This is a genomic window from Bacillus sp. GMa5/1 (assembly GCF_050172015.1).
GTDB classification, from domain to species: domain Bacteria; phylum Bacillota; class Bacilli; order Bacillales; family Bacillaceae_G; genus Bacillus_A; species Bacillus_A cereus.
The window spans coordinates 1-45,858 of the sequence record NZ_JBNLYC010000026.1; the positions used below are offsets into that span (position 1 = coordinate 1).

Here is a 45,858-nt window from a genome sequence, read left to right on the forward strand (position 1 = left end):
AATCAAAAAGGGAAACGCTCTCCTAAATTAAATTCAGCTATATTCATTGTACTCTGTTGCCTTGCTACCGTACTCTGTATTACATTTGCAGCAAAAACAAATAATGGTTTTCAATTTGATATGCGCCATATTGTATTAATTGTCGGTACATTAACGGGAGGGCCTATTGCTGGTGGTTCTATCTTAGTTGTATTAAACATATATCGCTTATTATTAGGTGGGGTAGGTGTTTTCCCATCTCTTATCGGTTCTGTTCTTCTATTTATTGTTCTACTATTAACATATAAATTTTTTAATCAAACTTCTAATCGTATAAAAATAACACTTGCTATTATCTACAGTCTCACATACGGATTTAGTTGGATACCCTTCTTCCTTTCAAAGGTTACAAATAAGACTGATTATATACTGCATATTATTGTGTATGAGTTATGTTCAATGCTTGGTACGATTCTAATTTTATATTTACTGCACATATTACAAACTCAAGTTCGTCTCCAAAACGAACTTATAAATGCTGAAAAGTTTCATTTAATTGGTGAAATGGCAGCGTCTATCTCTCATGAAATTCGCAATCCATTAACTTCAACGAAAGGTTTTTTACAACTGTTACAATCAGATACCTGTACTGAGCAGGAACGAAAATTGTATATCGACATTGCCATTAACGGCATCGAACAAGCAAATCATGTTCTTACAGATTATTTAACCTTTGCTAAACCAAGCATTGAAAAAGAACAAACATTACAGTTAGAAGAAGAATTACTACATGCATTGTCGTTAATTACACCGCTTACTAATTTAACAAATGTACGTACTCATTATATAAAGCAAAGCACTTCTTTTTTTATCGCTGGTGAAAAGCAAAAACTAAATCAATGTTTATTAAATATTTTAAAAAATTGCATTGAGGCTATGCCAAAAGGCGGTGATCTTTATTTCACATTAGTTCCTGATCATAAGCATATTCAGTTATATATAAAAGATACAGGAATCGGTATGGATTCAGAACAAGTAAAACGTCTTGGCTCTCCTTTTTATTCAACGAAAGAAAAAGGTACTGGACTTGGAATGATGGTCGTATTCAGTGTTGTTCAAGCTATGAATGGAAAAATTGATATTATAAGTGAAAAAGGAATCGGTACAACCTTTTTATTAACTTTTCCACTCATACAAAAAACGTGATGAAATACTCATCACGTTTTTTCTGTTCCTTCAACTAATTCAGCAAAAGCTTTCACTTTTCCGTGCGGTTGTTGATTTTCTTTACGTGCTTTCCAGGCGCGCTCTTCTTCTCGCTTCTTCTTAGACATGTTTTTTCAACTCCTTCTTTTCTTTCTCCATGTAGTATTCCAAAATAAGAAAGAAAACTATGCACGTATCAAAAAAGAAGTGGTTTCCCACTTCTTCCACTTTAGCGTTGCAAAATTGCATGTTTCGCCTCTTTTAACTGCGTAAGATGTCTTTGTTCATGCAAATCAAGAAATTGAACCCATTGATACAAATTCAGATCATTAAAAACAGGATGCTTTAATCCATTTTCAAATAAATCTTTTTCATCTATAACACTATGAAGCGCGTGTAATAGTTCTTGGCGTGAATGTTCTAGCAATTGAATTCCTTGCTGTTTTTTCATTAAAGTTTCTGTTGGTTGCATTTGCTGAGGAGCTTCTCGTTTATGTGTGCGATCAAGCGTAAGTTGGAGGTCTTTAAATGGAGTCATGTTTCTTTCCTTTTTTTGTAAAGCATATACAAGGGCAGACGTGACAGATTGTTCAACTAAATGCAAGTGGTGTAAAATTTGAATAATGCTCCATTTATCACGGCGTGGCTTTACATTCACTTCTGTGTCATTTAACATTTCAATTTCTGATAATAGCGTGCTTCGAGTAGACTGTAATGAGTTTACTAAACTTTCTAAACTTACATCCATATTAGATTGAAGCATACTTGTTCCCCCCTTTTGTTTGTGAAAAGAGGTGCTCCTTATTAGAAACACCTCTTTAGTATTCTGAATTTTCTTTTATTATCTCATCATTTTCCCATTATGTCGATGTTAAACATGTGAAAAAAAGCGCATGTTTTTTACAATTTTGTGTCGTCAATCGCATGTAACCATGCTTCAATTTCTGTAATAACACTTTTCACACAGCCTTCAGCAAATGGTGATGTTAAATTTGCAACTTCTACTAATTCTAAGAACGATTTACTTCCACCTTGTTGGCACAGATTCACATAATCTTCCCAAGCCTCTTGTCTATTATCTCTTGCACGTTTCCAAAATTGTAGCGCACAAATTTGAGCAAGCGTGTAATCAATATAATAGAACGGTGAGCTATAAATATGCCCTTGACGTTGCCAAAAACCACCGCGCTCTAAATAATCATTATCCTCATAATCACGATGTGGTAAATATTTCTTCTCTATGTTACGCCATGCTGTCTTACGCTCTTCAGGTGATGCTTCAGGATTTTCATATACATAATGTTGATATTCATCAACAGATACACCATAAGGTAAAAACAGAAGTGCTGAACTTAAGTGAGAGAAGTAATATTTATCTGCATCTTCTTCAAAGAATAGCTTCATCCATGGCCATGTAAAGAATTCCATACTCATAGAGTGGATTTCACATGCCTCATATGTTGGCCAATTATATTCTGGAATTTCAAATTTACGACTTTCATATACTTGGAAAGCATGACCTGCTTCATGTGTTAATACATCAATGTCACCAGATGTTCCATTGAAGTTTGAGAAAATAAATGGCGCTTTATAATTCTCAATATATGTACAATATCCGCCACCAGCTTTTCCTTTTTTCGCAACTAAATCTAATAAATCATTATCTAGCATGAAATTGAAAAATTCATCTGTTTCAATCGATAACTCTTTATACATTGTCTTTCCATGATCAACAATCCAATCCGCATCTCCTTTTGGAGTTGGGTTACCTGTAGCAAACTCAAAGTTTTCGTCGTAATAAGCTAACTTCTCTACACCGATACGTGCTTGTTGTCGCTTTCTTAATTCCGTTGTAACGGGAACGATATAATCTAGCACTTGCTGACGGTAATTAGCCACCATCTCCGCATTATAATCTGTACGGTACATTCTTGCATATCCAAGTTCAACAAAGTTTTTGAAACCTAAAGATTTTGCGATTTTCGTTCTCACTTTAACAAGCTCATCATAAATACGATCTAGTTCTTCCTCATTTCCAGCTAAAAATCCGTAGTATGCTTCACTTGCTGCTTTACGTTCGCTTCTTTCTTTTCCTTGCATAAACGGAATCAGTTGCGATAACGTTCTTTCTTCTCCAGCAAAGTCAATTTTTGCAGATGCTAATAACTGTGTATATTGCGATGATAATTTATTTTCTAATTGTAAATCTTTCACGACTTCATCTGAATATGTTTTTAAATCACATTCTGCTAGAGCAAATAATTGTTTTCCATAATACGCCTCTAATTCTTCACGAAATGGAGAATTAATGAGTGCCTTATAATATTTTGTACCATATCCTTGTACAACTGGAGAGAATTCATCAAAGAAATCCTGCTCCTCCTTATAAAAAGTATCCGTCGTATCAACAGAATGGCGAATGTAACAAAGGTTTCCCATTGTACCAAAATCGTTGCGAATCTCATTAATTGAATGAATGACTTGTTTTTGTTCTTCTACAGTTTTTGCGTTATCAAACTTCTCTAAAGCAACAGTAAATTTCTCTTTTAACTCTTCAATATTTGGGCGTTTATATTCATAGTCTTTAAATGACATGAACGAGCCTCCTCTCCATTACATACCTTTATTATAATTCAATACGTATTCTCGAATCCCCTCTTAATTTTCAACAAATTTCGGCAGTGACTGCCATGAGTTCATTACAAATAAAAAAGCCTTGGATTTATTTATCCAAAGCTCCTTTGGAACATATTATTTTTCATACTTCCCAATTTTTTTTAATAAATCAAGTAATTCATCTTTTTCATCTTTCGTTAACATTTCAAAAGACTGATGTATAACTTTCTCATGCCCCGGAAAAATAGAAGCAATAAAGTTCTCGCCAGACTCAGTTAATTGCGCGTAAATAACACGTCTGTCATTCGGACATGGGATTCTCTTTACTAATCCCTTTTTCTCCAACTTATCTACAACATATGTAATGCTGCCACTAGCTATTAAAATGCGCTCACCAATTTGCTGGAGTGGTTGACCGCCTTTATGATATAGCAGTTCTAATACAGCAAATTCAGTTGGATTTAACCCGTTACTTTGTATAGATTTATTTGTAGTATCCATAACAGAACGATGTACACGAGATAATGCAATAAATACTTTTAAAGATTGAGAAATATCTTCTCGTTCATTATTTGATGTCATACAACTTTCAACCCTTCACTTAAATTCTCAGCAATAAAAAGAAAATACCACTTCATACTTCATGTGAATTCCGAATGAGCATTCACTCATCCATTTCCTCTCCCCTAATATATTAAAAATCATTCTTGAATAAAAACATGACAATTTTAACATAGTTTATATATAATGATAATAAAAAAAGAAGGAGTACCACATTTGAAAGTCAAATTCCAAAGCATAATTATATATATATTGCTTGTTATCCTACCGACAATAGGGATTGGTGCTACATTTTATTCGTATCATACATATAAAATGAAACAGGAAAACAAATTATCTGCTCATACAGTTCTCTTTTTATATAGAGATTATTTGGATCATCATCTTGGTGAAGCAATTTCTGCTTTAAACATGCTTGCAAAAGTTGTAGGCACCGAGACTGGTAATATAAATGGCATTAAACAAATTGTACATGATACAGATGGAAACGATGCACGCTTTTCTGGTCTATATTACGCTACACCAGAAGGAGTCATTACAATCGCATCTGAAGATGAATCAAAGCCTATAGATGTTTCAGACCGTAAATATATTCAAGACGCGCTCCAAACTAAAAAAACCACTGTATCATCAGTCATTACTGATCGCGTTCTTGGACATAAAGCTATTATGATTGCTGCCCCCATATTTAATAAACAGAAGGAGCTCTCAGGATTATTATTAGCTAGTTTACGCTTTGATTACATTTCCTCTTCTTTAAATGCCATTAAACCACAATACCATTTTGAGGTAACTGATAAACATGATGTAGTTTTTCTAACCGATGATAATAACGACACAAGTGATACGCATTCTAATATGCTTACTACCCCACTCCAAAGATTAAATTGGAAGGTCTCTGTTTCTCCATTACCCATTCATCAAAAAACCTTATACCAGTGGGTTGCAATAGAGTGTATAGCTACTTTATTTTTAATGTCTATTTTATTTTTGCTTGCTCAATATATGTTGTTAAAACGTCAAACAAAACTTGAAAGACAACAAAATGAACTACAGAAAATTGAATTAGTTGGAACTTTTGCAGCGAGTACAGCACACGAAATCCGTAATCCTCTTACTGGAATTAAAGGACTCGTCGCTCTATTAAAAGAGAAATATAAAGATGAACAAGATCAGTTCTACTTTTCCGTAATTGAACAAGAAATAGAGCGAATCAATGAAATTGTAAGTGAATTTCTTATTCTAGGAAAGCCAACCGCCATCATCGAACAAACATATGATGTAAGAACAATTCTAAATGAGGTAGCATTAATTATTCAATCTGAGGCGAATTTACATAACATTGTATTCCATTTACATTTGCCAGACCATCCTGTTCATATCCGTTGTTCGAAAGACCATATGAAACAAGTGGTTTTAAACATTACCAAAAATGCAATTGAGGCCATGACTTCTAATGATACACTAACCATTGTAGTAAAAAACAATGAAACACACGCACAACTGCATATTACAGATACTGGAAAAGGGATTCCGCAACATATTCAAAAACACCTCTTTCATCCGTTCTTTACTAATAAAGATACTGGAACAGGTCTTGGACTTGTCATATGTAAACGAATTGTAGAGATGTATAATGGGCATATTTTTATCGACAGTACAGAAAATGAAGGAACGACAGTTCATATCGAAATTCCGTTACACATAGTATAATTATCCTTATCCTATAAGGGTAATTATACTTATTTCATAAAACCAGCCACAAGCATTCGCCAAAAATTATTTGATTTTCCTTCATACCCGATTTGGAAAATAGGTATTTTTATAATTGAAAACCATTTCGGTGTTTGTTTTTCTTTATAACATTGATATTGTAAAATAAGCTTGTCCAATTCTTGACTAACTTGAATTGTCTCCCTACTATTTAGCCCACTTGTTAATCCTAGTTGAATCATTTCTTCACGTTTCATATGAATATCACGTGAAAGCTTTTCTAATGTGTACTTCCTTTTTACAGTAAACATCCATATCCCCCTTATTATACTTCCATGCTCTTAACTTCACTTCTCCATTGACTTTTTTTAACTACTTAATCATATGCAAATTTGAAGAATCAGAAAATTTAACATTTTCTCCCTGTAATTTACAAATCTTTACCCTCACTTTGAGAATTATTACAAATTATTCTATCTTTGTAAATACATTCGCAATAATAGACATTTTTTTCATCTTCTTTTTTTATAAATTCTACGTAAACCGGGGATTCTTAATTTTCCACCTACTTTTCTTCGACATTTTTTGTTTAATTTATATAAAAAAGCAAAACATAATGATGATTGATAAAGTGAAACTTTAATCAGTGTTTTTTTGTTCAGCCCCCACTGATAATTAGCATTCACCAATCGGGTAGGCAGTGAATCTCCCACCTATCCAGCCCAATGTTGAGGTGGGAGTCTTACTACCCACAAATAGCAGGATAACAATAGAAAGGAAATATTTATATGCGAAAATATACGATTGCATTATTCATCATTGTTTTGTTTTTACCGTCTTTCTTATTTCCTATTCAAGCAAATGCTCATACGAATAAAGTTGCTATTGTCATTGATGATTTCGGTAATAATATGAAGGGGACTAATCAAATGTTATCACTTCCCATTCCACTCACTGTTGCTGTTATGCCTTTTCTTCCTTCCACAAAAGAAGACGCAATAGCTGCCCATAAGAAAGGCCATGAAGTTATTATACATATGCCAATGGAACCTATAAAAGGTAAAAAAGAATGGCTTGGGCCGAAAGCAATTACAACTGATTTAAGCGATGAAGAAATAAACAACCGACTTGAACAAGCCATTCAAGAAGTACCGCATGCAATTGGAATGAACAATCATATGGGGTCAAAAGTAACAGCGGATGAAAGAATTGTTCGCCTTATACTTGCTGCTTGTAAAAAACACGGTTTATTTTACTTAGATAGTAAAACGAATCCTAATAGTGTCGTCCCAAAAATCGGAAAAGAATTAGGAGTTCCTATTATTGAAAACCAACTATTTTTTGATGATGTGTATACAGCAGGACATATTTCAAAACAAGCCCAATTACTCATCAAAAAAATTCAAGAAAAACCTATTATGGTAGCTATCGGGCATGTGGGCCCCCCAGGTGAAATTACATCACGCGTTATTGAAACTTCTATCCCTAAAATTCGTGAGCATGCAGACTTTATTTTCTTATCTGATCTAGCATTATCCCCGCCTCCTGTTTCAAAATAAAGTTCATTACTCACATATAATCAGCCCTCACCAATTGGGCTTTTACAGGTAACACCCGCCCACCTAACTTCTTTGCTTTCACCAAATTTTGAGGCGTGGATTTTACTACCCACAAATAGTGGGACAAAAAAGTACCTATCTATATATAACAGATAGGTACTTTTCTTTTTAACTTAAATATAATCTACGTGACTCACTCTGAATCCTTTTTTCTCTATTTTTCCGATTAATTGCTTTAATTTTGTTTCATCTAACTCATCTGATATATTTACAATAACGCGGCGGATATATTGATCACCGTTATCTAGCGTAAATAGGCCACCGATATTATATGCTTTTAACAATGTCCCAAGCTCTTTAATCGTTCCCTTACAATCTTGTGTTGCAATTGTTAATATATAACCACCTGTTCGCATACCAAATGAATCTTCAATAACATCAAATATATTCGAATGCGTTAACATACCGACAAATTCATTATAATCATTTAGCACGGCTAAAAACGGAAGCCGACGAATTACATAAAAGGCTCTGAAGAAGGAATCCTTTTCAAAAATAAATGCATTGGAATCGTCGAGCATATCCCCTGCACTTACATGCTCTAATCCGCTATTGCATTTTTTTTCTAATAAATCTACTTTATAAATAATCCCCGTGAATTTCTTCTCATCTTCTGCTAATACCGGGATGGCTCGAAATCCCGTTTCGTTCATCATTTGCAGTGCCTCTTCACCAGAATCATTTATTTTGCAAAATGTTACTTGCTGCTTTGGCAGAAAATGATATTTAACTCGCAAAATATGTTCCTCCTTACATGTCAACATGTAATCTATATATAATAAGGAGACCTATATTTTATGAGTGAAATTATTTTTAAAACGCTTTCATTTATTTATTAACTTGTAGCTATATCACATCCATTTTTATATAACAGAGCTCCTTGCCCCCTTAATCATTAATAACTTTACATGATAGTTCATTAAATATTCTATACCCTCTAGCCATTTTTTCGCCTCTTCTGGCGTTTTTCCCCACACAATCATGCCGTAATTATGAACAAGAACTACTCCTCCACCTTCAATGAAATTCGGAACATTCCTTTCTAATAAATCAGCGAATTTTTTTTCATCTTCTACAATTGGAATTGTCATTTCTGTTATACCTTCTTTTCCGAAAACACGCTCCACACTGCGTTTATCGAACGTTACTTCTCCTTCTTCCCCATATAACTCTGATATTAAATGACTATCTACAGTCTGCACTTGTAAAATACATCCTGCACTACTTTTTTTATAAATATCCGCATGCATAAATGACTCTGCAGCTGGTTTTTCTTCATTTTCAAATACTGACTCGCACATGCAATTTACGACAATAAAATCTTCTTCCGAAAATAGCCCTTTATCTCTTCCTTCAACATTTACTAAGAATGTTAACGGCTCTTTTGACGTACATAGCGATAAGCTAATTTTGGTACCATAAAACCAATCACGAAGTGCCAATTCAGATTTCACATCTTTTAATTCATTCCATTTCTTCAGAAAAAATAACATTTCGTCACCCCCGGCATAATATTCATATAAGGTTCGAATCCTTTCTATGTAAAAGGAATATTTTTTGATTATTCTAAAAATTAATTGAATTATCACATGAGAACGCTTTTTTGTCAATATAGTTTCGTGGTTCTTCTTTAAAATAGGCTATTCATATGTCTATACTCCTATCTATTTCCTATTTCATTTTGTACATAAAAATACGCTACTCTTTAATTAAAGAATAGCGTATTTTCCTCATTTTTTATTCCGCATTAACGGGCAGCCCGATTAGTGAGGGCTAATAATCAGTGGGGAATGAACAAAACCCCCACTGATTAAAGTTTCACTTCATTTCTTTATTGCATTATATAAAAACTGTGCATATTGTTCACGTGTTACGAAATTATCTCCTAAAAAATTCCCTTCCCCATCGCCTTTTGATATTTTATTATCCACTAAAGCTTTCACATATCCTTTCGCCCAATGGTCATTTGGTATATCTTTAAAATTCTCTGCACTATTTTCATTTTCTTTTAACTGAAATACTCTTTGTAATACTACTGACATTTCATATCGAGTTAATACTCCATCTGGACGGAACATACCATTTCCATAGCCTGTCATAATTCCAGCTTGAACCACTGCATCAATAGCCGTTTCATACATATTTCCTTTCGTATCTGTAAATGCCGTTTTTGGTACTAGATTATTTTCTAATTTTAAATACCTTTGTATTAGAAGAGCTACTTGTCCACGAGTAATGTTATCACCAAATCCAAATTCACCATTTCCATAGCCTATAAATAATTTTTCTTTCGCTAAGTAATTAATTGCTTCTTCTGACCAATGTCCCTTTGGTACATCTTTAAATTCTACCACTTCTGTTTTCTCATCTTCTTTAGACGTATTACCGTCTTTACTTTCTACTACATTTTGAATAACAGACCCTGTAAAGAAAATTCCTGTATCCGCGAATGGATCTTTCACACCAAATTCATATATTTTCTCACCTGGTGTACTCCATTTCACTACACCATTACTATACGTACCGTTATCGCTCTTCAGACGGATTTTCGTAGAAACCTCACCATCTTTTTCATATATAGGTACTTTTACTTCTTTATTTACTTCTGTTTCCTCTAAAAATACTTTTTGATTTTGGACATTAATATAAGCCGTCTTACTTAGTTCTATAACTGGTCGGACATCACGGATTTCATTTGCAACAAAACTTAGAAATACTAATTTTTTCAAATTACTAACTGGTGATAAGTCTGAAATATAATTCGCTTCTAAATCAAGCTTTTGTAAGTTTACTAAACTTGATAATGGCGTAATATCCTTTAACTCATTGTTAGGTAAGTGTAATTGTTTTAACTGTGTCATCTTACTTAGAGGAGTAACATCTTTTATTTCATTTTTCCCGATCCACAATTCTTCTAATTGCTTCATTTGCTCAATGCCGGATAAATCTTTAACTTTATTACGTGTTAATACTAAGTCTGTTAAAGGTAATGAATATAACGCTTTAATATCTTCAATTTGATTACCTGCTAAAGTTAAGTATGTTACATTTTTCAAAGCGCTTAATGGAGCAACGTTCGTAATTTTATTATTTGCTAAATTCAAGTAATCTAGTTGTTCCATTTTCGCTAATGCTGTTACATCTTCTATTTGGTTGCCTGATAGAAATAAACTTTTTACATTTTTCATTTCAGTTAGTGGTGCAACGTTTGTAATTTTATTATTACTTAAATCAAGAGATTCTAAATTATCCATCTTAACAAGTGGCGTTACATCTGAAAATTCATTACCACGCAAAGCTAAATGACTTAATTGCTTTAAGTTCGCAAAGAACGACGGATCTTTTATCTTCGCATTCGCAACTGTTAAAGATTTTAAATTTGGCATATATTTTAATGCACTATAATCAAGTATCTCATTCGTATTTAAAAACAAATCCTTTACTTGTAATAACTCTTCTTTCGTAATTGGTGTATTTAAATCTTTTCTATTAAATACTTTTTTATTCACAAGTTCTCTTAATTTGTTATCTGTTATCATATTTTGATTATCAACTGGATTATCCGTTTCCGTATTGCCTGAATTAGAGTTATCATCTGGTTTCTCTGTTTCTTTGTTACCTACAGTTGGATCTTTAATTTCAAATTGAACTTGATATTTGTGATCATATCCAATAGCTGGAATAAGTATATGCATTTGCATATTGTGCTTCTTCTCAAACTCACCAATTTCAAATTGAACTACTTTCGTTCCATTCTTCCTCTTATCTTCTGACAAAACCTTCACATCATGAAATACACCAGGCTGGTTTCTATCTTCTATTCTAAGATATTGAAAATAATCACTATCTTGCATTGTTACAGTGACAATTTTTTTGCCAGCTGCAATCGTTACTTTAGGATCTTTTATATATTGAGAAACCATAGATGGCTCATCTTTTTGGTCCTTATATATTTTAATCTCAGTATCATACGTGCGATCACTCGCTGCTGCTACCGATTGATTTGCTTCAACTTTTAATGCCGCTAATGCTGGAGTAGAGTACGTAGCAAATGGAATTGCTAATGTTGTCGCTACTACTAGCGCCTTCATGTAATTTTTTTTCAAAATAATATCCCCTATCATATATAATCTTTACAATTGATAAGTATTATCAATTATCCACAAATAAATGATAATGAATATCATTATCATTGTCAATGAGAATATTACATTAAATTTATATTTTTAAAGATAAAAAATAAAAAAGCCCTTTATTCAAAGGGCTTTTTTACCTATCGTATGAAGAATTTCACTTTTTTCCTTCTCATTGATGACACCGATTTTTTGCAAAATATTCGCGTACAATACAAGTTTATTATATATTCGTTCTGACATGTTCTCCCTTCTTTCCTTCGACCAACTTTTTTTGTATTGGTAAATTATATGAAAGAGGTGAGAAAATGTGTCCACTTTTTGCATAACTGCAAATCTTTTATTTTACGATTTACAGATAATAAAACTCCCTCCTAAAAATTAGGCGGGAGTTTATGTGCTTTCACTGTATTTAACAAACTGTCCACTGTATATTATGCTTCTTAAGTTCTTCTTCAAAGCTATATGGCATTTTTTTATCACAAATTACGTGTTGAATACGCGAAATTGCTGCTATACGATAATTCCCTTTCACGCCTACCTTCGTATGATCACATAAAATATATGTTTTCTCAGCTAATTTCATCATCGCCTCTGACAATTTCGCTTTCTCTAATTCAAAGCTGGAAACTCCAAAACTAGGTAATAACCCATCAATCGAAACGAACGCTTTATGAAAATGAAATTGCTGTATGACTTGCTGAGAAATAGACCCTGATACACGCGAATGCTTTGGAGATACTTTTCCACCTATAAACAAAACTTCACCGTGAAACATCTTTTTATTAATAGAAGAAATTAATTGTGTTGCGACTGGAAATGAACTTGTTACAATCGTTAAGTTTTTACGATGAACAAGGTATGGAACCATTTGAAGCGGTGTACTTCCATCATCAATTGCAATGACATCACCGTCTTCTACAAATGTCGCTGCTTTATAACCAATTCTTTTCTTCTCTTCTATATGTAGCATTTCTCTTTCTAACATTGGTGCCTCTACTCCAGCGCCTGGAAGTTGAACAGCTCCACCATACACTTTTTTCAGCTTCTTTTCACGATCTAATTCTTCTAAATATCGACGAATCGTTTCTGTTGATACAGCAAATTCTCTCGCTAATTCTGAAACCTTTACTTTCCCTTTAAATTCTACCTTTTCAAGAATGGTTCGCTTTCTTTCTTCTCCTACTACAGACATAGCTTCACCTCATTTATATCTCCCTTATAAACGTCCTTACTTATACAAAGCTATAATTTTCTTTATAAGTAGAAACTTCTTCATGAATATGAATACCGCGCTTTGCTAGCTCATCAAAAATCAATTGTGGATTTTCAAAGGCTTCTTCAGGCGTAACAACACCCACCCTATTTACATTTCCATTTGCAATTAACTCTGCAGCAATCCCAAATGGAATACCGACGTTTCTCGTATACGCTCTTAATTTTTCCCATCCTACAACAGAACCATCAGATAACGGATGTGTATGATATAACACATGTCTTTGCTTCTCATTATTTTTCATACCTATTACTTCTACATGAAGTGCATAACCATAAAGCTCTGTTTCTTGCCCTTCTTTCGATTGCAATAAATACTGTGAAATACAATCCATAATGCCTATTTCTTTCCCGTTTATTTCAATCTGATCATTACGCAATATGCCGTAATCATATAAAGCACGTACAAGTTGCATATTTTGCTGTGGCCAAGTTCCTCTCGTCTCTATCAGTTTGACACCTTTATTTTCTAATGCCTTTGCTAGCGTAATCGTTTCAGAATGCGGAATGATATACTGCGTTGCCTTACCATAAGGCTCTGGCAATTCTATTTCTCTCGGACGCGCAAACGGAGGTACTTGCTTAAATTCACCATCTTCATACACTGTACGCGATGGTAAATATGGATCATATTCATATGTCGTTGTCTCTGTAATTGATGCAGAAAAAGCAATCGGACGATACGAACCGTGACTTACACGGACAGACTCTACAGTATCCAATTGATTTGCTGCATGCATTGCCATCATTTGCGTTACACCCGGCGTCATGCCAAATCCAGGTAAACATATCTTTTCATTTTCAACAAATATAGCATGCGATTCATTTTCTTCACCAAATCCATTTAAGTTCACACCGTGACATCCTGCTTCTGCAATACAGCGGGTCGACAATCTGTTTAACTTTATCGTCGTACCGTCCATTACAATGTCATAACCAATCATTTTTGCAACCGTATCCTCGTGATCCGTTACATCTACTTTTACAAAATCAACACGAGGGTCGTTGAGCCATTCTACTACTTTACGGCCCTCTACCTCGTTAAAATCAGCTACTGTAATTGTCTCAAAAGATGAAAATTGAACTAAATCCAAAATAGCTTCGCGACAAATTTTACCTGCTCCACCTAAGCAAAACACTTTCACCCAATAACAGCTCCTTTAGCAATACTATCAACTAAGCGATTAATATCTTGTTCATGTACATCACCGATATTTCCAATGCGGAACGTATCTACTTTCGAAATTTTCCCAGGGTAAATAACAAATCCATAACGCTTTAATTCGTTATATAACTGTTGAAACTCGAATCCCTCTTTTGGATAAATGAAAGATGTAATAATAGGAGATTGGTATTCCTCATCTACTAGTGGCTTAAATCCGATTTCTCCCATTCTATTTACTAGTAGTTTTTGATTGTTGTAATATCGATTGTAACGCGCTCTTACTCCTCCCTCTTTTTCTAGTTCAAGTAGTGCTTGATAAAAAGCATGTACAACATGTGTAGGTGAAGTAAAACGCCATTTCCCATTTTGTTTTTCCATCGTTTCCCATTGATCATATAAATCAAGAGATAAAGAGCGTCCTTGCCCTTTACACTTCAATAATTCATCACGTTTTGCGATTACAAATCCGAATCCAGGAACCCCTTGAATACACTTATTCGCACTACTAATTAAAAAATCAATTTGTAAATCAGCAATGTCTATTTCAATCCCGCCGAAACTACTCATCGCATCAACAATTGTAACCTTTCCATACTGTTTTCCTAATTTACATACATCTACAATTGGATTTATAATGCCTGTCGTCGTTTCGCAATGAACAACTGCAATATGCGTAATCTCTTTATCTTCTTGCAATAACTTCTCTACTTCTACAATATTAGTAGGTTCCCACTCTTCTGTTTGACTGACCACTACATCAATCTGTAACATCTCTGCCATTTGCACAATGCGCTTACCGTACGCACCATTTGTACAAACGAGAATTTTCCCATTTGCCGGAATAACAGAACCAATTACTGCTTCAACTGAAAACGTACCGCTTCCTTGCATTAACACTGTTGTATATTTCTCTTCTTCCTTCGTCGCTAACGATACAAGTTTAGCTCTTACTTCTTGCACCATCGTATTATATTCATCATCCCACGTACACCAATCGTATAGCATAACTTCTTTTACTGATTTTGTTGTCGTTAATGGTCCTGGTGTTAATAATAAGTAGTGATTTTCAGTCATGATCCTATTCCCCTTTTATGAAATAATAAGTTCTTGTTTCTCGATATGTTCCATTACGCTTTCGAGTTCCTGCATCGTTTCTATCGTAAAGTGCGCCCCATTTTCAACGAAACGATTGCGAACTACTTCTATTTTTTCACGAAGTTCTACCGAATCCATCTTCTCCACTTCTTCTTCCGTTAAACCGAGCTCGCTACTGCCAAGAATTACACCAACTGTCCACATTCCAGCATTTCTACCTTCTTTCATATCTGATACTGTGTCCCCAACTTTTATCATATGGTTCATCGGATACACACCAAGTTCCATTGCATTTTTATAGCACATCCATGGATATGGACGGCCTGCTGGAACATCATCTGGCGTAACAAGAAAATCAGGTTTATATCCTTGTAACGCTGCTTCCTTTGCTACAATATCCATCATTTCTCTCGTATAACCAGTCGTTGAACCAATTTTAATTCCTCTTTCACGTAAAGAAGCAATCACTTCTTTTACTCCATTAATCGGCGAAGCATAGCGCGGTAAAATAGCGAAGAGAATCTCTTCAAATTCTTCATACATCTCCTGAATGTCTGCTTCTGTTGGTAATTGTCGGAAAACACGATTCCACTCACTCGCAATACGAGGCACCTCAGTAAGTGCCCTTACATGATCTATTTTTAATAACCCCATTGGCTTACGAGCTTCTTCTGCTGTAATTGCTACACCCCGTTTATGAAAAATCTCCATGAATACTTCTAGTGGTGCAAAACATCCGTAATCAACTGTTGTCCCTGCCCAATCAAAAATAACTGCTTCAATTTTCATTCTGTCCATCACCTTTCTTACTTATCTTTTTTGCCATTGTGAAGTTCGGTTACGAAGTGCTTTCGTTCCCCATTCATATACAACTCTTACTACAATATTTGTAACAACAATAAGCACACTCATTGCAGCTGCTGGCGCCACATTTCCTGCATCATCCATATTTACGATTGATACGGCAGCTAGTTTAAAATCAGCTGCATATAGGAATACAACTGCCGATACAGTTACCATTGAATTTACGAAGTAGTACATTACCATTTCTAAAATTGCTGGTAAACACATTGGTACCGTTACTCTAAAGAATGTTTTATAAAACGGAATACCCATCGACTGCGAAACAAGCTCAAACTCTCGATCTAATTTCTTTAAAGCAGTCGTTGCCGTGACAAATGTTACAGAATAAAAATGAATGATATTTACTAGTACTAACACAGCGATTGTTCCGTATAAAGAATGAAACGGGTTCGTTACTGATAGTCCCAAAATTTGAATCGTTGGTTGACTAAAGAAAAAGACATATCCTAATCCAAGTACTAAACCTGGTATGGCTAAAGGAACGATAGAGAAAAAGTAACCTGTTTTTCGGAAGAATTGTAGCTGGTCTATTTTCTCAATTGCATATGCAAATACAAATGTTAAAATCGCCCCAATAACTGCTGTAACTGCTGAAACAATTACGCTATTTTTAAATGCTTCAAGTCCATCTCCTGTTAAACTCGAAAAATTAAAATGCTCAAATGTAAAACTCATATTATATGGCCATACTTTCACACTTGCAGCAATACCAACTGCCACAAATAACAGAATGATCATAAATGTAATCACACTACAGTATATGAATGAGATGACATCTCTTTTCTTATTAGCTATTATTCTGTATGGTACTGCTTTTGAAGATAAGAAATTCGCCTGCTTTCTTTGCGTAATACGATCAACTGCAAATGCGAATATAGCTGGGATTAATAAAATCATTCCAACTGTTGCACCCATCGACATATTTTGCTGTCCAATTACTTGTTTGTATACGTCAGTAGCAAGCACATTATATTGTCCACCAACAATTTTTGGTGCCCCAAAATCAGTGAAACTAAGTGTAAACACAACAAACATTGCACTAATTAATCCGTACTTTACACTAGGTAAAGTAACCGTGAAAAATTGTTTTGTTTTACTCGCCCCTAGCATATTAGAAGCTTCATATAAACGATAATCGGATCCTTGAAAGGCAATTAGTAATATGAGAAAGGCTTGCGGAAATGTATACATAACTTCAGCTATTACAATTCCTACTGGTCCATATAAAGGGATTTGTATACCTTCAAATAACCCAAACATTCCTTTCGTTACTAGCCCTTGATTACCAAATAAATATGTAAGTGCTATACCATGCATCATCGTTGGTGCAAACAATGGTAATAACGCTACATACTGAAATACACGCTTTCCAAAAACATTCGTACGGGCAATTGCATATGCGTAAACGAATGCAATTGAAACTGAAATAATTGTTGTTGCGCCCGAAATCCATACCGTATTTTGTAAAGACTGAACTAAAGTCGGTGTTGTGAAATATTTACTGAAATTCGCTAAACCAATGAAAACTCCATCTTTATTATAAAAAGCTTGTGTAAATAGTTGTAATAGTGGTAATACAAGTATGATAAGGAAGGAAAGAATCATACCGATAATTACAAGCCTTTGGATCCATTCCTCTTTCCCTATACTTCTCTTAATCTTTTTTTTCGCACTTTCTACCTTGTAGTTTTCTAACATCTCCATCTATACAATGACCTTCTTTCCATATGACAACATATGATTTTCTGAGAAAGAGATTTGAATCGGCTTTCCTTTTCTAATATCAGCTACTTCTACTTCTGATGCTAATATATCCACTACAATTTTCTCATTATAAAGGTGTGTGTTTTCTTCTACGACTCGCACTTCCGTCCGATATACAGATCCACGAAACTCCATACTTTCCACAACTGTTTTAATACCGTCCTTTTGTACAATTGTTACATGTTCAGGACGAATTGCATGCTCTTCGTTATTTTTCGAAAAGAAATTAATAGAACCAATAAAATCTGCCACAAACGGATTGGCTGGTCTTTGATAAATCTCCTCTGATGTTCCAATCTGCATAATTTCCGCATGATTCATTACAACAATTTTATCAGCCATCGTTAATGCCTCTTCTTGATCATGCGTGACCATAATAGTTGTTACTCCTACTTTCTCTTGCAAATCACGCATTTCTCTACGTAACTTTTCACGTACTTTCGCATCTAAAGCAGATAACGGCTCATCAAGTAACAAAATATCTGGAGACAGAGCGAGCGCACGTGCAAGTGCCACTCGCTGCTGTTGTCCACCAGACATTTGAGCAGGATATTTATCTTTTACATTCAGTAAATCTACAAGTTTTAACGCCTCTAGCGCTTTCTCTTTTACTTCTGCTTTTCCATATTTTTTTGTCTTTAAGCCGTATTCAATATTTTCAAGTGCTGTTAAATTCGGAAATAATGCATACGATTGAAACACCATTCCGAAGTTTCTCTTTCCAGGAGGTAATGCTGTAATATCTTTTCCATTCACAGCTATACTACCTGTTGTTGCCTCTTCTAGACCTGCTAAAATTCGAAGCAATGTCGTTTTCCCACAACCACTTGGGCCTAATAAACATACAAACTCATTTTTGTTCACAGTAAAAGAAATATCTTTTAACGCTGTAAATGCATCAAACTGTTTTTGAATGTGTTGAATTGATAAATATTCGCTCATTTTTTCTCTCTCCCACTCACTTACTTTTTCGGTTCTGCTTTTTGTCCAAACTCTTTTTCCCATTTTTCTAAAATTTTGTCACGATTTTCTGCTGCCCACTTAAAGTCATTCTTTTTGTATAACTTTTGTGTTACATCTTTAGGGAATCCATCTGGAAGTTTATAATCATTTTTAATTGTCGCAAATCCATTTTTCTCGAAGTATAACTTCATTACATCATCAGTAATCGCCCAATCTAAAAATGCTTGCGCTAATTTTTCATTTTTTGCATTATCTTTTTTAATAAGTGCGTTCGCTTCTACTTCCCAACCTAATCCTTCTTTCGGCAATACAACTTCAACTGGTGCACCTTTTTGTTTCTCTTTCAAAGCACTATAAACCATTGATACGCCAACTGGATATTCACCCGCTCCTGCTAATTTCGCTGGTTTTGATCCTGAATGCGTATAACTTGCCATATTATCATGAAGTTTCTTCATGTAATCCCAGCCTTTATCTTCACCCATGATTTGTAGCCATGCAGAAACTGTTAAAAATCCTGTTCCAGATGATGCTGGATGTGGCATAACAAGTGTTCCTTTATACTCTGGTTTCGTTAAATCTTCATATGATTCTGGCATCGGTAAATTTTTCTTCTTTAACTCTTCTTTATTTACAGCAATCCCCGTCATAAATGCAGTATTTCCTACCCATTTTTCAGGTTGCTTATCATCTTTAAATTGTGGAAGAACACGATCTGCTCCTTTTGGAGAGTATCCTTTTAACATATCTTTTTTATCTAAAGCTAATAGACTTGATGCCGCAGTTCCCCATACAACATCTGCTTGTGTATTTTTCCCTTCAGCTAGCAATTTCGCAGTAATAACTCCTGTTGAATCACGTACAATGTTCAATTTCACATCAGGATATTTCTTTTTAAAGGAATCAAGATAAATTGGTACAAGCTCTTCTTCAATTGCTGTGTAAACAGTTAATGATCCAGATAATTTGTCATCTTTCACTTTCGCTCCAGCACTTTCTTCCTTCTTTGCACCACACCCCATTAATAACGAAAATACCATTCCAGTCGCTACAGCTTTAAAGATTGTTTTTTTCACTGTTTCTCTCTCCTTTTACAAATCTTATGTACAACTCAAATATAAACAACTAGTGTAAAAGCAGTATTAAACCAACATTAATCTTTTGTTTGTTGTTTGTTTTTGTGTAATACGTTGCTACTTCTATGTTTTTTCGCATTTTTCTGCTCATAGAAAACACTAAATTTACAAATAATTAAAAAAACCTTTATAATCCCACAAAAAAATGAGGCGTTTGTAAAAAACGCCTCATTTTTGTTTCCCTTTTTTTGAATTACGATTCGCATACTTTGCGCTATTTTCTCCTTCATACTCTAATGCAAATTCTGCATCTGGTAAGCTTTCTTTCGGAGTTTTATTATTATTGATTGCCGCATTTTGTTTCACTTTTCTTTTTACCAATACATTCACCTGCTCTCAAGAAATCACTTTCTACTCTAGTTTGAAACAACTTAAAATAATTATTACTGGCAAGTGTTAACAAGTACATAAGAGGCGTTAGATGGAAATACTACATATGAAGAAATCATTATAAAAAGGAGCGATAATTTTGAAGAAAAAAGAAAAGATTCAATCACCCATTTTAGACGAAACGCTCCCGCATCAAATGAATTTTCCATCTTTTAAAGGAACAGGAAAAACGATGCAACAACCTTTTGTGAATCAATATAATGTTGTAATTGGAGACAGTAAATATAATTCCGAGAACAGTCCGCTTAACAATTGGAGTGATGAAGTAGATCCTGCCATTATGGCTGGCGATGAGTGGATCCATCCTACAAATGATATTGGGTGGATTTCAGAAGAAAATCAAGAGTTGCTAAAAAACGAAGCGGATAATAAAGATGAAGCTTTCATGCATCCACAATTTGGAATTAACGACTAAAAAACCATTCTACCTAACGTAGGTAGAATGGTTTCATACTATCCAATAATAATCCGCTCTTTCGGGTATTTATAGCGAGGTGGTTGTTCCCTTCCACCACTAGCTAAAATAAATGTTAAAATACCAACGCGTCCGATAAACATAAGCACAATAAGTACAAGTTTCCCAACAGTTGTTAAATCAGGCGTGACACCTGTTGATAGTCCCGTCGTTCCGAAAGCAGAACAAACTTCAACAATTAAGCTCATAAGCGGTACATTTTCCGTAATAGATAAAATGAATAGCGCAGTAGCACATAACAAAATCCCCATCGTCATAACGACAGATGCTTTCAGTACATCCTCTTCATGTAGCTGACGTTTGAAGACTCTAACTGTTCTACCGCCCCTTGCAAAGGTGTATAGTGACAATATACTAACAGCAAATGTAGTTGTACGTATTCCGCCCCCAACCGAACTTGGAGATGCCCCTATAAACATTAATATACTCATAAATAAAAGCGTCGGTTGTGATAATTCACGTATATCCATTGTTGCAAGTCCACCACTTCGCGTCGTCACAGATTGGAATAATGTATAAAATACAGTTTCATGCCATGACTTTCCTACTAAAAAATGATTTCTCTCCAGTAAAAAAATCATAATTGTACCAACAACAACGAGTGCAAAAAATGTTGTTGTCGTCAATTTTGTAAATAATGAAAAACGGAATAATTGTTGTCTCCTTTTACTAAGGAATTGTTTCACTTCCATTAGCACAGGGAAACCAATCGCTCCTAAAATAATTAGTAACATATGAATCATTTGAACAATATAATCTTTTTTATACGGAATTAATGATTGTCCTGTTAAATCAAATCCGCCGTTCGTAGTCGCACTAACAGCTGCAAAGAAACCGTGAAAATAAGCTTCTTGCCAAGTCGGAAAGTAAAGTAAAAATCTTGTCCCCAATAAGATTGCTCCAATAAGTTCTATTGAAATAATTACAATTAAAATAGAACGCATCAATTCTACGAGACCCGATAAATTTCCTTGATTATGGTCTGCCATAATTAATCTTCTTCTTTGCAAACCAATCTTTTTCCCCGTAATGATCCAAACAAATGTCCCAAGCGCCATAATTCCTAAGCCGCCTAATTGTAAAATAAGAGCTAAAACAATAATTCCTGCTGTAGTAAACGTATCTGAAATCGTAATAACAGACAGTCCCGTAACACTTACCGCACTAACCGATGTAAAAAGCGCATCTATAAATGTCCATTTCACACCAGGCTTCGTAACAAACGGTAAACTAAGCAATATCACCGATACAACTACCGCTAATAAATAAAACAAAACGATGAGTTGTACAGGACGTAATTTTTGTAAAAACTTTTTTATATCTCTCATTCCATCACTTCGCTACCTTTTTTCTATCGATTAAATAAAGAAAAATCTTTACTTTCTTTATTTGTAAATAACTGCTCAAATAATTTGGCAAAGACCATTCCATATACAGTTCCATTACCTCCATACGGCAATGCATAAAACAAATTATGTATCTTTTCGTCTTCTTTTAAAATGGGGAGACCATCATGAGTACCACCAAATGCGGCTGCCCAATAGTAGTCTGCCTGTATATTTTTATACTGCGGGAACATCTCTTTTACAATATTAATAAGGATATCACGCTTATGCAATAATTTCGTATCACCAATTGTTTGAATTTGTAGCGCTTCATCTAATCCGCCTACAATAATGCGGTTTCGATACGTTCGAAAATATAAGTAGGGCCGTGCCGTTTCCCAAATTAACGATCGCTCATGCCAGCCTTCAAATTGATCTATTTCATTTGTTACAATTGCATAAGAGGTGTCTACTGTTGTATTTTTTTCTTTCTTTCCAAAAAGCGCCTCATAACCTGTCGCCATAATAATATTCTTTGCTACAATTTGATTTCCTGTTTTCGTGTAACAAATTAAATCATTTTTGCGTTTTTTTATATGTATTGCCTCTGTATGTTCATATATATTAGCTCCCATTTGGTTTGCTTTATGCAAAAAACTATACGCTAGTAAATACGGATTCACCTCAGCATCACCTTGCGTATATAACGCTGCTTGTTTTGCAAAAGAATAACGTTTCTTAATATCAGCTTCTGTAAAATATTCAACTGGAAATCCATAATTCTGTAACGTATTATATTCCTCTTGTAAAAATGAGACATCCTCACTTTTACTTGCATAATATAAACTATTTCGCGGAATAAAATGGGGATTAATATCAAGAGTCGGTATAACCTCTTCCATTGTTCTTAGCGCTTCATAACAAAGCTTATATGCTCGTACCCCTTTTTCTTTACCAAATGTATGGATAAGAGAGGTTAACGATTTATCATGAAGAAATTGTAGTAAACCTGTATTAGCAGCTGTGCTACCACACGCAATTGCTCTTTTTTCAATAAGTGTAACACTCATGCCAATTTTCGCTAACGAATGCGCTATATGAGCACCGGCTTCGCCGCTTCCAACTACGAGCACATCACATATCATATCATTTTCTAACAGTGGATAACAAGGTACAGAAACTCCTGTATTCCAAAACAACTTACCCATCATAAGTTTCATAATTATACTCCTAAAATATAAATTTCTCCTTTCTATGTTTTGTTATTTTTCACAAAAAAATCCAACTAACATAAGCTAGTTGGATTTTTTTATTTTTAATTAGAACGCTCTTCAAGCCAATTTCCAATCGTCGGATATGTTTGTTTTACAGCTGTTCCACCGTAAACGATAGACATATGCCCTGTTGGTAAACATACATATTGTTTATCTGTGCTAGAAATATGGTCTAGTAATGCTTCTACTTGACATGGCAAAGCGATATGATCACGTTTCCCGGAAATATTTAAGACATTCGCCTTAATATTTGCAAGGTCTACCTTTTGTCCGCGAATAACGAGTTCACCCTTAACCAACTTATTATTTTGATAAAAATCACGAATCCACTGTCTGTATGATTCACCTGGGAACGGAATACCATCACCAACCCACTTTTGAACCAATCTCCAGCTTTCGACGAAGCGCTCATTCTCTGAACGATCTACTAAAGCAACATATGGACCAACAAAGTTCGTAATTGGCTTTAACATTTTGTTTCCGAAATCAATCATTTCTGGCGGAATATTTCCAAATGTATCAACCGCTTTATCTAAATTGAAGTATTTCTCATCTAATAAAGGGCCATACAATCCTGTTTCAGAGAAATCAAAAGGACTTGTCATGAAAATTAAATTACGAATTGGCATGTGCGGATGAAGTGCTGCATAAATAGAAGTTAGCGTTCCACCCATGCAATAACCAAGTAAAGAAATCTCGTCCGATTTTGCAGTTCGCATTACTTTTTTTACTGCTTTTGCAATATAATCAAACACAAAATCATCAAATTTCAAATGACTATCTTCTAAACCAAATGTGCCCCAATCAAGCATATACACATCAAAACCACGATCCACTAGATATTCCACTAAACTATTTCCAGGAGTTAAATCCATAATATATGGTTTATTAATAAGAGCATATATTAACAGAATTGGAACTCTTTGTGTTTTTTCTTGTTTTGGAATGTAGCGATAAAGCTTCGTCTTATTCTTCGTCCAAATAACCTCTTTCGGCGTTAACCCTACTTGCGGCTCTGGTTCACGTAATAAAATTTCACTCGCCCTTTTCACTCGGCGGTATGCTTTTCGGTACTCTTCTGGGTATAGCTCTAATTGCTTTTCCCATTCTGTTGCGAATGTAGTCATTTTTTTATCTCCTTTTTGGTCGATTTCCTTCTTAAAAAAAGAAGTGCATTCCTGCTATGGATATGCACTTTTTTCTTACTTCATTACATATATAATCCGCCGTTAATGTTTAATTGTTGACCTGTGATATACGCACCGTCACGGCATAGGTATACTACACCTTTTGCAATTTCATCGGCTTGACCAAAACGTTTTTTCGGGATTTTTGCAACGATTTTTTGACGTACTTCTTCTGGTACTTCTGCTACCATTTCAGTATCAATAAATCCTGGGCAAATAGCGTTTACAGTGACATTTGTTTTTGCAAGTTCTAACGCTAATGATTTTGTAAATCCTAACATACCTGCTTTTGCTGCTGAGTAGTTTGTTTGGCCAAATCCACCTGCTTGACCAATAATAGAAGAAATGCTAATAATTCTTCCTTCTTCCGCTTCTGTTATGTATGGAAGAACAGCGCTTGTCGTATTAAATACGCTACTTAAATTCACGTCAATTACGCGCTCCCAATCTTCACGATTTAACTTTTTGAATGTACGATCTCTTGTAATACCAGCATTATTAACAAGAATATCAACTTTACCAAAATGATTCACAGCTTCTTCTACAAGTCGGTTTGCATCTTCTACTTTAGAAACATCCGCTTGCACTGCATAAACATCATGTCCGTCTTTTCCTAATTCATTCACTAAATTTTCAGCTGCTTCTTTACTGCTATTATAGTTAATAACTACTTTTGCTCCCTCTTGTGCTAATGCTACTGTAATTGCTTTTCCAATTCCTTTTGCTCCACCTGTTACGATTGCTACTTTTCCATTTAATTGAACCATTTCTTTTCCCCCTTAAATGAATTTGTGAACGATTGTTATGAATCATTTTGGTACTCATACTATAGAGTCCATATATAATTATGTTTCGCTGTTTATACGTGAAAAGAGATTCTCCCTCTCTCTTTTATCTGTTATAAACAAGCGCTTTTATCATTTTTTATTTTCTGGCTTATTCGCAGGCTTTACCTCTTCTTTTACAGGTACTTGTAGTTTAGCTAGTACTGCATTTTGCTTTTCTAGCAATTCTAAAATTTGATCTACTTTTGTTTCAAGCGTACGAATATCTTGTTTCACTTTCGTCACATCACGCTTTAATGTAGGAGCTTGTCCTAAAGAATCGACTTTCTCCTCTAGAAACTCCTCAATGTTATCTACTTTATTTTCTAAGTTAATAACTAGCGTAGCTACTCTTGCGATATCCTCTTTCGTCGGCACATTTACTTGTTCTAAATAGTTTTTTGTCGTATCATTTAATGCTTTTTGATAAAACAAATTCAAATCTAGAACGCTGCCCATCCAAGCAGAATATTCTTCTGTTTTAATTGTTTCATTGAGCGCTTTTCCCCAAAATGTTTCGGTTTGTTCATAAGCATTTTTCCATGCTTGTAGTGGATCGAATTTTTGATCAATCACTTTACCTACACTCCCTTTTTCGTTTTTGAAACAATTCAACCTATTCACTATTTTCTAATATTCTGAATAAAACTTCAAGTCTATATTTTATTTTTTTCTATTTTCTAACAAATGTGTTGACTTTAAAAACAGATAGGTGTAAATTGCACTTATAAGCAAAAAATTCCATCTAACTGATTCATGAGGTGATGCACAATCATGCTACAAAATGAACCAGAACAACGCGAAAGTTTGGAGAGCAACCAAGCGAAGCAACCAAACTCCATGCCAAAAAACTTCTTAGTTCCCTTCTTACTTCTCTGTCTAAAAGACTGGAGTCTTCATGGTTACAAACTTATTCAAATGCTAATGGATATCGGCTTTTCTTCTGTTGACCAAGGTAATGTTTATAGAACACTACGCAAATTAGAAAAAGAAAACCTTATTTCTTCTACTTGGGATACAAGCGATGGAGGGCCGGCAAAAAGAATTTATTCTTTAACTGAATATGGAGAGCAATATTTAACAACATGTGCGACTTCTTTTGAACATTATCAAAATATGTTGCGAACGTTTTTCACGTTATACACCAATGCATTCTTTCCATTTTCTACTTCTCCAGAAAAGGATGAAAAGGATTCTTCATCTTCACCTGGTGGTACAGCAGAGTAATCTGCGTTCACAATATGCAAAAAAACATTTGGGGGTCAAACAATGGAAACTAAACCATACGAATTAGTCGATGCATTTTGGAAAAACTGGTCTCAATCACTTTCCCTTTTCTCTTCAGCTGGGAAACAATTAGAGCAGCTTACTTTAGAAACATTAAAACAACAACAAGACGCTTTGCATAAATTAACATCAGGAGTAGATGAACTAGAAAAAGAACTACAACAACTCACTGCTCAGTTCAACAACCAATATACAGATTACGTGAAACAATTAACTGGAAACTCCTTAAATGATCAAATTAACGAGTGGCAGGACAAATGGAAGGAACTTTCTGCTCATATGCATCAACTTACTGTTTCTCCTACAAAAACATCTTTGTCAATTCTTACACAAACAAGCGGTCAATTTGAAGAAACAACAAAACAATTTATTGAACAACAACAATTACAACGTGAAGAGGCTCAAAAACAGTTAGAGGGTTTTTTGGAAGAGTTCAAGTCAAAACAGTTGGAACTCGCAAAAAAGTTCGAGGAAAACTCAAAAAATCTATTTACTTCCATCAAGTAAGAAAAATGTGGGAGCTAACCGCAGCACAAACAAAACTCTTTCTTCCTCCTACTACATCAAGATGGCTAACATTTTTCGATATGGAAAAGAAGGAGGACAAAATGAATCCATTTCAAGAAGCACAAACTGTTCCGGAGCTTCGCTATGATGAGATTCAAGTCGGTGATCAAGCATCCCTTACAAAAACAATTACAGATGAAGATGTTATCAATTTTGCAAAATTGACTGGAGATGTGAATCCTATTCACATTTTAGATTCTTTTGCGAAAACGACAATGTTTAAAGAACGTATTGCCCATGGTATGCTCGTTTCGAGTTTTATTTCTACCATCCTTGGAACGAAACTCCCAGGCAAAAATACAATTTATTTATCCCAAAATGTTTCATTCCGTGCCCCTGTCAAAATCGGTGATACACTTCGCGTTGTGGCAGAGGTTATTAAGAAGCGTGACGATAAAAAAATCATTACGTTGCAAACAAATATATATAATCAATCGGATGATATTGTCGTGGAAGGTACAGCGACAATACTAAAAAAAGAGTAGCAAATTTGCTACTCTTTTTTCTATCCAATAACTTCTAATCACACCGATTACTTCCGCGTATGAGCACGCCGGTTCCACATAAAATAACAGTACCAATTCAGATAAGTACTTATCTGGACTGGATTACTCATAAGGATGTGTATCATCATGGCAAAAACAAACAAATTACTAGTTCCAGGTGCTGAACAAGCACTTGATCAATTTAAATATGAAATTGCACAAGAATTCGGCGTAAGCTTAGGGTCTAATACAGCATCTCGTTCTAACGGATCAGTTGGCGGTGAAGTAACAAAACGTCTTGTTTCTTTAGCTCAACAACAATTACGCGGATAATAATATAACATATGGCTTAGAGGCAGATATTCTCTGCCTCTTTCTATTTTTCACATACATAATCGGACTTTTTCACATACTAGTAAGAGCAAACAGAAAGGAACGATATATAACATGAAACGGATTAACATTCGTATGAGTCCTCCCCGCGTTCTTACTTTGTCTTTTATCATGTTATCAATTATAGGTACATGCTTATTAAAGCTTCCAATTGCTACAACAACGTCTATTTCATGGCTCGATGCTTTATTTACAACAGTTTCTGCTTGTACGGTTACAGGGCTTGGTGTTGTGGACACTGGAAAAGTATTTACTTTGTTTGGACAATGTATCATTTTAACGCTTATACAAGTTGGCGGGCTTGGTATTATGAGCTTTGCTGTCTTAATTGCGATTATGCTCGGAAGAAAAATCGGTCTTCAAAATCGGATTTTACTGCAACAAGCATTAAATCAAACAAATATAGGCGGCGTTATCCGTCTTGCCAAAGCATTATTTTTATTCTCTTTTACAGTCGAATGTATCGCTACTTTAATTCTTTCTTTTGAGTGGGTACCAAAATACGGGGTTACCAAAGGGATCTATTATAGTTTTTTCCATTCAATCTCAGCCTTTAACAATGCTGGTTTTTCTGTGTGGAGCGATAATTTAATGTCCCATTCTCATAGTATTATTGTCAATTTCGTCATTTCCTCTCTCATCATTTTAGGTGGAATTGGTTTTACAGTGATCGTAGACATAAAAAGAAAGAAAAACTTTAAAAACCTTACACTACATTCAAAACTTATGCTCTCTTCTACTCTAATCATCAACATTATTGCTACCCTTTTTATTTTTATATTCGAGTTCCATAACTCTCTTTCTATGAGAGGTTTTACCCCATTTGAAGAAGGAATGGCCTCTTATTTCCAAGCAATTTCAACGCGAACTGCCGGGTTTAATACAGTTGATATTTCTACATTGTCAAAACCTTCCCTGCTATTAATGATGCTACTTATGTTTATTGGTGCTGGTAGTGCTTCAACGGGTGGGGGGATTAAGTTAACAACATTTTTAATCATATTTTTTGGTGTATTTAAATTTTTACAAGAACAAGAAGATATTGTCGTATTTAAAAAATCCATTAAAGATACTCTCATTGTCAAATCATTAACCATTACTATTATTTCTATTTCATTTATCTTTTTTGCTATTTTAATTTTGAGTATTACTGAACGAGTTCCTCTATTGATGAGTGCTTTCGAAGTATTTTCAGCATTTGGGACTGTTGGCCTCAGTATGAACTTAACACCCCACTTAACTATAATTGGAAAAGCGATTATTATTTTTATGATGTTTTTTGGGAAAATGGGTCCTTTAACATTGGCATTTTCATTTGCTCGTAAAAAGAACCGAAAAATAAAGTATCCGAATGAAGATATTTTAACAGGTTGACAACCGTATAAATTATCCATATAATGAGAATACAATAACATATCTCCAAAGGGGAGTAGCGTCCAAGAATATATCTTGGAAACAAAGTCGTCATTACGTAGAACTTAGTTCTTCCGGCTTTGTTGGCATTTTTATTACATATGTCTAGCAAGACCTTTGCCTATTAACGGCAGAGGTCTTTTTTGCATTCATTTCCAGATTCTTCCAAAGTTAATAGGCAGGAGTATGGGGAAACTAAATAGTGGGGAAATTCTTCACTTATTTAGAAGTTATAGAGATGAGAGGAGAATGTACATGGATGTATCATTATTATTGGAGTATGGTTGGGTATTACTCATCCTAATTGCACTTGAAGGGATTTTAGCGGCTGATAACGCTCTTGTTCTTGCAATTATGGTAAAACATTTACCAGAAGAAAAACGAAAGAAAGCACTATTTTACGGATTAGCGGGGGCATTCGTTTTCCGATTTGGATCGTTATTTATGATTTCGTTCTTAGTCGATGTATGGCAAGTGCAAGCAATCGGTGCCATCTACCTTATGTTTATCGCTGGTAATCACTTATTTAAAACATATGTTAAAAAGAATACAGATGAAGAAACAGAAGAAAAAGAAGCAAAGAAAAAACAAGAGAACTTTTGGTGGACTGTATTTAAAGTTGAGGTTGCTGATATCGCCTTCGCAGTTGATTCAATTTTAGCTGCTGTTGCACTAGCAATGACTTTACCAAAAACAGGACTAGGTACAATTGGTAGTCTTGATACTGGGCAATTCGTTGTTATCTTTGTAGGTGGACTTATCGGATTAATCATTATGCGATTTGCAGCAACTGCTTTCGTACAAATCTTAAAACGTAAACCAGGGCTTGAAACTGCAGCATTCTTAATTGTAGGTTGGGTTGGTGTGAAGCTAGCAGTTTATACATTAGCACATCCTGCATTAAATGTAATTCCACATTCATTCCCAGAATCCACTCCGTGGAAGCTTACATTCTGGATTGTATTAGTCGGAATCGCAGTTGGTGGTTGGTTCTTCTCAAAAGAAGTAGAAGTAAAAGTGGAAAAGAATTTAGACGAAAAAGCGCTGTAATTACAGCGCTTTTTCTTTTTCCTTTCTTCCTCGCAATGTCCAGAAAAAATTCCATTATACTACCTTTTGTAAACGTTTTCTCAATGTATGTATGTCCTTTTTGTGAAACATTGCACAAACTTATTGAAAGTAAGAACAATTCCATGTACTTTATTCATATAAGGAGTATTTATAGAAGATTTACTAAAGGAGCGTATTACTCATGCTAGAACAAGGACTAGATTATGTTGTCAAACTGGCTAAAAGCAAAAAGAAAATACTAGATACAAACCCAATGCAATATTTCATTCGTGCTGCACTTGCTGGTATTTATATCGGTTTTATTATTGTACTATGTTTTAAATTAGGTAACTTTTTTCACATTGCAGATTCACCAGCAACTTATTTAGCCGCTTCTATGTTTTTCGGGATTGCTCTCGTACTTATTATATATGGCGGTGCTGAATTGTTTACTGGGAACACAATGTACTTTACTGTCGCAACTTTAAGAAAAGAAACAACGATTTCTGATACACTTCGTAACTGGGTTGCTTGTTATGCAGGTAACTTAGCCGGCGCATTATTCTTTGCCTTACTATTTTACGCAACTGGAATTTTTGAAGCAATTGATCACGGTCACTTAATGAGTAAAGTCGTTGAAGGAAAGATGAATACACCTACGATGCAGTTATTCTTTAAAGCCATTTTATGTAACTGGCTCGTATGTCTTGCTTGCTTCTTACCTTCTCAGGTTAAAGGTGACACAGCAAAAATAATGGTCATGATGCTACTTGTTTTCACATTCTTCTTATCTGGTTACGAACATAGTATTGCAAACTTATCACTCTTTGCTTTATCTTTAGTTTCACCGCATCCTGAGACAATTTCTTTTTCAGGTGCTATTCATAACTTAATTCCTGTTACAATTGGTAACATTATTGGCGGATCAGTATTTGTCGGTATGGTATACCACTACTTAACAAAGAAAACGCCTGAAGTTCAACAGGAAGAAACTGAAATCGCAACAGCTCAACAAGAAGAGATTATTCCTTTACAAGCCCATATGAAACATTAAAAACTCCAAAGTTTTACTTTGGAGTTTTTAGCTTCCCACGTATTTAATAACAAGGTGAGGAGTAATTTCTCCTTCTTCCTTTCCCTTATCCATTCTCTGTTTCATCTTGTGCATACCGATGACATCATTCGTATGAAAGTGAATTTCATTTACATATAACCCCTCTGTACAAAAAGCTTCTACAAAATCTAGTCCATTTTTCGCTCCCCATCCCATATTAAAATCAAGAGAAAGAATATTCACATCATAATCCCGAACCATTTGCAAAGCACATTCTACTGTAGTTGCGGGCACATACCCGAACGGGCAACTTCTTTGATCATCCATATATACGTTCATTTTCGATTCCCTCTCTAATTTGAATATGCGGCCAATACATAACATATTGCCCCGAGACTAATAAAAGGACCAAATGGAATTGGCTTTCGTACTTCTATACGTTTTAATCCGATACCAATCCCGAAAAAACAAAGACTAAAACAAGATGCTAAAAATAAAACGATAAAAACTCCTTTCACTCCTACTATAAATCCAAGTAACGAAAGTAGTTTTATATCTCCTCCGCCAAGCCCTTCTGGATATATCTTTTGCATGCAATATAACAAAATAAATATAACACCACTACCAGCTATACTATCTGTCCAAGTAACTAATTGTACAAAAACACTTTCGAGAATGAGTAAAAAGGCAAACGAAATTAAAATACAATCAGGAATTAACATATATAAGTAATCTGTAACTGAAATAATAAGAAGTAGCGAAAAAAGGGATAAAATAATAATAAGCTCTCGTTCTATTCCAATCATATACACTGTAAGAAGAAATATACCTCCTGTTATACATTCAAATGCTACATACATAATTGGAATTTTCCTCTTACAATTCGTACAACAGCCTCTTTGTATATAAAATGAAATGATGGGGATTAGTTCTTTTGTCCTTAGCACATATTTGCAATAATCACAATGTGAACGCGGGGTAATAATAGAAGCACCTAATGGAACCCTCATCGCAACTAGCATAAAAAAAGAACCAAACACCATCCCTGCTAACAGTGCATATAAATAAGTGAACATCCCTTCCTCTCCTTTCCAAAAAAACATAGCAAAAAAAGGAGAGAACTTCTACTTCATATTATCCTTTATTCTACTAAAAAGCAGGCCATTTCCAGGCCTGCTTTCCCCTCTTTTATACGATGAAATAAACTGCTTTTAATGGTCCATGTACTCCGACAACAAGATTCATCTCGATGTCAGCCGAGTTACTTGGCCCTGTAATAAAGTTAATACAAGATGCCGCTGTCTCCCCATTTTCTACGCGTGAGTTCATATCCTGAACTGCTTGTGTAATACGAGGCACAAGTGTTTCACGTGGAATAATAGCAAAATATACAGTCGGTAAAAAGTGTAAAGAACGCCCTTGACCTTTATGACTTTGTACAACAATTGTACCAGATTCAGCTAATGTATAATCACTAAATGCAATACCAATATTCGCTTTTTCAGCTAAACGCATATTTTCGTCTTTTCTCTCTGGATCCCATACATTTACTTCAACATCTCGTTTTGGAAGTTCTTCTTTAAATAAAGATGTTAAACCATATGCATCAAAACGCGCATCTGCTGATAATAAAATAGGTCCCCCGCCGTTTTCCATGATTACTTTTTGAAGGTCTTCACCTAAACGGTCGTTTGTCGTTTCTACTACAGTTGTATGAATGTTTGTACATTGCTCTTTAAACACTTCTAGTAATTCTTCTTGTGAATAATCTTTTAACGTTTCTATATTCACATTACTTTTCCATACTGGACGCTCTACACCTTCTGTTTTACGCGCGCGCCCAAGTTCTTTTGCAATGTTATCTAGAAAGGCATCACGGTTTTGAATTAATCCTGTCATTATTTATCCCCGCCTTTCTTATGATCTTTATACCAATCACGGAATCGTTCTTTACTTGGAGCTGGAAATTCACGAATATCCGTCCAGTTTTTAAGTGGTCCAACACCTTTTGATACACGATTACCAGATGTAAATGGACTCATTGCCGCTGGTGCCATTTTTGAACCCATTTTATATAAAGCAGCTGAAGAAGCACCCATACTAAACATTTTCATAGCCAGTTTTTCTGCAAGTGGTGCACGACCTTCTTGCTCAACGATGACTTGACGATGTTTTAATAATAACTCATGCAATGGAATTTTTACTGGACAAGCTTCTGTACATGCTCCGCATAAACTAGATGCATAAGGAAGCTCTTTGTAATCATCATATCCACCTAGAAGCGGTGTTAATACCGCACCGATTGGTCCTGAGTAAATCGATCCATATGAATGTCCACCAACGTGACGATATACAGGACATACATTAACACAAGCAGCGCAACGAATACATTGTAATACTGAACGGAATTCAGATCCAAGAATTTGAGAGCGACCATTATCAACAACAACTAAATGAAATTCTTCAGGTCCATCAACTTCCTCTTCTTGAATTGGCCCCGCTACTGTTACATAACTTGTTAATTTTTGACCTACTGCACTACGACATAGTAAACCAACTAAAACATCTAATTCTTCCATTGTCGGAACCATACGTTCCATACCCATTACCGCTATTTGTGTTTTAGGAATTGACATAACAAGATCTGCATTACCTTCATTCGTTACTAAACAAAGAGAGCCAGTATTTGCAACAGCAAAGTTACAACCAGTTACACCAATTTCTGCATCCATAAATTTCTCACGAAGTTGTTTACGAACAAACTTTGTCATTTCATACGGGTCATCAGAATTTTCATAGCCTAGCTTTTCTTTAAATACGTCGCGAATTTGCGTTCTATTTTTATGAAGTGCAGGTGCAATAATATGTGAAGGTGGATCGTTATCTACTTGCAAGATATACTCTCCTAAGTCACTCTCTAACACTTCACAGCCAATCTCTTCAAGCGCATGGTTCATACTAATTTCTTCTGTTACCATCGACTTTGATTTTACTACCTTTTTTGCCTGCTTCTTTTTTGCAACGTCTTGAATATACTTTGCTGCTTCCTCTTTCGTTTTCGCAAAGTACACGTGTCCGCCTCTTTTTGATACATTTTCACTTAACTGCATTAAGTAATAATCAAGATTTTCTAACGTATGTTGACGAATTTGTTCACCTAGTTCACGCCACTCTTCCCAGTTTCCTAGTTCATCTGCGGCTTTTAAGCGATTCGTATATAAACGCGTTTGTGCAGAAGATACTGCTCCGCGCATAAACGAATCTTGAATTCCATCACCAACGCGATCATTAAATTTTTTCTCACTGATTTTCATAGACATAGCTTATGTTCCCCCTTCATGAGCGACTATTCAGTACCTCAGCAATATGCATTACTTTTACTTCTTTTCCTAAACGCTCAATACGTCCGCCAATGTTTAACAAACACCCACAATCTGCACCAATTAAATAATCTGCACCTGTTTCCATTACACTATCTACTTTTTCGTCTACCATTTGCTCAGAAATTGGAGTCATCTTAACTGAAAACGTTCCCCCAAACCCGCAACAATTTTGCACGTTTGGCAAATCTCTCACAGTTAATCCTTTTACATTTGATAATAAAATTCCTGGTGCTTCTTTTATTCCAAGCATACGTGTCATATGACATGATTTATGAATAGTAGCGACCCCTGGTAAACTTGCACCAACATCAGTAACCTTTAAAACATCCACAATAAACTGTGTAAATTCATAAGTTTTATCAGCAACTTTTTGTGCACGTTTAGCCCACTTTGGATCATCTTTGAAAACATGTGGATACTCATGAAACATTGTCGCACAAGAACCAGATGGCGTAACAATATATTCTGCATCTTCGAAAGTTTCAATCATATGTTTCATTGCTTCTTTTGCTGCTTCTACATGGCCGCTATTATAAGCAGGCTGACCACAACAAACTTGCGCTTCTGGAAATTCAATTTCACAACCTAAACGCTCCAACACTTCAACCGTTGCTTTGCCGACATTTGTTTCAAACATATCGACTAAACAAGTAACAAATAAAGTAACTTTCATAACTATTACTCCCCCTTTTTACAACTTCACCAACAAACATATGGTCATCAGATGACTTAGCAGAGAAGAAATAGGCTCAACCATGGCCTATCCTCTCCCTCTTCTAAAGAAAACGCTTACTTAATCTTTCTCTATTTTATCAGAAAATTAAATTTTTAAAAGATTAAATTACGAATTTATATCGTTTTTACCTGTGACAATATTTTCTACATTTGTTAAGTGATCTAGCATTGCTTGCTGCGCTAATTCTACATCTTGTTTTAACACCGCATCATATATAACTTGATGCTCTTCTATAAGTCGTTCTGATGTCGTTTGTTCACCATATAAAATAATGCGTCTTGATTCACCAATCGTTTCAGCAATCATCTCTGAAACATGATTCATGAGTTCAAGCAAAATGTTATTATGCGAAGACTCTGCAATTCCCATATGAAATTGAAAATCGGCTTTTTCGCCAGCCTTTTCATCTCCAATGCTCTTTGCCATTTCATCTAACCAATGTTTCATATTTTGTAAATTATCTTCCGTACGTTTTGCCGCCGCTACTCGAACTGCCCCCACTTCAAGCACCTTTCGTACTTCTAATAAATTCAAAATATCTTCTTTCTTCATTAATAATCTATTGTTTAATGATTTCGTTAATGAAGAAGAATCGAAGTTCTTCACATATGTACCTTCTCCTTGTTTCATCTCAATTAAGCCCATCGCTCTTAGCGCACTTAGCGCTTCACGAACAGCAGATCTGCCAACTTGAAACTGCTCAGCTAATTGATGCACAGGAAGTAGTTTGTCACCAGGTTTTAACGTACCATTTTTAATCATTGTTAAAATAGCTTCAGATACTTCTTCGTAAATTTTTTTCGGTTTAATAGATTTGTACTCCAGTTAAATCACCTCAGTATCTTCCAAACAACAATTGAAACGATTTATAAGAACTTTGCATCATAACTATTTTAGACCGAATTGATAAGAAGTACAAATGTTTTGTTCATAAAATAGTCAAATTTTCGATATTTATTACATATTAATTTATATTTTTACGTATAAAGTGAAACTTTAATCAGTGAGGGTTTTGTTCATCCCCCACTGATTATTAGCCCTCACCAATCGGGCTTTTACGGGCAGCAGTGCCTCCACCTAACTTCTTTGCTTCTGCTGAATTTTGAGGTGAGGGTCTTACTGACCGGCGAATAGCGGGATAAATATTTTCTTCAATATAAAGAACATGCCCTAAAAATTAGAACATGCCCCCCTCATCCTGTACATTCAGTTTAATAATAACCGTTGTTCCCTTATCTTTTTCACTTTCAATTTTCCACTGTCCACCATGTATATGAACAATTTGTTTCACAATAGCAAGGCCTAAACCTGTTCCACCATGTTGACGACTTCTCGCTTTATCAACTCTGTAAAAGCGTTCCCCAAGATTCTCCAAATGCTCTATATCAATGCCAATTCCTGTATCTTTTATTTTTAATTCACAGTAATCATCGATTTGCTCTAAAGTTATAACGATATTTCCTTTTTGATTTGTATATCGTATCGCATTATCTAACACATTATGAAGCACTTGTTGCATACGATCCTCATCAATCATGACAATGACCTCTGGATTTAAATTGGTTGAAATATGAATTTCCTTTTCTATAAACTTAATCTCATACGTATCTAATACGTCTTCAATCAGCTGTGAAAAAACGATAGGTTGCTTCTTTAACGGAAAGTGCTCACCTTCTAATTGTGCTAAGTCTAACAAGTCATGAACGAGACGCTGCATACGACCTGCTTCTTTATGAATTAGCTGAGTTACTTTTTCCTGCTGAGCTCCCTTTGCAACACCATCTAAAATAGCCTCGCTATACCCTTTTATATAACTAAGTGGTGTTCTAAGTTCATGCGAAACATTTGCTAAAAATTCCTTACGCTTTACATCTTCTGTTTCTAATGAATTTGCCATTTTATTAAATGCTTTTCCTAATCGTCCAATTTCATCCTCTGAAGAAACTGTAATCCGCTCCGAAAAATCTCCCGTAGCCAAATGATTTGCAACCCGCTCCATTTGCGAAAGTGGCTTCGTAATTGCAATTATAATTTTTCTTCCAACCCATATCGTAATTAAAATCATAGCAATTGCTAACGGTGCTAAAATAAGACCCATATCATAGATTAAATCTTTTATACTTTTTAAAGGAATATACGAATAGACAATTCCGACTAATTTTTTATTTTCCAATACAGGAATGACAACCCCCATAATATTACGGTCAAAATGTTCTTCATATCCTATTTTTGTCACAGTTTTCCCATCTAATAGCGTTTGCCTATCTCCTTCACTTATAAGAGAATGATGATGCACATCAAAAGGCAAACATGCGCTTAAATCACGCGGATTAGATACGAAAATAACATCTGAACTAGATATTTGATCAAACGATCTTACTTTCTCTTCAAAAGTTGATATTCCTTCACGCTTATCATATTGAGCAGCAAGACTTTTCCCTTCCATTACTAACGAAGTTTTTAAATTATCAACGTATAACTTTTCATACGAGTATAAAGATACGAAATAAAGAAAGGACACTGTTACACATACTGCACATACTACTGTAAGCCAAAGTTTTTGTACCATCGTAAACATATGTTACACCTCAAATTTATAGCCTACACCCCAAACAGTTTGAATGTAGTTTCCACTTTCTCCAAGCTTCAAGCGCATCGTTTTCACGTGCGTATCTACTGTTCTTGTACTTCCGGCATAATCATATCCCCATACCTTTTCAAGTAATTGCTCCCGGCTAAATACTTGTCCTGTATGCTGACAAAGAAAATATAGTAAATCAAACTCTTTTACAGTAAGAGAAATCGACTCACCATTCGCCTCAATTCGTCTGCTTTTTTCATTGATAAGAATTGGTCCAAATTGAATCTCTTCTTGCTGTTCTTGCTTTGTATATCTTCTTAGTACAGCTTCCATACGGGCAACCAATTCACCAGGACTAAACGGTTTTACAATATAATCATCTGCTCCCATACGTAAGCCATTCACCCTATTCCACTCTTCACCTTTTGCGGTTAAAAATATAATCGGCACATCTGACGTTTTTCTAATTTCTTTACAAACTGAAAGTCCATCCATTTCTGGCATCATTATATCTAATACAACGAAATCATAATGATTCGTTTCTAGTTTTTTAAGAGCCTCTTTTCCGTTTTCAGCTTCTCCCCACTCATATCCAAAGTTATCCAAATACATTCCAACAAGCTGCCTCATATCACTTTCATCATCTACAACTAGCACTCTATATTTATTCATTGTCCTTCCCTTCCCTCTCTATGAGTTGAAACGGTCCTTTTCCGACTTTAATTGTTTGTTTTATTTTCATACTCTTCATACCCATAACACACACTTCATCACTATCATAACTTGCTACATATCCTTCTGCTCCGCTTTTCAAAAATGCAAATGGATTTGAGCCTATTTCAACGGAAGCTACCTCTTTATACGTACTAGTATCAAATTTTCTAAGCATATTCGAACCGTGGCTTAATGCATATACGTACTTATTATCTTTCGTTATGTTCACAGGCATAAATGGAGCGTGTAAAGAACGTACCATTTCACCGCTCTGTAAAGAATACACTAATACTTTCTCATTCACTTGATTTCCATCACCATGCCCGCCAATCCATATTTCTTTCCCATCAGGACTAATCGTCGCTCCTGTTGATGCTGGCGGAATCATAAAGGATTGAACAACTTCTTTTTTCTTCGTATCAATTGTCGTTAGTTTCGTATCATAAAAGTTTAGTACAGATAACCGATTCTGATACTCTACCATCGTTATAGGCCCTTTTCCTGTTGAAACATTTCCTGTCTCTTTCCCATTTATCGTAAAGAACCTTACCTTTTGAACATTTTGATCAGCAGCAAATAATTGTTTTTTATCTGCTGATACGACCACATTTACAATGCCCTTTCCAGTTTTATATTTTTCCACTTGCCTTCCTTCCGCTAGTGAATATACATACATATATTCTAATTGCTTACCGTATACAAGTATTTCATCGCCATTTGGAAGCAGTGTGATTCCGGCCATTGGCTCATTTAGTTCCCATGTCGTAATTAACTTTTTATCTTTTTTATCAATAAAACTAATACTGCCTTCTTTTATATTCGTAGTTATAATAACATTTTTATCTTTAGCAATTGGTGTATATGAACTTCCTTGACACCCTACTAATAGAAATAAAAAACAGAGAAGAAAAACATACTTTCTCAAAAGATTCCCTCCATCTTCAGATGATTTCGTTATAATTGTAAAATAACAAATAAATGTGTGGAAAGTGTGAAATTCCCCTTTCTTACTCAATTTACATATATAATGTACAACAAATAGAATTTGAGGTGTGTCAATTATGCTATTTCCTGATTTAGCGAATAAAATTGTACGAGAAGTACGCAGACTAATTACAGAAAATATAATTATCATTAATATAGAAGGCGTTATTATCGCAAGTACAGATACAGAAAGAATTGGCCAATTTCATGAAGGTGCACTCCGCTGCGCTAAACAAAAGAAAACCGTCATCATTACAAAAGAAGATGAAAGGCGATTGCAAGGTGTAAAGGCTGGGATGAATCTTCCTTTATTATTTCATGATGAAGTAATTGGTGTCATTGGGATTACCGGAGAACCTGAAAATATTTCACGCTACGGAGAAATATTGCGTAAGATGACCGAATTATTAATTCATGAAAACTACTTTTTAGAGCAATTAGAACTTGAGCACCGTTCTTATGAAGCTTTTGTCTTTGATTGGCTTCAAAATACAGAGTGGTCCCCGAGTTTTCTTGATCGTGCCAAAACACTTGGCATTGATTTATATAAGAAAAAACAACTTGTTTTGTTTTCTATTGGCAAAAATGACACAATGCTCCAGCGTAAAATATGGCAACATGTACGAAATATTTTAACAAAAGAGCATCTATTTGTTCGCTGGGGAAATGATCGTTTTATTTTATTTACAGCGATGAGCTCCAAAGAACAAACTTATCAGTTCTTAAAACGGTTAAAACAAGACTGCGAAGCTTTATTTTCTATTCCTTTATATATCGGGATTGGGCAAACAGTTACCCCAAACAATATGAACATATGTTACGAACAAGCATTACGTGCTCTTTCTGTATCATTGGAAACGAAAAAAATTGTATTTAATGAAGATTTACGTTTAGAAATGTGTTTACAAGATATTTCTGTCGAAACGCGTGAACAATTTCTAGAGCGTACCATCGAAAGCTTACTATCATCTCCTGAGCTTATGCACACTTTACGCTTATTTATCGATTATAACCAATCTTATAAACAGACAGCTAAACAATTACATATACACATTAACACCTTACATTATAGGCTAAAAAAGATTGAAGAACATACAGGACTTGATCCAAAACAATTCAAAGACTTAAACGTTTTATACTTCGCACTCCTCCTATTAGATAATCATACAAAAAAGAACGATAAAACAGATTAATCTTTAGATGATTATACATAGAAAGAATCCCTCGACTTTTTTATCATTATAATGAAAGCACTGTTACCACGTTGTTTATTATAACTAAACACGTTAACAGTTTGAGGGGGATTTCCAATGTTAGAAAAACAAATTATTCATTCATTCGTATCTATTGTTGGCGAAGATAATGTAGATACATCCAATATGGGGCGTTTAACTTATAGTTATGATGCCACTCCAAACTTCCAAGCAATGCCTGATGCAGTCATTGCTCCTCGTAATACAAATGAAGTAGCTGAAGTGTTAAAAGTATGTAACACTCACAAAATTCCTGTGTATGTGCGCGGGTCTGGAACAAATCTTTGCGCAGGAACATGTCCACTTAAAGGCGGTATCGTCCTTATTTTCCGCCATATGAACAATATTTTAGAAATTGATGAAGAAAACTTAACAATTACTGTACAAGCTGGTGTCATTACACTTGATATTATTAAAGCGGTAGAAGAAAAAGGTTTATTTTATCCACCAGATCCAAGCTCGATGAAAATTTCTACAATCGGCGGTAATATTAATGAAAACTCAGGTGGATTACGCGGTTTGAAATATGGCGTAACACGTGATTATGTAATGGGGCTTGAACTTGTCTTACCAAATGGTGATATTATTCGCACTGGTGGTAAATTAGCAAAAGATGTAGCTGGTTACGATTTAACTCGTTTATTTATCGGTTCTGAAGGAACACTTGGCGTGGTAACAGAAGCCATATTAAAACTTGTTCCTATGCCTGAAACAAAGAAAACAATGCTTGCATTATATGAAGATATTAATGAAGCTGCACGTGCTGTTTCTTCTATTATTGCAAATAAAATCATTCCAGCAACACTGGAGTTTTTAGACCAACCGACAATTGAAGTAGTAGAAGAGTTTGCACAAATCGGTTTACCTACAGATGTAAAAGCAATTTTATTAATCGAACAAGACGGTCCACCCGAAGTAGTCAATCGAGATATTGAAAAAATGGCTAACGTTTGTCACTCTATGAATGCAGTTGATGTTCGCGTTGCAAAAGATGAGACGGAAGCAGATGCGCTTCGTACCGCTCGCCGTAGTGCCCTATCAGCGCTCGCACGATTAAAACCTACTACAATATTAGAAGATGCAACTGTACCACGTTCACAAATAGCTCCAATGGTTGAAGCTATTAATACCATTGCAAAAAAATATAATATTCCTATTTGTACGTTTGGACACGCTGGTGATGGTAACTTACATCCAACTTGTATGACAGACGCTCGTAATACAGAAGAAATGCACCGAGCTGAACAAGCTTTTGCTGAAATATTTGCGAAAGCAATTGAACTTGGTGGCACAATTACTGGTGAACATGGTGTTGGTGCGATGAAAGCTCCATATTTAGAAATGAAATTAGGTAAGGAAGGTATTGCAGCTATGCAAGGAATAAAGCAAGCTTTCGATCCAAATAACATTATGAATCCTGGAAAAATGTTCGCGAAAGACACCCGAAAAAGAGTGGTGGTTGAGCGATGACCACATTAAATAAAGAAAATATTCAAAAAGAATTTAAAGAACGATTAAGTGAAGATGAATTACTAAACTGTATGCGATGCGGTTTTTGTTTACCTACTTGTCCTACCTACATTCAATCCGGATATAAAGAGTCACATTCACCGCGCGGACGTATCGCATTAATGAAAGCTGTCGTTGATGGTTTAATCGAACCAGATGAAGATGTTGAGAATACATTAAACGTTTGTCTTGGTTGCCGTGCTTGTGAGCCTGTTTGTCCATCTGGTGTAAATTATGGGCATTTATTAGAAGAAGCTCGTGATATTATTAATCAAAATAAAAAATTCTCGGTGCCAGTGAAAGCTGTTCGAAAAGTCGTTTTTGAAGGATTATTCCCCCATCAAAATCGAATGAGAACATTAACTGGACTAATCGGATTTTATCAACGTTCTGGTTTACAAACGCTAACACATAAAACAGGGATTATGAAGTTATTCCCCGAAACACTTGCAACGATGGATCTCGTTTTACCAAAAGTCCCTAAAATGAAAGCGATGAAAGATCGTCCTTCATTTTTACCTGCAGAAAGTACAAAGAAAAAACAAGTTGCATTCTTCACAGGCTGCTTAATGGATACGATGTTTTTAGAAACAAATAACGCAACGATGAAACTTCTTCAATTAGCTGGTTGTGATATCGTTATTCCGAAAACACAAAGTTGCTGCGGTGCATTGCATGGACATGCTGGTGAAAAGAGTGGAGCAAAAGAATTAGCAAAGCGCAATATAAAAGCATTCGAAGACTTAAACATCGACTATATTATTACGAATGCAGGTGGTTGCGGAGCTTACCTCGTAGACTATGATTATCTTTTAAAGGATGATCCGGATTGGGCTGAACGTGCTAAGCAGTTTGTTTCTAAGATTAAAGATATTACTGCTATACTAGTAGAACTAGACTTCCATAAGCGAACTGACTTACGACTCACGCCGCAAGTTATTACGTATCAAGACTCTTGTCATTTACGCAATGTTATGCGCACATCTTCTGAACCTCGTATGTTACTAGAGGCTATCCAAGGTGCAACATATCGAGAAATGAAAGATGCCGATCGTTGCTGTGGCTCTGCTGGTATTTACAATATTGTTCATTCAGAGTTATCAATGGAATTTCTAGATTACAAAATGGACCGTGTGCATGAAACAGAAGCAGCAACCATTGTTACTGCAAATCCAGGTTGTTTATTACAAATGAAATTGGGTATTGAGCGAGAAGGGCTTTCTCATAAGATAAGAGGAATTCACATTGTGGATTTATTATTAGAAGCAATTGAAACTAACTCGTAATAACTCGTAACATACGTAATAATAGGAAAACGGCTATCTCCTTCGTCTATGTAAAGAGATAGCCGCTTTTTTGTCTGCTACAACATTAAAAATATGTTACTTTATTATAAAAAAGAACAACAGAAACATTACAGTTTTGTAAAAATCAATCCATTATATTCCTCAAAAAATCGCTCAAACCATTGATACAATAGGATTCTTCATTTTCTATTTAGGTAACTTTATCCAAAAACCCCCTCTTAAAACCAAGTATAAAAACACTATAAATTCCTTTTATACTCTATATTTCTCTTATTTTTGCTCCATCCTTCTCTTAGGATAAATTAGGTAATTTTAAAGTCTATGAATTTTTTTCCATCTTTTTTCTCGCAAATTGTATGCTACGATGAATTTGTCAGTCAGACAGGCTGTCAAAAACAAATCGTGTGAAAACAAATTAAAACTTTATATAGGGGGACACACATCATGAAAAAACGTGTTTTATTATCTGTAGCTGCTGCAACAGCTCTTACTTTAGGAGTATCTTCTCTAGATGCACAAGCTGCAACAGTACAACCATCTAACGTAAAGGTTCAAAATATTCAGCATTCAAAAGTGATGATGAAACAAATGAGCCAACAAGAATTACAAGCATTCTTACAATCTATGGGAGTTGAATCATTAGCACAATGGCAACAAGGAAACTTCCAACCAAACTGCTTCATTCCTGGTCAACAACCTACTGAAAATGTTGTAACTGAGCAACCAACAGCTAAGCCAGAAACTCAAAAGCCAGTTGAACAAAAACCAGCCGAGCAAAAGCCTGCTGAAGAAGTTCAAAAACCAGAAGCTCAAAAGCCTGCTGAAAACAACAATACTCAAAAACCTGCTGAACAAAAACCTGCTGAGCAAAAGCCTGCTGAAGAAGCAAAATCTTTAAGTGAGTTCGAACAACGTGTTGTTGAATTAACAAACGCTGAGCGTGCAAAACAAGGCTTACCAGCACTAAAAATCGATACTGAATTAAGCAAAGTAGCACGTATTAAGTCTGAAGATATGCAAAAAAACAACTACTTTGATCATAACAGCCCTACATACGGATCTCCGTTTGATATGATGAAGAAATTTGGTATTTCTTATACATCTGCAGGTGAAAACATCGCTCAAGGCCAACGTACACCTGAAGAAGTAGTACAAGCTTGGATGAACAGCGCTGGACACCGTGCAAACATTTTAAATAACGGCTTCACTCACATCGGTGTTGGTTATGTAGAAAGCGGCAACTACTGGACACAACAATTTATTACGAAGTAAATAGATTAAAAGAGTCTTCTCATAATGAGAAGACTCTTTTTTAAGTTTCATAGCTTTCTATTATGTATGAATAGAAAATATATAACATAAACAACATAGATCCACAGCTTATTATACTAAGCAATACATAAAATCCCCACTCTAAGTTCAAAAACAATGAAAACAATATGCCCCATGCCATCACTTGAAAAATTCGTCTACTCACTAAACGAATTTTTTGTAATTTAATTGGATCTTTTTCTTTGCCTTTTATTTTCTTAAATTCTTTACTCAGCATAAAAAGAAACATACTAATCCCAATCGTTA

45 protein-coding genes, 1 pseudogene and 1 riboswitch are annotated in these 45,858 nt (G+C 35.1%); of the genes and pseudogenes, 15 read left to right on the forward strand and 31 right to left on the reverse strand.

Annotated features, from left to right (window positions below; all coding sequences use genetic code 11):
• Positions 1 to 1,185 (forward strand): ATP-binding protein (locus ACQGSG_RS09170; RefSeq protein ID WP_426947241.1); only part of this gene is annotated, 1,185 nt, incomplete at its 5' end.
• Between the two features lie 11 nt (positions 1,186 to 1,196).
• Here the strand turns inward: ACQGSG_RS09170 and ACQGSG_RS09175 are convergent.
• From ACQGSG_RS09175 to ACQGSG_RS09190, 4 genes are all read right to left on the reverse strand, one after another.
• The gene (locus ACQGSG_RS09175; RefSeq protein ID WP_000038355.1) at positions 1,197 to 1,313 is read right to left on the reverse strand and encodes a DUF6254 family protein; all 117 of its coding nucleotides are present in this window, start codon (positions 1,311 to 1,313) and stop codon (positions 1,197 to 1,199) included.
• A gap of 101 nt (positions 1,314 to 1,414) precedes the next feature.
• The gene (locus ACQGSG_RS09180) at positions 1,415 to 1,948 is read right to left on the reverse strand and encodes a DinB family protein (protein WP_000941970.1); all 534 of its coding nucleotides are present in this window, start codon (positions 1,946 to 1,948) and stop codon (positions 1,415 to 1,417) included.
• Positions 1,949 to 2,085: 137 nt separating this feature from the next.
• A complete protein-coding gene (locus tag ACQGSG_RS09185; protein WP_048568823.1) occupies positions 2,086 to 3,780 on the reverse strand; it encodes a M3 family oligoendopeptidase in 1,695 nt (564 codons plus the stop codon).
• A 156-nt stretch (positions 3,781 to 3,936) separates the two neighbouring features.
• A complete protein-coding gene (locus tag ACQGSG_RS09190) occupies positions 3,937 to 4,383 on the reverse strand; it encodes a MarR family winged helix-turn-helix transcriptional regulator (RefSeq protein WP_000203336.1) in 447 nt (148 codons plus the stop codon).
• A 195-nt stretch (positions 4,384 to 4,578) separates the two neighbouring features.
• Here ACQGSG_RS09190 and ACQGSG_RS09195 point away from each other — a divergent pair, with 195 nt between their 5' ends.
• A complete protein-coding gene (locus ACQGSG_RS09195; RefSeq protein WP_325843007.1) occupies positions 4,579 to 6,075 on the forward strand; it encodes a DUF3149 domain-containing protein in 1,497 nt (498 codons plus the stop codon).
• A gap of 29 nt (positions 6,076 to 6,104) precedes the next feature.
• Here ACQGSG_RS09195 and ACQGSG_RS09200 read toward each other — a convergent pair whose 3' ends face one another.
• Positions 6,105 to 6,386: an aspartyl-phosphate phosphatase Spo0E family protein gene (locus ACQGSG_RS09200; protein ID WP_000495536.1), complete on the reverse strand. Its 282-nt coding sequence runs from the start codon at positions 6,384 to 6,386 to the stop codon at positions 6,105 to 6,107.
• A 477-nt stretch (positions 6,387 to 6,863) separates the two neighbouring features.
• On the opposite strand from ACQGSG_RS09200, the gene ACQGSG_RS09205 reads away from it, so the two are divergent.
• Positions 6,864 to 7,634 carry a divergent polysaccharide deacetylase family protein gene (locus ACQGSG_RS09205; protein ID WP_001234107.1) on the forward strand — a complete coding sequence of 257 codons (771 nt, stop codon included), beginning with the start codon at positions 6,864 to 6,866 and terminating at the stop codon, positions 7,632 to 7,634.
• A gap of 173 nt (positions 7,635 to 7,807) precedes the next feature.
• Here ACQGSG_RS09205 and cbpA read toward each other — a convergent pair whose 3' ends face one another.
• The 11 genes from cbpA to ACQGSG_RS09260 form a co-directional block, all read right to left on the reverse strand.
• Positions 7,808 to 8,431, reverse strand: a complete 624-nt coding sequence (gene cbpA / locus ACQGSG_RS09210) for a cyclic di-AMP binding protein CbpA (RefSeq protein WP_001264207.1) — start codon at positions 8,429 to 8,431, stop codon at positions 7,808 to 7,810.
• A gap of 126 nt (positions 8,432 to 8,557) precedes the next feature.
• Complete coding sequence (locus tag ACQGSG_RS09215; RefSeq protein WP_000896005.1) at positions 8,558 to 9,187, reverse strand: class II aldolase/adducin family protein; 630 nt, start codon at positions 9,185 to 9,187, stop codon at positions 8,558 to 8,560.
• A gap of 330 nt (positions 9,188 to 9,517) precedes the next feature.
• Positions 9,518 to 11,818 (reverse strand): NEAT domain-containing leucine-rich repeat protein, encoded by a 2,301-nt coding sequence (locus tag ACQGSG_RS09220; protein WP_002060989.1) that lies wholly within the window; start codon positions 11,816 to 11,818, stop codon positions 9,518 to 9,520.
• Positions 11,819 to 12,239: 421 nt separating this feature from the next.
• Positions 12,240 to 13,022, reverse strand: coding sequence for a DeoR/GlpR family DNA-binding transcription regulator (locus ACQGSG_RS09225; RefSeq protein WP_000117667.1), 783 nt, complete (start codon positions 13,020 to 13,022; stop codon positions 12,240 to 12,242).
• A gap of 40 nt (positions 13,023 to 13,062) precedes the next feature.
• Positions 13,063 to 14,247: a saccharopine dehydrogenase family protein gene (locus tag ACQGSG_RS09230; protein WP_000862174.1), complete on the reverse strand. Its 1,185-nt coding sequence runs from the start codon at positions 14,245 to 14,247 to the stop codon at positions 13,063 to 13,065.
• Positions 14,244 to 15,341, reverse strand: a complete 1,098-nt coding sequence (phnW, locus tag ACQGSG_RS09235; RefSeq protein ID WP_000138230.1) for a 2-aminoethylphosphonate--pyruvate transaminase — start codon at positions 15,339 to 15,341, stop codon at positions 14,244 to 14,246. The genes ACQGSG_RS09230 and phnW overlap by 4 nt, the downstream gene beginning before the upstream one ends.
• Before the next feature lie 15 nt (positions 15,342 to 15,356).
• Positions 15,357 to 16,151, reverse strand: a complete 795-nt coding sequence (gene phnX, locus ACQGSG_RS09240) for a phosphonoacetaldehyde hydrolase (protein WP_098604726.1) — start codon at positions 16,149 to 16,151, stop codon at positions 15,357 to 15,359.
• Between the two features lie 21 nt (positions 16,152 to 16,172).
• Positions 16,173 to 17,930 carry a putative 2-aminoethylphosphonate ABC transporter permease subunit gene (locus ACQGSG_RS09245; RefSeq protein ID WP_000425514.1) on the reverse strand — a complete coding sequence of 586 codons (1,758 nt, stop codon included), beginning with the start codon at positions 17,928 to 17,930 and terminating at the stop codon, positions 16,173 to 16,175.
• Positions 17,931 to 18,932, reverse strand: a complete 1,002-nt coding sequence (locus tag ACQGSG_RS09250) for an ABC transporter ATP-binding protein (RefSeq protein ID WP_214631992.1) — start codon at positions 18,930 to 18,932, stop codon at positions 17,931 to 17,933.
• A 20-nt stretch (positions 18,933 to 18,952) separates the two neighbouring features.
• Entirely contained in the window at positions 18,953 to 20,029 is a 1,077-nt protein-coding gene (locus tag ACQGSG_RS09255) for a putative 2-aminoethylphosphonate ABC transporter substrate-binding protein (protein WP_325843009.1), read from the reverse strand.
• Between the two features lie 228 nt (positions 20,030 to 20,257).
• A complete protein-coding gene (locus tag ACQGSG_RS09260; protein WP_000240799.1) occupies positions 20,258 to 20,410 on the reverse strand; it encodes a hypothetical protein in 153 nt (50 codons plus the stop codon).
• 148 nt (positions 20,411 to 20,558) lie between these two features.
• Between ACQGSG_RS09260 and ACQGSG_RS09265 the strand changes: the two genes are divergently transcribed.
• Entirely contained in the window at positions 20,559 to 20,894 is a 336-nt protein-coding gene (locus ACQGSG_RS09265) for a DUF3905 domain-containing protein (RefSeq protein WP_000726027.1), read from the forward strand.
• Between the two features lie 38 nt (positions 20,895 to 20,932).
• Here ACQGSG_RS09265 and ACQGSG_RS09270 read toward each other — a convergent pair whose 3' ends face one another.
• The 5 genes from ACQGSG_RS09270 to phaR form a co-directional block, all read right to left on the reverse strand.
• Positions 20,933 to 22,282 (reverse strand): TrkH family potassium uptake protein, encoded by a 1,350-nt coding sequence (locus ACQGSG_RS09270; RefSeq protein WP_001204707.1) that lies wholly within the window; start codon positions 22,280 to 22,282, stop codon positions 20,933 to 20,935.
• 23 nt (positions 22,283 to 22,305) lie between these two features.
• Complete coding sequence (locus ACQGSG_RS09275; protein ID WP_000772518.1) at positions 22,306 to 23,499, reverse strand: NAD(P)/FAD-dependent oxidoreductase; 1,194 nt, start codon at positions 23,497 to 23,499, stop codon at positions 22,306 to 22,308.
• Between the two features lie 95 nt (positions 23,500 to 23,594).
• Positions 23,595 to 24,680 (reverse strand): class III poly(R)-hydroxyalkanoic acid synthase subunit PhaC, encoded by a 1,086-nt coding sequence (gene phaC / locus ACQGSG_RS09280; RefSeq protein ID WP_000206336.1) that lies wholly within the window; start codon positions 24,678 to 24,680, stop codon positions 23,595 to 23,597.
• A gap of 83 nt (positions 24,681 to 24,763) precedes the next feature.
• Complete coding sequence (locus tag ACQGSG_RS09285) at positions 24,764 to 25,507, reverse strand: acetoacetyl-CoA reductase (RefSeq protein ID WP_000250407.1); 744 nt, start codon at positions 25,505 to 25,507, stop codon at positions 24,764 to 24,766.
• A gap of 150 nt (positions 25,508 to 25,657) precedes the next feature.
• Positions 25,658 to 26,140, reverse strand: a complete 483-nt coding sequence (gene phaR, locus ACQGSG_RS09290) for a polyhydroxyalkanoic acid synthase subunit PhaR (RefSeq protein ID WP_000566942.1) — start codon at positions 26,138 to 26,140, stop codon at positions 25,658 to 25,660.
• A gap of 198 nt (positions 26,141 to 26,338) precedes the next feature.
• Here phaR and phaQ point away from each other — a divergent pair, with 198 nt between their 5' ends.
• From phaQ to ACQGSG_RS09325, 7 genes are all read left to right on the forward strand, one after another.
• The gene (gene phaQ, locus ACQGSG_RS09295) at positions 26,339 to 26,791 is read left to right on the forward strand and encodes a poly-beta-hydroxybutyrate-responsive repressor (protein ID WP_000939955.1); all 453 of its coding nucleotides are present in this window, start codon (positions 26,339 to 26,341) and stop codon (positions 26,789 to 26,791) included.
• Between the two features lie 42 nt (positions 26,792 to 26,833).
• On the forward strand, positions 26,834 to 27,358 hold the full coding sequence (phaP, locus tag ACQGSG_RS09300) for a polyhydroxyalkanoic acid inclusion protein PhaP (RefSeq protein WP_000448594.1): 525 nt from the start codon (positions 26,834 to 26,836) through the stop codon (positions 27,356 to 27,358).
• A 101-nt stretch (positions 27,359 to 27,459) separates the two neighbouring features.
• The gene (locus ACQGSG_RS09305; protein ID WP_001067916.1) at positions 27,460 to 27,903 is read left to right on the forward strand and encodes a MaoC family dehydratase; all 444 of its coding nucleotides are present in this window, start codon (positions 27,460 to 27,462) and stop codon (positions 27,901 to 27,903) included.
• A 147-nt stretch (positions 27,904 to 28,050) separates the two neighbouring features.
• Positions 28,051 to 28,236: an alpha/beta-type small acid-soluble spore protein gene (locus tag ACQGSG_RS09310; RefSeq protein WP_001140707.1), complete on the forward strand. Its 186-nt coding sequence runs from the start codon at positions 28,051 to 28,053 to the stop codon at positions 28,234 to 28,236.
• 114 nt (positions 28,237 to 28,350) lie between these two features.
• On the forward strand, positions 28,351 to 29,670 hold the full coding sequence (locus ACQGSG_RS09315; protein WP_000822329.1) for a TrkH family potassium uptake protein: 1,320 nt from the start codon (positions 28,351 to 28,353) through the stop codon (positions 29,668 to 29,670).
• A 38-nt stretch (positions 29,671 to 29,708) separates the two neighbouring features.
• Positions 29,709 to 29,882, forward strand: a riboswitch (yybP-ykoY riboswitch).
• 82 nt (positions 29,883 to 29,964) lie between these two features.
• Positions 29,965 to 30,759: a TerC family protein gene (locus tag ACQGSG_RS09320; RefSeq protein WP_000383326.1), complete on the forward strand. Its 795-nt coding sequence runs from the start codon at positions 29,965 to 29,967 to the stop codon at positions 30,757 to 30,759.
• A 202-nt stretch (positions 30,760 to 30,961) separates the two neighbouring features.
• Positions 30,962 to 31,813, forward strand: a complete 852-nt coding sequence (locus ACQGSG_RS09325) for a formate/nitrite transporter family protein (protein WP_000893027.1) — start codon at positions 30,962 to 30,964, stop codon at positions 31,811 to 31,813.
• 27 nt (positions 31,814 to 31,840) lie between these two features.
• Here ACQGSG_RS09325 and ACQGSG_RS09330 read toward each other — a convergent pair whose 3' ends face one another.
• From ACQGSG_RS09330 to ACQGSG_RS09370, 9 genes are all read right to left on the reverse strand, one after another.
• Entirely contained in the window at positions 31,841 to 32,152 is a 312-nt protein-coding gene (locus tag ACQGSG_RS09330; RefSeq protein WP_001103760.1) for a cyclic-phosphate processing receiver domain-containing protein, read from the reverse strand.
• 14 nt (positions 32,153 to 32,166) lie between these two features.
• Positions 32,167 to 32,889 carry a prepilin peptidase gene (locus ACQGSG_RS09335; RefSeq protein WP_000495716.1) on the reverse strand — a complete coding sequence of 241 codons (723 nt, stop codon included), beginning with the start codon at positions 32,887 to 32,889 and terminating at the stop codon, positions 32,167 to 32,169.
• A 112-nt stretch (positions 32,890 to 33,001) separates the two neighbouring features.
• The gene (locus ACQGSG_RS09340) at positions 33,002 to 33,712 is read right to left on the reverse strand and encodes a LutC/YkgG family protein (RefSeq protein ID WP_000147183.1); all 711 of its coding nucleotides are present in this window, start codon (positions 33,710 to 33,712) and stop codon (positions 33,002 to 33,004) included.
• Positions 33,712 to 35,133 (reverse strand): LutB/LldF family L-lactate oxidation iron-sulfur protein, encoded by a 1,422-nt coding sequence (locus ACQGSG_RS09345; protein WP_325843010.1) that lies wholly within the window; start codon positions 35,131 to 35,133, stop codon positions 33,712 to 33,714. Before ACQGSG_RS09345 ends, ACQGSG_RS09340 begins: the two co-directional genes overlap by 1 nt.
• A 16-nt stretch (positions 35,134 to 35,149) precedes the next feature.
• Complete coding sequence (locus ACQGSG_RS09350; protein WP_000869150.1) at positions 35,150 to 35,869, reverse strand: (Fe-S)-binding protein; 720 nt, start codon at positions 35,867 to 35,869, stop codon at positions 35,150 to 35,152.
• 168 nt (positions 35,870 to 36,037) lie between these two features.
• The gene (locus ACQGSG_RS09355) at positions 36,038 to 36,727 is read right to left on the reverse strand and encodes a FadR/GntR family transcriptional regulator (RefSeq protein ID WP_426947251.1); all 690 of its coding nucleotides are present in this window, start codon (positions 36,725 to 36,727) and stop codon (positions 36,038 to 36,040) included.
• 382 nt (positions 36,728 to 37,109) lie between these two features.
• A complete protein-coding gene (locus ACQGSG_RS09360; RefSeq protein WP_000494818.1) occupies positions 37,110 to 38,510 on the reverse strand; it encodes a sensor histidine kinase in 1,401 nt (466 codons plus the stop codon).
• A gap of 3 nt (positions 38,511 to 38,513) precedes the next feature.
• On the reverse strand, positions 38,514 to 39,185 hold the full coding sequence (locus tag ACQGSG_RS09365; protein WP_001046405.1) for a response regulator transcription factor: 672 nt from the start codon (positions 39,183 to 39,185) through the stop codon (positions 38,514 to 38,516).
• Positions 39,178 to 40,152 (reverse strand): YncE family protein, encoded by a 975-nt coding sequence (locus ACQGSG_RS09370; protein WP_097997936.1) that lies wholly within the window; start codon positions 40,150 to 40,152, stop codon positions 39,178 to 39,180. Before ACQGSG_RS09370 ends, ACQGSG_RS09365 begins: the two co-directional genes overlap by 8 nt.
• 127 nt (positions 40,153 to 40,279) lie before the next feature.
• Here ACQGSG_RS09370 and ACQGSG_RS09375 point away from each other — a divergent pair, with 127 nt between their 5' ends.
• The 4 genes from ACQGSG_RS09375 to ACQGSG_RS09390 all read left to right on the forward strand — a co-directional run bounded on the left by ACQGSG_RS09375 (position 40,280) and on the right by ACQGSG_RS09390 (position 45,552).
• Complete coding sequence (locus tag ACQGSG_RS09375; protein WP_139848088.1) at positions 40,280 to 41,404, forward strand: CdaR family transcriptional regulator; 1,125 nt, start codon at positions 40,280 to 40,282, stop codon at positions 41,402 to 41,404.
• A gap of 117 nt (positions 41,405 to 41,521) precedes the next feature.
• On the forward strand, positions 41,522 to 42,934 hold the full coding sequence (gene glcD / locus ACQGSG_RS09380) for a glycolate oxidase subunit GlcD (protein WP_098877295.1): 1,413 nt from the start codon (positions 41,522 to 41,524) through the stop codon (positions 42,932 to 42,934).
• Positions 42,931 to 44,259, forward strand: a complete 1,329-nt coding sequence (locus tag ACQGSG_RS09385; protein WP_000209648.1) for a (Fe-S)-binding protein — start codon at positions 42,931 to 42,933, stop codon at positions 44,257 to 44,259. The genes glcD and ACQGSG_RS09385 overlap by 4 nt, the downstream gene beginning before the upstream one ends.
• Before the next feature lie 465 nt (positions 44,260 to 44,724).
• The gene (locus tag ACQGSG_RS09390; RefSeq protein WP_000747596.1) at positions 44,725 to 45,552 is read left to right on the forward strand and encodes a CAP domain-containing protein; all 828 of its coding nucleotides are present in this window, start codon (positions 44,725 to 44,727) and stop codon (positions 45,550 to 45,552) included.
• Positions 45,553 to 45,592: 40 nt separating this feature from the next.
• Here the strand turns inward: ACQGSG_RS09390 and ACQGSG_RS09395 are convergent.
• Positions 45,593 to 45,858: pseudogene (locus ACQGSG_RS09395) on the reverse strand (DUF1648 domain-containing protein); the annotation flags it as partial.

Excerpts from the sequence above, each read along its gene's own strand:
- ACQGSG_RS09175 (WP_000038355.1), bottom strand. The coding sequence starts at position 1,313 with ATGTCTAAGAAGAAGCGAGAAGAAGAGCGCGCCTGGAAAGCACGTAAA.
- ACQGSG_RS09180 (WP_000941970.1), bottom strand. The coding sequence starts at position 1,948 with ATGCTTCAATCTAATATGGATGTAAGTTTAGAAAGTTTAGTAAACTCA.
- ACQGSG_RS09185 (WP_048568823.1), bottom strand. The coding sequence starts at position 3,780 with ATGTCATTTAAAGACTATGAATATAAACGCCCAAATATTGAAGAGTTA.
- ACQGSG_RS09190 (WP_000203336.1), bottom strand. The coding sequence starts at position 4,383 with ATGACATCAAATAATGAACGAGAAGATATTTCTCAATCTTTAAAAGTA.
- ACQGSG_RS09200 (WP_000495536.1), bottom strand. The coding sequence starts at position 6,386 with ATGTTTACTGTAAAAAGGAAGTACACATTAGAAAAGCTTTCACGTGAT.
- ACQGSG_RS09205 (WP_001234107.1), top strand. The coding sequence starts at position 6,864 with ATGCGAAAATATACGATTGCATTATTCATCATTGTTTTGTTTTTACCG.
- ACQGSG_RS09215 (WP_000896005.1), bottom strand. The coding sequence starts at position 9,187 with ATGTTATTTTTTCTGAAGAAATGGAATGAATTAAAAGATGTGAAATCT.
- ACQGSG_RS09220 (WP_002060989.1), bottom strand. The coding sequence starts at position 11,818 with ATGATAGGGGATATTATTTTGAAAAAAAATTACATGAAGGCGCTAGTA.
- ACQGSG_RS09225 (WP_000117667.1), bottom strand. The coding sequence starts at position 13,022 with ATGTCTGTAGTAGGAGAAGAAAGAAAGCGAACCATTCTTGAAAAGGTA.
- phnW (WP_000138230.1), bottom strand. The coding sequence starts at position 15,341 with ATGACTGAAAATCACTACTTATTATTAACACCAGGACCATTAACGACA.
- phnX (WP_098604726.1), bottom strand. The coding sequence starts at position 16,151 with ATGAAAATTGAAGCAGTTATTTTTGATTGGGCAGGGACAACAGTTGAT.
- ACQGSG_RS09245 (WP_000425514.1), bottom strand. The coding sequence starts at position 17,930 with ATGGAGATGTTAGAAAACTACAAGGTAGAAAGTGCGAAAAAAAAGATT.
- ACQGSG_RS09250 (WP_214631992.1), bottom strand. The coding sequence starts at position 18,932 with ATGAGCGAATATTTATCAATTCAACACATTCAAAAACAGTTTGATGCA.
- ACQGSG_RS09270 (WP_001204707.1), bottom strand. The coding sequence starts at position 22,282 with ATGAGAGATATAAAAAAGTTTTTACAAAAATTACGTCCTGTACAACTC.
- ACQGSG_RS09275 (WP_000772518.1), bottom strand. The coding sequence starts at position 23,499 with ATGAAACTTATGATGGGTAAGTTGTTTTGGAATACAGGAGTTTCTGTA.
- phaC (WP_000206336.1), bottom strand. The coding sequence starts at position 24,680 with ATGACTACATTCGCAACAGAATGGGAAAAGCAATTAGAGCTATACCCA.
- ACQGSG_RS09285 (WP_000250407.1), bottom strand. The coding sequence starts at position 25,507 with ATGGTTCAATTAAATGGAAAAGTAGCAATCGTAACAGGTGGAGCAAAA.
- phaQ (WP_000939955.1), top strand. The coding sequence starts at position 26,339 with ATGCTACAAAATGAACCAGAACAACGCGAAAGTTTGGAGAGCAACCAA.
- phaP (WP_000448594.1), top strand. The coding sequence starts at position 26,834 with ATGGAAACTAAACCATACGAATTAGTCGATGCATTTTGGAAAAACTGG.
- ACQGSG_RS09305 (WP_001067916.1), top strand. The coding sequence starts at position 27,460 with ATGAATCCATTTCAAGAAGCACAAACTGTTCCGGAGCTTCGCTATGAT.
- ACQGSG_RS09310 (WP_001140707.1), top strand. The coding sequence starts at position 28,051 with ATGGCAAAAACAAACAAATTACTAGTTCCAGGTGCTGAACAAGCACTT.
- ACQGSG_RS09315 (WP_000822329.1), top strand. The coding sequence starts at position 28,351 with ATGAAACGGATTAACATTCGTATGAGTCCTCCCCGCGTTCTTACTTTG.
- ACQGSG_RS09320 (WP_000383326.1), top strand. The coding sequence starts at position 29,965 with ATGGATGTATCATTATTATTGGAGTATGGTTGGGTATTACTCATCCTA.
- ACQGSG_RS09325 (WP_000893027.1), top strand. The coding sequence starts at position 30,962 with ATGCTAGAACAAGGACTAGATTATGTTGTCAAACTGGCTAAAAGCAAA.
- ACQGSG_RS09330 (WP_001103760.1), bottom strand. The coding sequence starts at position 32,152 with ATGAACGTATATATGGATGATCAAAGAAGTTGCCCGTTCGGGTATGTG.
- ACQGSG_RS09335 (WP_000495716.1), bottom strand. The coding sequence starts at position 32,889 with ATGTTCACTTATTTATATGCACTGTTAGCAGGGATGGTGTTTGGTTCT.
- ACQGSG_RS09340 (WP_000147183.1), bottom strand. The coding sequence starts at position 33,712 with ATGACAGGATTAATTCAAAACCGTGATGCCTTTCTAGATAACATTGCA.
- ACQGSG_RS09345 (WP_325843010.1), bottom strand. The coding sequence starts at position 35,133 with ATGTCTATGAAAATCAGTGAGAAAAAATTTAATGATCGCGTTGGTGAT.
- ACQGSG_RS09350 (WP_000869150.1), bottom strand. The coding sequence starts at position 35,869 with ATGAAAGTTACTTTATTTGTTACTTGTTTAGTCGATATGTTTGAAACA.
- ACQGSG_RS09360 (WP_000494818.1), bottom strand. The coding sequence starts at position 38,510 with ATGTTTACGATGGTACAAAAACTTTGGCTTACAGTAGTATGTGCAGTA.
- ACQGSG_RS09365 (WP_001046405.1), bottom strand. The coding sequence starts at position 39,185 with ATGAATAAATATAGAGTGCTAGTTGTAGATGATGAAAGTGATATGAGG.
- glcD (WP_098877295.1), top strand. The coding sequence starts at position 41,522 with ATGTTAGAAAAACAAATTATTCATTCATTCGTATCTATTGTTGGCGAA.
- ACQGSG_RS09385 (WP_000209648.1), top strand. The coding sequence starts at position 42,931 with ATGACCACATTAAATAAAGAAAATATTCAAAAAGAATTTAAAGAACGA.
- ACQGSG_RS09390 (WP_000747596.1), top strand. The coding sequence starts at position 44,725 with ATGAAAAAACGTGTTTTATTATCTGTAGCTGCTGCAACAGCTCTTACT.